The following is a 57,671-nucleotide window of genomic DNA, read 5'->3' as shown; positions in this document are numbered from 1 at the left end:
TGCCGGCATTCAGCTTGTGGGCACTGGGGGCCAGCCTATCCGCCAGCTGTAAAATTTCTTCGCGCAATGTTCGTTGTTCGCCGCCGTTAACATCGGTATTGATCCCATCAAGCCCGTAGCGGCAGGCCTGATAGCGGTTGAAGGGGTAGAGCAGATAATCCTCGGGCTGATGCTTAAACGGCCGCTCCGTCAGCAGCCAGCAGGCGATGATCTGAATAAACCCGGCGATATTCACCGCCTGAGCAATCGTCAGCGGCGTATCCATCACCCGGACTTCGACGGTACCAAAGCGCGGGCTGGGGCGGATATCCCAGTGCAGATCCTTCATGCTGTCGATCATGCTGGTATAGCTAAGACGGCGAAACAGACCGGTAAAAGCCTGCCAGTTATTCACCCACGGCATCGGGCCGTTATCGGGATAGGCGGCAAAAAGGTTAAGCCGCGAACAGGCAAAGCCGCTATCGGTCCCGTCGAGCCAGGGCGATGCCGCATTCAGCGCGATAAAATGCGGTACGAAGCGCGACAGGCCGTGCAGAAGATAGATGGCATCATCGCCATTTTGACACCCCACGTGCACGTGCTGGCCGAAGATCGTCGCCTGCTTCGCCAGGTAACCAAAGTGCTCGACGGTTTTCAGGTAGCGCGGGTTATCGCTGATCTGCTGACGCTGCCAGCTTTGAAACGGATGCGTTCCGCCGCCGCAGATCTGCACATGATGGCGGGAGGCGGCGCGCAGCACCGCCTGTTGAATCGCGCTCAGCTGCGCGGTGGCCTGGTGGATATCGCGGCAGACGCCGGTGGCGATCTCCAGCATGCTTTCGGTAATGTCATGCTTGGCCTCGCCCGCTTTCAGCGTGCCCTGCACCTCGTCAATCAGCGCGGAAGAGTCCTGGCTCAGATCGAAACCCGGCGGGTTGACGACCTGAAGCTCCAGCTCGATACCGAGGGTAAACGGCTCGGAGCGGTGAAAATCAGGTAACGGCATGGCGACTCCCTCTTTCTCTTTATCAGAAAGTATAGAAGACAACGCCTCAAACTGATGATTTGCCGGACATTATGAATTTAATTTATAGAAAATAACGCCACGTGATTATCCCTTTAAAAAGAAAGTAAGGCTGGTGCAATCCTGCAACAGAATTCCCGCCGGTGGTGCAAAAAGATAAGGTTATTCTATTTTTTAAGTAAAATCATAGAGATGATATAAGTCATTCTTATTTTATAAGCCATTTCACGCTTATTCCCCGCGCGTTCAGAACTGGTATGTATCTTGCCTGTTAAATAGCGACTTTTATTTAACAGGGACAATGTGATGCTGAAGAAAAAAATATTTTCGCGTAAATGCCATCTCGCCGTTGCTGTTAGCGGAGCATTGGCGCTGATCGCCTCTTTGCCGGCCAATGCCTCAACCCTGCGGATCGCCATGACCGCCGCCGATATCCCTTTGACCCTCGGACAGCCCGATCAGGGCTTTGAGGGCAATCGCTTCACCGGCATTCCGCTCTACGACGCCCTCGTTGAATGGGATCTCTCTCAGGGAGAAAAGCCCAGCGGCCTGGTGCCGGGGCTGGCGACCGAGTGGCACGTTGACCCGCAAAATCAAAGCCGCTGGATTTTCACCCTGCGCCCGGGCGTTAAGTTTCACGATGGTTCAACGGTCAACGCCGATGCCATCGTCTGGAACGTGGATAAGGTGCTGAATAAAGCCGCGCCGCAGTATGCCCCGGGCCAGATAGGCAACACCCTCTCACGCATGCCGACCCTGACCGGCGCGGAAAAGATTGACGACCACACCGTGGCGCTGACCACCTCCGAACCGGACGCGCTGCTGCCTTACAACCTTACCAACCTGTTTATCGTTTCACCGACGGCGTGGCAGAAGCTGTATGACGCAGTGCCGGCAAACGCCGGCGATGCCGCCGCGCGTAGTAAGCAGGCGTGGACCGAGTTCGCCGCCCACGCGGTGGGCAGCGGTCCGTTCAAAATGGAAAAACTGGTTCCTCGCCAGCAGCTGATCCTCGATAAGAACCCCGACTACTGGAACAAAGATCGCATTCCGCGAGTGGACAAAGTGGTGCTGATCCCGCTGCCGGAAGCTAACGCCCGCACGGCGGCGCTGCTCTCGAAGCAGGTGGACTGGATCGAAGCCCCGGCCCCGGACGCGGTCGATCAGATAAAAGCCCAGGGCTTTAAAATCTACGCCAACACCCAGCCGCACCTGTGGCCGTGGCAGTTCTCCTTCGAAGAGGGCTCGCCGTGGAAAGATATTCGCGTGCGCAAAGCCGCCAACCTGTGCCTGAACCGCGCGGAGCTCAAAAGCTATCTCGGCGGCTATATGACCGAAGCGACCGGCGTCTACGAGGCCGGCAGCCCGTGGCACGGTAAACCCACCTTCCAGATCAAATATGACCCGGATACCGCCCGTAAGCTGATGACCGAAGCCGGGTATAGCGCCGGGAAACCGCTGCACGTCACGGTCGCCACCTCGGCCTCCGGCTCCGGGCAGATGCAGCCGCTGCCGATGAACGAGTACATCCAGCAGAGCCTGAAAAGCTGCTTCTTTAACGTCGACATTAAGGTCAACGAATGGAACACCCTGTTTACCAACTGGCGTCTCGGGGCGAAAGATCCGTCGGCGAAAGGGATCGACGCGATCAACGTCAGCGCCGCGGTTAACGATCCCTATTTCGGCATGATCCGCTTCTCCACCGCGAAGGCCTTCCCGCCGGTGGCGACCAACTGGGGCTACTTCTCGACCCCGGAAACCGAAAAGCTGGCGGCGGCGGTGAAACATGCGTTTACCCCGGCTGAAATGGATAAAGCCGCGGGTGAACTGCACGCCGCGCTGGTCGATCAGGTGCCGTTCCTGTTCGTCGCCCACGATGTCGGGCCAAGGGCGATATCGCCAGCCGTCACCGGTGTGGTACAGCCGCAAAGCTGGTTTATCGACCTCAGCCTGGTGAGCAAAAAAGAGTAATCGACACGGGAGCAAGAGATGATCAATACACTGCTATATCGCATCCTGCTGGCCGTCCCCACCATGCTCGGGGTGGCGGTGATCTGTTTTATGCTGGTGCAGATAGCGCCGGGCGACCCGCTGGTATCGGTGATGCCGCCGGACGCTTCGGAATCGCTGCGTCAGACCTTAATGCAGGCCTACGGCTTTGATAAACCGCTGCCGCTGCAGTTTGTGCACTGGCTATGGCGGGCGCTGCACGGCGATCTGGGCATGTCGGTCGCCACCGGGCGCCCGGTCATCGATGAAGTGATGACGGCGGTCACCTACTCTCTGCGTCTGGCGCTGCTGGCGACGGCGATCGGGTTTGCGCTGGGCAGCCTGTTCGGTTTTGTCGCCGGCTACTTTCGTAACAGCATTATTGACCGTCTGGCCTCGGTGCTATCCGTGTTTGGCGTCAGCGTACCGCACTACTGGCTGGGGATGCTGCTGGTCATCGTTTTTAGCGTCAAATTCGCGCTGCTGCCGGCGACCGGCGGCGGGCCAATCGGCGAGGTGGGCTGGCAGTGGAACTGGGAACACCTGCAGTTTATGCTGCTGCCGGCCTTCACGCTGTCGGTGATCCCGACCGGCATTATCGCCCGCACCGTTCGCTCGCAGGTGGCGGACATTCTCAGCCAGGAGTTTATCGTCGGCCTGCGCGCCCGGGGGCTCAACGAGTCGCGGATCTTTCTGCACGTGGTGAAAAACGCCGCCCCGACCGCGCTGGCGGTGATGGGGCTGCAGGTCGGCTATCTGATGGGCGGCTCGATTCTGGTGGAAACCGTCTTCTCCTGGCCCGGCACCGGTCTGCTGCTGAACACCGCTATCTTCCAGCGCGATCTGCCGCTATTGCAGGGCACCATCTGGGTACTGGCGCTGTTCTTTGTCCTGCTCAATCTGCTGGTGGATATTCTGCAAACCAGTCTCGATCCGCGAATTAAGAGGAGCTGACGATGGTGGATACCGTGACGACCAAAGGCATTACTGTCTCTGCCGCGACGGTTGCCAGACAAGGCTACTGGCGCGGCGTGTTTCGCCGCCTGCTGCGCGACCCGGGCGGCGTATTCGTCGGCGCGATCATTCTCATCCTGCTGGCGCTGGCGCTGTTCGGTCCCTGGCTAATCGTGAAAGATCCGTATCAAACATCGATGTTTTTACGCCTCAAACCGATTGGCGCCGACGGCTTTCCGCTGGGCTCCGATGAGCTCGGGCGCGATATGCTATCAAGGCTGATTCTCGGTACCCGGCTGTCGCTGTTTATGGGGATTGTCCCGGTGGTGTTCGCCTTTTTCATCGGCGGGGCGATCGGCATTATCGCCGGCTATGCGGGCGGTAAAACCAACACCCTGATTATGCGCACCGTGGACGTGTTTTACGCCTTTCCCTCGGTGCTGCTGGCGATCGCGCTCTCCGGCGCGCTGGGGGCGGGCATCGGTAACGCGCTGCTCTCGCTGACCCTGGTGTTCGTGCCGCAGGTGGCGCGTATCGCCGAAAGCGTCACCGCGCAGGTGCGGCATATGGACTATATCGACGCCGCCCGGGCCACCGGGGCCAGCGCGTTCACCATTATTCGCGTCCAGGTGCTGGGCAATGTGCTGGGGCCGATTTTCGTCTTCTCCACCGGCCTGATTTCGGTGTGCATGATCCTCGCCTCCGGGCTCTCTTTTCTCGGTCTCGGGGTTCGCCCGCCGGAGCCGGAATGGGGGCTGATGCTGAACACCCTGCGTACGGCGATTTATACCCAGCCGTGGGTAGCGGCGCTGCCCGGCCTGATGATTTTTATCACCTCCATTTCGTTCAATATCCTCGCGGACCGCCTGCGTGCGGCAATGGCGATTAAGGAGTAAGCGATGCAACCCTTTATCAATATCGACCTCGGCGGACCGGCGCAGCCGCTGCTGAAGGTCAACAATCTGCTGAAACATTTTCCCGCCGGCGGCGGCAAAGCGCGCGAAGTGGTGCAGGCGGTGGACGACGTCAGTTTTTCGGTGATCAAAGGCGAAACCCTCGGCGTGGTGGGGGAGTCAGGCTGCGGTAAATCCACCACCGCGCGGCTGCTGATGCAGCTGCTTAAGCAGGACAGCGGGGAGCTGATCTTCGATGGTCTGGAGGTGGGTTCATCGCGCCTGCCGATGAAAGCGTATCGCCGCCAGGTGCAGATGGTTTTCCAGGATAGCTACGCCTCGCTCAACCCGCGCATGACTATGGAAGAGAGCATTGCGTTCGGCCAGCGGGTACACGGCGTCAGCGCCAAAGAGGCCAGCGAGTACGCCCGCTATCTGCTGGCGCACGTCGGCCTTGAGCCGGAACGTTTTGCCCATCGTTATCCGCACGCGCTTTCCGGCGGCCAGCGCCAGCGGGTGAATATTGCCCGCGCGCTGGCGATGAAGCCCCGGCTGGTGATCCTCGACGAGGCCGTCTCGGCGCTGGATAAGTCGGTGGAAGCTCAGGTGCTGCAGCTGCTGCAGGAGCTGAAGCGGACGCTGGCGCTGACCTATGTGTTTATCAGCCACGATCTGCACGTGGTGCGCTGGCTGTCGGACCGCATTCTGGTGATGTATCTCGGCGAGGTGGTGGAGATTGGCCCGGCGGAGCAGCTGTTTACCGCCTCGGCCCACCCCTATACCCGGGCGCTGTTAAGCTCGATGCCGTCAATGGACCCGCACAATCGCACCTTAACCTCGCCGCTGAGCGGCGATCCGCCCAGCCCGATTTCTCCGCCCTCCGGCTGCCGCTTTCATACCCGCTGCCCGCACGCCAGAGCGGTGTGCGCCGAGGTGAAACCGACGCTCGAAAGCGTCGGCGAGGGGCACCAGAGCGCCTGCCTGATGGCGCAGCCCGCGTCGCCCTGGCATCAAAATATCGCCATTCAGGAGGTCAGCCATGTCGCATGAAGCCTACGTCCATATCCGTGACCTGCGGGTTGAGTTTCGCCGCGACGGTCAGACGGTCAACGCGGTCAACGGCGTCTCCTTTGATGTGCAAAAAGGCGAGGTGATGGCGCTGATCGGCGAGTCTGGCTCCGGGAAAAGCGTCACTCTGCGCGCCCTGATGCGGCTGCACCCGCCGAAAAGCAGCGTGCTTTCCGGTACCCTGAGGGTCGGGGAAGAGGATGTGTTGAACATGAGCGCCGGGCAGCTGCGGCGCTACCGCGGCGCGTGCTGCGCGATGATTTTCCAGGAGCCGCTGCTGGCCTTCGACCCGGTCTATACCGTGGGCCAGCAGATTGTCGAGGGGCTGCGTCGCCATGAAGGCCTGTCGCGGCAGGCGGCGCGGGAAAGGGCGCTGGAGGCGCTGCGTCAGGTGCGCATTCCGAGCCCCGAGCGGCGGCTGGATGCTTACCCGCACGAGATGTCCGGCGGGATGCGCCAGCGGGCGATGATTGCCCTCGCGCTCTCCTGCAACCCGCAGCTGCTGCTGGCGGATGAGCCGACCACCGCCCTCGATGCCACGGTGCAAATCCAGATCCTGATTCTGCTGCGTGAGCAGCAAAAGCAGCGCGATCTGTCGATTATATTTGTGACCCATGATATCGGCGCGGCGGTGGAGATCGCCGACCGGGTGGCGGTGATGTACGCCGGGCGCATCGTGGAGGAGGCGTCGATCGAGGAGATTCTGTATCGTCCGCGCCATCCCTATACCCAGGTGCTGCTGGGCAGCCGGCCGAAAGAGGGGCTGAAAAAGGGCGATGCGCTGCACTGTATTCCCGGCTCGCCGCCGGATCTCTCGTGCCTGCCGCCGGGCTGCGCGTTTGCCGAACGCTGTCCACACGCGCGCCCCGCCTGCGCGCAAAGCCAGCCGACGACCGAACCGGCCGGGCCGCGTCACGTGGTAAGTTGCCATCGCTGGCGTGAGCTGAGCCCGTCCGTTGAAAACCAGGCGCTTTACGCCTGAGGCCAGGAGGAAACCATCATGCAGGACGACATTCGCGCCTTTATGCCCTATCCGCCGCATCCGGTGGCGCATGCGCTCAGCGGGCCGCTGAGCGGCTTAACCTTTGCGGTCAAAGATCTGTTCGACGTGGCGGGCTACCCAACCGGCGGGGGCAATCCGCACCTGCTGGCGCTGTCCGGGATTAAAAACCGCACCGCGCCGGTGGTGCAAAAGCTGTTAGATAACGGCGCGCGCTTTATCGGCAAAACCCATACCAGCGAGCTGGCGTATTCGATGAGCGGGCACAACGTGCATTACGGTACCCCGCGCAACGGCGCCGCGCCGAATCATATACCCGGCGGATCGTCGTCCGGCTCGGCGTCGGCGGTATCGAACGCGGCGTGCGACTTTGCCCTCGGCAGCGATACCGGCGGCTCGGTACGCACGCCGGCGAGCTACTGCGGACTGTTTGGCCTGCGTCCAACCCACGGCCGTCTCTCCCTCGACGGCTGCCAGCCGCTGTGCGCCACCATGGACACCTGCGGCTTCTTTGCCCGCTCGCCGGAGGTCTTTTCCGCCGTCGCCGCTTGTCTGTTCGACGATGAACGCGCGGATTTCGACGGCGTGCGGCTGGCCTGCCACGATGGGCTGTTTTCCCGCCTGCCGCTGCGCAGCCAGCAGGCGCTGCTGCCGGTCCGCCAACGGCTGGCGCGCTTTTTCGGCCCGTTAGCGCCGCTCGATGCGCCGCTGCCCGACGCGGACGATATTTATCTCGCCTTCCGCCAGATTCAGGGCTACGAAGCGTGGCAGGCGCAGGGCGAAACCATTGAGCGCTATGGTCTGCAGCTAGGCCCGGACGTCCGCGAGCGCTTTTTCTGGGGCAAAGCGGTCACCCGCGCGCAGTTTGACGCCGCCTGCCAGCTGCGCGAGCGTTTTACCGCCTGGTGGGACGCGCAGCTGGGCGATGCGGTCCTGGTGATGCCGACCGTTCCCGATGGCGCGCCGCTGCTGACGGCGCAGGCCGAAGAGATAGAAGCGGTCCGGCGCCTGTCTCACGACCTGCTGTTAATTTCCGTGATGACCCAACGTCCGCAGGTGACGCTGCCGGTCGCCCAGACGGGCGGTCTGCCGCTGGGGATGTCATTTTTAGGCCCGCGCGGCAGCGATCGTCTGCTGGTCGAGCTGGCCGCCGCGTTTATGCAAGGAGACCGAAATGAGCAGTGATGTCCTTTTTACCCCGATGACCGAAACCACCGACTGCCGGGTTAACGGCGAGCGTCTGTGGGAGTCGCTGATGGCGCTGGCGGAAATCGGCGCCACGCCGAAGGGCGGCTGCTGTCGTCTGACGCTCACCGATCTCGATCGCCAGGGTCGGGATTTGGTGATTAGCTGGGCGCAGGCGGCGGGGATGCGCGTCACCGTCGATAAAATCGGCAACGTCTTTATGCGCCGGGAAGGGCGTAATCCGGCGCTGCCGCCGATTGTCTCCGGCAGCCATATTGATACCCAGCCCACCGGCGGCAAATTTGATGGCAACTACGGCGTGCTGGCGGCGCTGGAGGTGGTGCGCACCCTGAACGATCGGCATATCGAAACCGAAGCGCCGATTGAAGTGGTGTTCTGGACCAACGAAGAGGGCTCGCGCTTTGTGCCGGTGATGATGGGCTCCGGGGTGTTTGCCGGGGTATTCCCGCTGGAAACTGTCTATGCCGCGCAGGATGCGGACGGTAAAACCGTGGGCGAGGAGCTGGCGCGCATCGGCTATATCGGCAGCCAGACGCCGGGCGATCATCCGATTGGCGCCTACTTCGAAGCGCATATTGAACAGGGGCCGATTCTGGAAGATGAAGCGAAAACTATCGGTATCGTGCAGGGCGTGCTGGGGATCCGCTGGTATGACTGCGTGGTGACCGGCCAGGAGTCCCACGCCGGACCGACGCCGATGCGCCTGCGTCAGGATGCGCTGCAGGTGGCGACCCGCATTATGCAGGAGGTCGTGGCGATCGCCGGGCGCAGCGAGGAAGGGCGCGGTACGGTAGGGAGGGTGCAGGTCTATCCGAACAGCCGCAACGTGGTGCCGGGAGAGGTCACTTTTTCGATTGATATGCGTAATCTCAGCGATGCGCTGGTGGATGAGATGGACCGCCAGCTGCGGGCGTTTATCGCCGGGGTTGAGCGGGAGAGCGGCCTGAAGGTGGCGCTGAAAGAGGTGAGCCACTATCCAGCGGCGCCGTTCCACCCGGATTGCCAGGCGGCGATCGCCGACGCCGCGCAGCGGCTGGGCTATCCGGCGCGGGAGATTGTCTCCGGCGCCGGGCACGACGCGGTGTATATGAGCTACCTGGCGCCAACCGGGATGATTTTTATCCCCTGCAGGGACGGGATCAGCCACAACGAAATTGAGTATGCGTCGCCGGAGCACGTTGAGGCCGGCGCGAACGTGCTGCTGCAGGTGATGCTGCAGTACGCGCGGGTGGTATAAACGGCCGCTCTCCCCGGTCGCGCTGCGCTTACCGGGGCTACGGGTTTCCAGCCGCCTGCGGGGGAGTAGCCCGGGTAAGGCGTTTACGCCGCGACCCGGGATTTTCGGGCCCGGAGCCTGAGGGAGGCAGATTGGGTAGCCCGGACAGGCGCGTCAAGCGCCGCCTCCGGGCTACAAGGGCTACGGGTTTCCAGCCGTCTGCGGGGCGGTAGCCCGGGTAAGGCGTTTACGCCGCGACCCGGGATTTCCGGGCTACAAGGGCAATACAGGCTAGCTGCCAAATTTGCGCGAACCGATAACGCACAGAATCACGCCCAGCGTCACGGCCAGCATCAATGGGCTGACGGTTTCATGCAAAAGCGCCGCCGCCAGGCCAAGCCCGAAGAACGGCTGTAATAGCTGGAGCTGGCCGACGGCGGCGATACCGCCAGCGGCGAGCCCTTTGTACCAGAAAATAAAGCCGATAAGCATGCTAAAGAGCGACACATAGCCGAGCGCGATCCAGGCGGAAGGCGATATAGCGCCCCATGACGCTGGCCGGGTCATCCACGAGGCCACCAGCATAAAAGGCAGCGCCATAATCAGCGCCCAGCTAATCACCTGCCAGCCGCCGAGCTCCCGGGTCAGCTTCGCGCCCTCCGCATAGCCGAGGCCGCAGACGATCACCGCCGCCAGCATCAGCAGATCGCCGCTGAGCGACGCCGCCGCGTTTTGCGTCAGGGCGAATCCCACCACCAGCAGGCTGCCAATAACCGAAAAGATCCAGAAAGCGCGGCGCGGACGTTCTCCGCCGCGCAGTACGCCAAAAATGGCCGTCATCAGCGGCAATAGCCCGATAAAAACGATCGAATGCGCTGACGTGACGTGCCGCAGGGCCAGCGCCGTGAGCAGCGGAAAGCCGATCACCACCCCTGACGAGACGATGGCAAGCGGCACAAGCTGCGACGCGCGCGGCCGTTTCTGGCGAAAGCCTGCCAGCAGCGCGATGGCGAGGAGCCCGGCGATGGAGGCGCGCAGAAAGGTCAGCAGGAACGGGTCCATATCGAGCACCGCCAGACGGGTCGCGGGCAGCGAACCGCTAAAAATGATGACGCCCAGTAAACCATTCAACCACCCGGACCACGGCCCGGGCGCCGTTTTGAGAACCACTGAATCTACCATGCTAACCTCGCTATATTGACCGTGCTGTGCCCGCTTGAGCAATGTTTCAGGCGATGGTAGTGTGCGTAATCTAATACAATCAAATTATTGTCATAGATACATTTCACGATGAAAGCCCGATACAAAACCATTGTCGACAGCTACGCGCAGGCGATTCATCGCGGACAGCTGGCGGCCGGCACCCGCCTGCCGACGCATCGTACGCTTGCCGCCGCGGAGCGGATCTCGCTGGCCACGGCCACGCGCGTTTATCGTGAACTGGAGGCGATGGGGCTGGTCAGCGGCGAAACCGGGCGCGGCACCTTCGTGCGGGATATCACGCTCCCGCCGGGCCACGGCGTCGATCAGCAGGCGCTGGCGGGGGATGTTGTCGATCTCAACTTCAACTATCCTTCGCTGCCGGCGCAGGGGGATGCGCTTCGCGAGGCGCTCAGGCGACTGGCGATGGCGGGGGATATTGACGCTCATCTGCGCTACCAGCCTCATGCCGGGCGGCTCTCCGAGCGCGAAATTATCGCCCGCTATTTAACCGGCAATCGTTTTGCGCCTGACGCGGAAAATGTGCTGATCGTCAACGGCGCCCAGCACGGACTGGCGGTGACCGTGATGGGGCTCCTGCGCCCGGGCGATGTGGTGGCGGTGGATGCGCTAACCTACTCGGGCTTTAAAGCCCTGGCCGCGCTCTATCATCTGGAACTGGCGGCGATCCCCTGCCGCGCGGACGGGCCGGATCTGCAGGCGCTTCACGTGCTGTGTCAGCAGCGGCGCGTACGAGCGGTGTATACCATGCCGACGCTACACAATCCGCTGGGCTGGGTGCTCAGCGCCCGCCAGCGGCAGGCGCTGGCGGATCTCGCGCGCCAGCACGACCTGCTGATTATTGAAGATGCCGCCTACGCCAGCCTGATTCGCCATCCGCCGCCGCCGGTGGCCAGCTATGCGCCGGAAAGCACGGTTTATATCACCGGTTTTTCGAAAAACGTCGCCACCGGACTGCGCGTGGGGACGGTTGTCTGCCCGTCCCGCTATCGGCCGGAGATTGAGCGCGCTATACGGGCCACCACGTGGAACACCCCTTCGCTGGTGAGTTCGCTGATCTGCGCCTGGATTGAAGACGGCACGGTGGCGCGTTTTGAAGCGCAGAAACGCCAGGATGCGCGGCGGCGGCAGGGGGTTGCCCGTGAGGTTCTCGGCGCGCTTCCCTTCGTCAGCCATCCGGATTCGTATTTTGTCTGGCTGCCTCTGGGCGAGGAGAGTCGGGCCGATCGGCTGGCGAAAACGCTGATGGAGCGCCATATTTCCGTGTCGACCGCCGAGCCTTTTTGCGTTACAGCGAACGTTCCGCAGGCGATCCGCATCGCCCTCGGCTCCGTTCCCTTCGATAGCCTGCGCGCGGCGCTAGTCCAGGTTCGCGAAGCCGTGGAGTATGAGCAATATCGCTAGCGTTTCGGCGGCGAGTGATAGGGTGACTTATTAGTAACGTTTTATGGGGTAAATAGCGGGTTAATAGTCTTAAAATAAATGTTTGTTTTTTATTATTATGATTTATAGGGTTAATTTTAAATTTGATGACAATATAAAATTGTTACGGTAGTGTACAAAACACATCAAGTACGGTTGTGCTGTTGACGCTGAGCGAGCGCACGTCCTGAAGATACGACGTTGTTAATCATTTCAGGGGCGGAGCCGCGCCCTGTTCTGTACAGGATCCTTTTTCAATGCAGCAGCTCTACCTTTATATACTGATTGCCAGCCTGACCATTGCCAGCCCCGGGCCAGGAGTGCTTCTGACGCTGACCAACACCCTGAATTATAATCTGCGTAATGCAATGGCGGGGATTATCGGCGTGGCGGTGGGGATGGGCGTCATATCGATTATTGCTGCCAGCAGCGTTGGCGTGATGATTACCACTTCTCAGCTGACGCTGTTGATAGTCAAGGGGGTTGGGGCGGCCTATCTGATCTATCTGGGCGTAAAGCTCTTTCGCTCGGTGCCCCGCGCGCTGAATCAACCTCTCTCTTCTGGCGATTCAACGATGCCTTCCGCCAGCCAGCGGTTTCGTCAGGGAGTACTGGTGTCGTTGTTTAATCCCAAACCCATTGTGTTTTTTATGGCGCTGTTTCCCCAGTTTATTCATCCGCAGCAGCCCTTTATTCCGCAGTTCAGCGTGCTGTCGATAACCTTCTGTATTCTGGTGGTTGTCATTCATTCACTCTACGGCCTTTTCGCACACAGCGTAAAAACGAAAATGTCGTCCGGGAATGCCTTTGTTAAGCTGAATAAAACCGGTGGCATCGTGTTTGTGTGTTTTGCCGTCGGTCTTATTGTTTCCGCCGTTCATCCTTATTTGTCGCTATCATCGTGAGGCCGCCTCGTTAAGGCTGGGGGCCCTGCGTTCAGCCCATCTGCGCCAGCTGGCCGCGCAGTACCTCCACGCCCTGTTCGATGGCGTCAGGGTGAATGGCGTGGAACCCCATCCGGAAGAAATTAGCCGGCGGCGCGTCGCTGAGAAAATGCCGCGCGCCGGGCTCAATCAGCACCCCGGCGTGGGCGGCGCGCCAGGTCAGCTGCTGGGTGTTGATTTGCTCCGGCGTGGCCAGCCAGAACGCGTTGGCGTGTTCGCTGCCGGGGATGATGCGGCACTCCGACAGATGCTGCTGTAGCGCGTTGTTGAGACGGTCCCAGCGCTGGGCAGAGTCGTAATGGTAGCGCCGCAGGTGGGTTTCATAGTGGCCCTGGGCGAGGAAATGGGCCATCTGATACTGAATATTGGTCGGCGGATGACGATACACCAGCCGCCGCAGCGCCCGGGCTTCGTCAATCAGATCCGGGTCAGCGACCATAAAGCCCAGCCGCAGGCCCGGCGATAGCGCTTTTGACAGGCTGCTCACGTAGATCACTCTTCCGCAGCGATCGCTGGCCTTCAGCGCCGGCAGCGGGTTGAGCATAAAGTTACTTTCAGAGTCGTAATCGTCCTCAATAATCACCGCATCATGGCGAGCGGCATGCTCCAGCAGCTGGTCGCGCCGCGCTTTGCTCATCGCCACCCCGGTTGGCACCTGGTGTCCGGGGGTGACGTAGTAGTAATCGCAGGGGGCGTCGTTGAGGACGATCCCCTGTTCATCCACCGGATGCGGCACGATATCGGTATCGGCAAGCAGAAAGGTGTTAATAGCCTCGCGAAAGCAGGGATTCTCCACGCCAACGCGCGTGCTGGATGACATCAGCAGGCGCGTCAGCAGGTACAGCGCGTTTTGCGAACCGAGGGTAATCAGAATCTCGTCCGGCGAGGCGACAATGCCGCGTTTGGGCAGCACCCGGGTGCGGATCTGCTCAATCAGCATCGGCACGTCGCGATCGATGTGATCCACCACCCACTCCGGGTCGCGCACCCCGCCGTGCAGCCAGTTTGCCGCCGAGCGCCAGGTCGCCAGCGGGAACTGGCGGGTATCCGGCTGGCCGTAGATAAACGGATAGCGGTAGTTCATCCAGCCGGCCGGTTTCAGAATCGACTCCTGCTGGCTGGGGGTGATTTGCAGCCGCGTGCCCCAGCGTGGTGCAGAACCCTCGTCCTGCGGTGCAGCTTCCGGCGCCGAAGCGGGGCTGGCGTGCTGGTAATCCGGATGCAGGTAATAACCGCTGCGCGGGCGACTCACGAGGTATCCCTCGTTAACCAGCCCTTCAAAAACCAGCGCCGTGGTGTTGCGCGAGACCCGCAGCTGGCTGGCCAGCTGGCGGCAGGAGGGGAGCGGCGTGTCGGCGGAAAAAATGCCGCCCAGAATGGCGTTAATCAGCGTCTCGCGCACCTGCTCCTGCAAACCGCGGCGCGGGTCGAAATCAACGTGTAACAGGTGTCGGATCATGCCTGGCTCCTTACTCAAACGCACAGTACAGACACTGGAGCAAATTCCATACCACCCTGAGAATGACTGACACATCCGCGCGGTGAATCTGGCTCTATCCGGAAATTTAAAACGCTCCCTACAGTAAAAACGTATTCATCAGTCGCGGACCGGAACTTCCGTCGGCACATATTTTGCAAAACCTTTTCATGTTCTGGAGTGAACACGTCTGGCGAATTAATTAGGGGTGAATTAATGAAAAAATCATTAGGTTCAATTTGTCTGGGTGCCATCATGGCGATGGCCTTTTCTTATCACGCAGCCGCCGCGGATCTTCCGGAAATAGAAAAATCCGGCACCCTGAAAGTCGCAACCGAAGATGATTACGCGCCTTTTAACTTTATGAATAACGGCCAGGCGGATGGCTTCAACAAAGATATGCTCGATGAATTACGCAAATACGCGAAATTCAACGTCGACCAGAGCATTTTGCCGTGGACCGGATTACTGGCGGCGGTTTCTACCGGGCAATACGATATGGCCTTAACCGGCGCGGTAATTACCGACGACCGTCTCAAGGTCTTTGATTTCACGCCGCCGTGGGCGTCAGCGCAGCACTATTTTGTCAAACGCGCGGGCGATAATTCATTGAACACCATTGCCGAACTGAGCGGGAAAAAGGTGGGCGTACAGGCGGGCAGCGCGCTGCTGGCAAGGCTGCCGGAACTGAAAGCGATGCTGGAGAAAACCGGCGGTAAGCTGGGGCCGGTGGTGGAGTATCCCTCCTACCCGGAAGCCTACGCCGATCTTGCCAACAAACGCCTGGACTACGTGATTAACGTGGTTATCTCGGTCAACGACCTGGCGAAGGCCAAGCCGAAGGTGTTCGCCAAAGGTCTGGCGGTATCCGGCCCGGGCTATATGGCCTGGCCGATCCCGAAAAACTCGCCGCAGCTGCTGGCCTATATGACCAAGTTTATGAACCACATGAAGGAGACCGGCAAGCTTGCGGAACTCCAGAAAAAGTGGTTTGGCGAAACCTATGACGATCTTCCGAACGTGCCAATCACCAGCCCGGAACAGTTCCATAAATTGGCCGGTCTGTAATGCGTTCTGCGGCGGGTAACCGCCGCCCGTTGAGTGAAGGAGGGCTTCATGGATGCAATTTCCTGGCAGTTACTGATTGAAGGCGCATGGACGACCCTCTGGATTTCGGCCATCGCTATTGCCTTTGGGGTGGTGATTGGCCTGCTGATTGCGCTGGTGCGCATGCTGCGCATTCCGGTTATCGATCAACTGCTGGTGGTCTATATCAGCCTCGCCCGCGCGACGCCGCTGGTCACGCTGGTGCTGTTCCTGTTTCTTTCTCTGCCGACCGTCGGGATTAACCTCGACAAAAACGTAGCAGCGATAGTGGCGCTGACGCTCAATACCTCGGCCTTTAACGCCGAAATCTGGCGCAACGCCTTTCGCACTTTTCCCCGCGAACAGCGGGAAGCGGCGGAGTCGGTCGGGATGCGCCGCTGGGCCTACTTCCGCTACATCATGCTGCCGCAGATGTGGATTGAAAGCCTGCCCGCGCTGGTTAACGAGATGTCGTTCCTGATTAAGGGCAGTCCGGCCATTGCGGTGATTGGCGTGGTGGATTTGACGCGCGTCACCAACCGGATTTCTTCGGTCACCTATGAACCGCTTTCGCCAATTCTGGCGGCGGGTCTGCTGTACGTGGTGATTATTGGCCTGCTGCTGAAACTGCAGGGAATGGCCGAGCGTAAAGCGAAGCGTCTGGCACGATAAATACGGGAGGTGCTATGAATCAGTGGGCCGTTATCTGGTCGGTGCGCGACAGCTTTATTGCCGGTTTACTCGCCACCCTTGAGCTTTTTATTACCGCGGCAATTGCTGGATTAATTATCGGCGTTGTCCTGTGCTATTTAAGCGAATATCAAAAGAAAACCCTTAACCGGCTTATTATTGCCTTTGTCAGCTTAATGCGGGCGATTCCCTTTTTGATCCTCGCCTATTTGCTCTATTACGGGCTGCCGCAAGTGGGTATTAGTATGGAGCCCTGGACCGCCGGCTTAATTGCCTTAATTATCTACCACGGCGCCTATTTCTTTGAGATTTTGCGCAGCCAGCGGCGGGTATTTTCCGGTGGCTATATCGAGGCGGCGGTCGCGCAGGGGTTTTCGCGCTACAAAATATTCCGCCGCATTATTCTGCCCAATATTCTCTCTTCCGCGCTCCCGCTGATGGGGAACCAGCTGATTATCTGCCTGAAAGATACCGCTTTCCTCAGCATTATCACCGTCCAGGAGATAACCGCCGCGGCTAACAGCGTGCAGGCCACCTATTTTATCCCGTTTAACGCTTTTATCGTCGCGATTGGGCTCTACTGGGCGATCAGCATCCTGGTGGAGCTGCTGATTAAACGCCTGAGCGCCTGGGGAGTCAGAAGAGGAATGAGTCATGTCTGATACTACTGCTGTAAGCGTCAAAAACGTCTCTAAACAGTTTGATAACGTGGAAGTTCTGCGTGATATCAACCTGACGGTAGAAAAGGGGACCGTGGTGAGCATTCTCGGCTCGTCGGGGTCGGGTAAATCGACGCTGCTGCGCTGCATGAACTGGCTGGAACAGCCGGATCGCGGCGAGATCCGCATCAGCGGCCAGCGGCTGGGGATTGATGAGCATAATGGCCGCGCGATGTCCCATCGCCAGCTGTCGAAAATCCGCGAGCGGGTTGGCATGGTGTTTCAGAGCTTTAACCTGTGGCCGCACCTGACGGTGCAGCAGAACGTCAGCGAAGCGCTGCTGCACGTGAAGGGGATGAAGCGTGATGAAGCGAAAGCTATCGCCATGCAGCAGCTGGAGAAAGTGGGGATGGCGCATAAAGCCGACGTTTACCCGATTACGCTCTCCGGCGGACAGAAGCAGCGGGTGGCGATTGCCCGTTCGCTGGCGATGTCGCCGGAGGTGATTCTGTTTGATGAGCCGACGTCGGCGCTGGACCCCGAGCTGGTCAATGAGGTGCTGGGGGTAATGAAGGCGCTGGCCGCCGAGGGCTACACGATGGTGGTGGTGACCCACGAGATGGATTTTGCGCGCCAGGTCTCGGATGAGGTGGTGTTTCTAGAGAAGGGGTTGTTGATTGAGAAAGCGCCGCCGGAGAAGTTTTTCACCAACCCGGATTCCGAGCGCGTCAGGCAGTTTTTGCAGAGCAGTCGGTAAGCATCAGCGGCCGTTCTCCCCGGTCGCGCTGCGCTTACCGGGGCTACGGGGTTCCAGCCGTCAGCGGGGAGTAGCCCGGGTAAGGCGTTTACGCCGCGACCCGGGATTTCTGGGCTCGGTGCCTGAGGGAGGCAGATCGAGTAGCCCGGACAGGCGCGTCAAGCGCCGCCTCCGGGGGAGTTTCATGCAGCTACGATATGCCTCTGAAACAACATGATATGCAGGGGAGTAGCCCGGGTAAGGCGTTTACGCCGCGACCCGGGATTTCCGGGCTCGGTGTTGGAGGGTGGCAGATTGGGTAGCCCTGACAGGCGCGTCAAGCGCCGCCTCCGGGACGCTGTTGAGGGGTTCCGTTCACCGCTATTTCGCAGAAAATGTCTCACCGTGGTACGTGAACGGGTAAAGGGGGAGAAAACCGTCTCCCCCTTTACAATCCCCGCGGTCCCGCAAAGAAATCGGTGCTGCGCACTGCGCTCACCTCCCGGTCCTCAGCCCGAGGTCGGCTCAACTCGACATCACTGTCTCGATTCGCCTCTGTCCGCCATCCCTGGCGGCCAGCCCTTGTCTTCGGTCCTCCGGTTCGCCGATTTCAGCGGGGGCCAGGGCATCGCTGCATAACACGTTGTTTCAGAGACATATCCGTAGCTGCATGAAACTCTCCCGGAAGCGGCGCTTGACGCGCCTGTCCGCTCTACCAAACCTTAATCCCGATCGATGGCGAACGGCTGCCAGGCCTGACGCACCGGCATCACCTCGACCCGGTTGATATTCATATGGTCCGGCAGCGTGGCGATGTAGAACATCTGTTCGGCAATATCCCGCGCGCTCAGCGGCGTGGTACCGCGATACAGGTTGTCCGACGCCGCCTGGTCGCCTTTGGTGCGCACCAGGGTAAATTCCGTTTCGGCAATGCCCGGTGCGAGATCGGTCACGCGCACCCCGGTCCCGAGCAGATCGCAGCGCAGGTTATAGCTGAACTGCTTCACGAAAGCCTTACTGGCGCCGTAGACGTGGCTGCCGGGATAGGGCCACTGCCCGGCGATAGAGCCAATATTGATGATGCTCGCCCCCGCGCCGTGGTTAATCAGCGTCGGCAGCAGCGCGTGGGTCACGTTGACCAGCCCGGTGACGTTGGTGTCGATCATCGTTTTCCAGTCGTCCAGATCCACTTTCTGCGCGGGCTGCGGCGACAGCGCCAGCCCGGCGTTGTTAATCAGCGTCGTGATATCGGCGAAGCCCGCGGGCAGCGCCGCCACGGCCGCGGCCACCGCATCGCTATCGCGTACGTCGAGTTCGATAATGTGCACCGGCACCTGCGAGGCGAGCTTATCCTGTAGCGTCTTCAGCCGCTCAAAGCGGCGTCCGCTCAGCACCAGCGACCAGCCCGCATCGGCGAAGACCTGCGCCGCTGCTTCCCCAAATCCCGAGGTCGCCCCGGTAATAAACACCACTTTGCTCGTTGCCATTTCATTCTCCTGTGCAGGTTGTCGCTCCCACTATAAAAACCGCGCGCGTGCGGGCACAGGGCCAGTCGGCGCGCGGCGATGTGACACGGTGTCACATCATTTTCGCCTGACTGGCTCTATCCGTTTCTCCCCCGCACGGCCAATGATGAGGCCAACAACAACGACATGAGAGAGGGCAGGGTATGAAGCTGGCACTACAGAACGAGGTAGCGATAAGCAATGATGAAGTTCGGCAGCTGGATCGCGCTTATGTGTTTCATTCATGGTCGATGCAGGGCAATTTACATCCACTGGTGATCGCCGGGGCAAAAGGCTGCGAGCTGTGGGATTACGAAGGCAATACTTACCTGGATTTCAGCAGCCAGCTGGTCAACGTCAACATTGGCTATCAGCATCCTCGCGTGCTGGCGGCGATGAAAGCCCAGCTGGAAGAGCTGGTGACCATCGCGCCCGCCACAGCCAACCTCGCCCGCGGCGAAGCGGCGAAGCGGATTGTCGAGCTGGCGCCGGAAGGCTTTAGCAAAGTGTTCTTCACCAACGCCGGCGCCGACGCTAACGAGAACGCCATCCGTATGGCGCGGCTCTATACCGGGCGCGATAAAGTGCTCTCCGCCTATCGCTCCTATCACGGCAATACCGGCAGCGCGATTGCCGCCACCGGCGACTGGCGCCGCGTGCCGAATGAGTATTCACGCGGTCACGTGCACTTCTTTAATCCCTATCTCTACCGCAGCGAATTTAACGCCACGACGGAAGAGGAGGAGTGCCAGCGCGCGCTGGCCCATCTGCGGCGGATGATTGAGTGCGAAGGCCCGAACGCGATAGCCGCGATTCTGCTGGAGTCGATTCCGGGCACCGCCGGGATTCTTGTCCCGCCGGAGGGCTATATGCAGGGCGTGCGGGCGCTGGCCGACGAGTTTGGCATTGTGCTGATCCTCGATGAAGTGATGGCCGGTTTTGGTCGTACCGGGAGCTGGTTCGCCTTCGAGCAGGATGGCGTGGTGCCGGATCTGGTGACTTTCGCCAAAGGGGTTAACGCCGGCTACGTCCCGGCCGGCGGCGTGCTGATTAGCGAGCCAATCGCCCGCTACTTTGATGACCATTTCTTTGCCGGGGGGCTGACCTATTCCGGCCATCCGCTGGCGATGGCGGCGATTGTCGCCACCATTGACGCGATGAAGGAAGAGAAGGTGGTGGAGAACGCGGCGACCATCGGCAACGAAGTGCTGCGTCCGGGGCTGGAAGCGCTGGCGGAGAAGCACGCGATTATCGGCAACGTACGCGGCCGCGGTCTGTTCCAGGCGCTGGAGCTGGTCAGCAGCCGCGAGCGGAAAACTCCGCTGACCGCTGCCGATATGGCGGCCATTAAAGGCACGTTAACCGAAGCCGGCCTGCTGGCGTTTGTGGTGGAGAACCGCATTCACGTGGTGCCGCCGTGCACCATCAGCGCCGAACAGGTGGCAAAAGGGCTGGCGATTTTTGATGCGGTATTCGCCCGCTTCGCGAGCCTGGCGAAATAAGGGGATGATTTCCCGGGTCGCGGCGTAAATGCCTTACCCGGGCGACCTTCTCGCAGATGGCGGCGAACCCGTAGCCCCGCTAAGCGTAGCGCGAGCGGGGGCGGGTTTTCAGCCTATCCGATGTTCGCCGTTCACCAGCGCTTCGCGGTCAAAGAAGCGCTGAATCACGCCTTCCGCCATAAACGCCGCCCGGTCCGACATATGGGCAATCACATCGGCATCGTGGCTGACCAGCAGATAGGTCATTCCGTGCTCCTGCTTTAGCCGATTGAGCAGATTCAGTATTTCCGCCTGCACCGACATATCCAGCGCCGACGTTGGCTCATCCAGCAGCAGAATCTTTGGCCGCAGCAGCAGTGCGCGAGCAATCGCCACCCGCTGGCGCTGGCCGCCGGAAAGCTGGTGCGGATAGCGGCGCGCGGCGTCGGCAGGCAGCCCCACCTCTTGCAGGGCGGTGGACACCCGATGTTCGATCTCGCCGATAGCGTGAATTTTCAGCGGCTCCGCCAGCGTGCGCCATAGCGTATGATTGGGATGCAGCGAGGCGTACGGGTCCTGAAACACCATCTGTACGTTGCGCCGCAGCTCGCCCTGAAAACGCAGGCCCGGCGTAATGGCCTTATCGAACAGTTCAACGCGGCCGCGCCAGTCCCGCTGCAGCCCGGCTAATACCCTGAGAATCGTTGATTTTCCGCAGCCGGATGCGCCGATCAGGCTGAACGTTTCTCCCGCGTCAACGGCAAAGCTGGCGGCGGACACCGCGGTTTTTTCGCCAAAAATAACCTGTAAATCCTTGAGATTAACGACCGCCATGCGCCGCCTCCGTCAAGTTCAGGGTTCGGTCGAGGGTCGGCAGCATCTGACCGTAAGTTTGCGCGGCCGGGCGACAGGTCCAGAGCGTACGGGTGTAGGGATGCGTCGCCGTCGGCAGATCTCGCGCCGCCATCTCATCGACCTTTTCTCCTTGATACAGGACCAGCACCCGCTGGCAGTGCTCGGCCACCAGCGGCAGGTCGTGGCTAATCAACAGCATCGCCATCCGCCGCTGTTCGCACTGCTCTACCAGCAGTTCGAGGATCTGATTGCGCAGCCGGGCATCGAGGGCTGAAGTGGGCTCATCGGCGATCAGCACCTGCGGATTATTGAGCAGCGCAAGGGCAATCATCACCCGCTGGCCCATCCCCCCGGAGAGTTCGCCTGGATAACGGTTGAGCACCGGTAAATCCAGACCGACGGCGGCAATGGCGGCTTTGACTGCCTCCAGCCGCGCGCGGCGGCTAAGGCGCTGATGCAGAGTTAATGCCTCTTCCAGCTGCGCCTGAATGCTTTTTACCGGATTGAGCGCGTAGCGCGGGTCCTGCAGCACCATCGCTATATCGTTGCCGCGTAGCTCGCGCCAGCCGCGTTCGCGAAGGGTTAATGCGTCGCGCCCCAGCACGTTGAGCGCCTCGGCGCTGACGACGCCGGGCCGGCGGACCAGCCCCATCAGGGCGCGGGCGGTCATGGATTTACCGGAGCCGGATTCGCCGACCAGCGCCAGCCGCTCGTTGCCGAGCGTGAAGCTTAAATGGTCCACCACTCTGGCGGTGGGATAGTCGATGGTCAGTCCCTGAACGATCAGGCGAGTATCAGTCATGTTGCGGCTCCAGAACGTCGCGCAGGCCATCGCCCAGCAGGTTAAACGCCAGGCTGGCGATCAGGATAACGGCGCCAGGGGCGGCGGCGATCCACCACTGGTCGAAAATGACCTGCATGCCGTCGGCGATCATCGCGCCCCATTCCGCCATTGGCGGGCGGGCGCCGAGGCCGAGGAAGCCAAGACCGGCAGCGGCGAGAATAATCCCGGCTAGATCCAGCGCCAGCCGGACGATCGCCGAGGGCAGACAGAGCGGCAGAATATGGCCAATCAGCAGACGCCAGCCGCGAATGCCCATCATCTCCGCCGCCGCCAGATAGTCGCTGTGGCGCAGGCGCTGAATTTCGCTGCGCGCCTGACGGGCGTAAGCGGGCCAGGTCGTCAGCGCCAGCGCCAGGGCGCCGTTCACCAGGCCCGGGCCGAGCATCGCGACAAACGCGAAGGCCAGAATCAGCCGCGGCATCGACATTACCACGTCGGTAAAACGCATCAGCACGCGCTCCAGCCAGCCGCCGTAATAGCCGGACAGGATCCCCACCAGCAGACCGGCGGGGAGCGTAATCGCCGTCACCAGCGCAACCAGCCCCAGCGCCGGACGGGTGCCGAAAATCAGCCTTGAGAGAAGATCGCGGCCGTAGCTGTCGGTGCCGAGCCAGTGCTGCGCGCCCGGACCCTGCAGCCGCGCAGCGGCGTCCTGCCAGTTCGGGTCGAGCGGAGCCAGCCAGGGCGCAAAGAGCGCAGTCAGCAGGAGTAACGTAATGATGATCAGTCCGCAAAAGGCGGCGGGAGAACGGCGCAGGCGGCGTAAAAACAGATAGCCCGGCATCAGCGTATCCTCGGGTCGGTCAGCCGCACCAGCAGGTCGGTGAGGTTATTAATCAGCACAAAGCTCGCGCCGATCAGCAGCGTACCGCCCATAATCGCCGTGGTATCGCCGGCAAAGAGCGCGGTGGTCAGATAGCGGCCAATTCCCGGCCAGGAGAAGACGGTTTCGGTCAGCACCGCGCCTTCCAGCATGGCGGTCCAGGCGAGGGCGGTCACCGTCAGCAGGGTGCCGCGGATATTGGGCAGGACGTGACGCAGCAGAATCGTCATCTCACTGGCCCCTTTGGCGCGCGCCAGCAGGATGTACTCTTTGTTCATTTCGCTCAGGCAGGCGGAACGGGTCAGGCGAGTGATGCTCGCCAGAGAATAATAGGCCAGCAGCAGCACCGGCAGCAGCAGGTGCCCGGCGGCGTTTTTAACCGCCTCTTTATCACCCGAGAGCCAGGTATCAATGAGCGCAAAGCCGGTGCGCGGTTCGACGGTGTACTGATAGATATCGTCCAGCCGCCCCGGCCCCGGCGTCCACTGCAGTTTGGCGTAAAACAGCGCCAGCATCAGCAGACCGAGCCAGAAGATCGGCACCGAGTTGCCGAGCAGCGTAAAGGTGCGCATCGCCAGATCCCACGGCGAGCCGACGTAGCGGGCGCAGAGAACGCCTGCGATAACGCCCGACAGCGCGCCGATAATCAACGCCAGCGTGGCCAGTTCGAGGGTGGCCGGGAACGCGGCAAGCAGGTCGTGCAGCACCGGCTGGCCGGTTGAGCTGGCGATACCGAGATCGCCGTGGGCGAGATTCACCAGATAGCGCCAGAACTGCAGCGGCAACGGCTGGTCGAGGCCGAGCTGGTGACGTACCTGATCATAGGTGGACTGACTGGCGTGGTCGCCGACGATTTGCAGCACCCGATCAACCGGCGACAGCGCCGAGAGCGCAAAGGTCACCAGCAGCAGGCCGAGCAGCGTCAGGGCCAGCGTCAGCAGTCCCTGAAACAGCGCGAGCAGGGGGCGTTTTGCGCGCCGCTCTGCTCGGGGGGGTAACACAGCAGACATGGTTATTCCGTTGGTAAAAAGTACAGTGTTATCAGCTGGCGCGATCTGTTGTTGTAGCCCGGTCAGCGCAGCGCCACCGGGAAAACATAAGGTATCGGGGCCTGCGTTCCCGGAGGCGGCGCGTTGCGCCTGTCCGGGCTACCCGATCGAACCTGCCCCAGGCGTTATTTGGTTACCCGGTCATACCAGACCATATCGGCATTGAGACCCTGCTGATAACCCTTCACGTTATCGCGAACCACAATCTGGGTTTTACCCTGATCGATAAACACGTAAGGCGAACTGCGCTGCAGCGCCTCCTGCATGTTTTTATACAGATCCAGGCGCTTCGCTGCGTCCGGCTCGGCGACTGCCGCCAGGGTCGCTTTATTCAGCTCCGGGATCTGCCAGCCGTTTAGCCCGGCGACGGTACTGGATTTACCGTCGTTGTACGCAAAGGCGCTGGCGTTAGAGTGGGCATCGAAATAGTCAGGGATCCACAGCCGAATCGCCGCCTGATGCTGTTTGGCGCGCACGCGAGCATAGACCTGACTACCCGCGGCCGGCAGCAAATCCACCTTCACGCCGCCCTGGGCGAAGCTCGCCTGCATCGACTGGGCGATGGTGATAAACGGCGGCTTGTTTTCGACGTCGAGGGTGAAATGCGCCTCTTTGATGCCCGCTTTAGCGAGGATATCTTTGGCTTTTTGCGGGTTGAATGTAAATGGGTTATTGTCCAGTGCGCCCGGCAGGCCGACCGGCAGGAAGCTCTGATGGACGAAATATTGCCCCTTCAGCAAATCTTTCGTGATGCCGTTGTAATCTACCAGCCAGCGCGCCGCTTCCCAGAAGGCCGGGTTTTTCAGCAGCGGGTTGGCGCTGTTGCCGGTATTAAAGACCAGATAGTTCTGCTCAGCGGAAGGGATGCTGAGGACCTTGACGCCCGGTTTACCCTGTAGAGCCGCAATCTGGTCGGCGCCGAGATCGCGCGCCACGTCGGCATCACCCTGCTGGATGAGAAGACGACGTGAGGCCGGGTCCGGAACGTTCTTAATAATGATGCTTTTCAGCTTCGGCGCGCCGCCGGGTGCGCTGCTGTTGGCCTCCAGCACGATGGCCTGATGCGGCTGATAGACCCGCATTTTATACGCGCCGCTGCCCGCCGAGTGCATTTTCAGCCAGCCGTTACCGAAGTCGTTATCTTTGGCGTTCGGGGCGACCTGTTTCTCATCGACGATAGAGGCGATCGGCGTGGAGAGAATATTCAGCGCCACCGCCGGGCTGACGTCGGCGGTCCAGCGTAGCTCCAGGGTATGGTCGTCTAGCTTCTTCAGCTGGCTGGCGATGTTATCCGGCTGCCAGCCGAGGACGTTAAGAATAAACGCCGGCGATTTGTTCAGGATGACCGCGCGGGTGTACGAGTAAATGACATCTTCCGGGCGCAGCGGGTTACCGGAGGCGAATTTGGCGTCGGGCTTTAGCTTAATGGTCAGGGTTTTCGCCGCCGGATCGGCCTGCCAGCTTTCGGCCAGGATCGGGGTGATTTTTTCAGGGTTATCGCGGTCCGGCTGCACCAGGCGCTGATAAAGGCTCGGTACCGTCTGGATGCTCGAGAGCTCGTTGGCTTCCGCCGGGTCGAGGCTGACGATATCGTCGAGGCCCTGCGCGACCACCAGGGTCCCCGGCGGCGTGGCGGCGTCAACGGCGGCGGATAACGCGGCGAGCACCAGCAGCGGCAGCAGTTTTTTAGTCATATGCGATCCCTGAAAAAAGTTATTGTGATTATTGATGTTTCGCTACGTTAGGCCGCTTAATTACGGGCGTAAAGTCAAAGATCGGCTAAGTTTATGCTTAAAAAGCATAAGCAAGACCAAGGGGTTATGACGATCGATCGTACCGGGCATCTTCCGGCCATTCGCCTTTCTTGATATAACAATTTGATAACACTACGGGAGAGATAAGCGTGCCGGAAATTAATGAATTTGGTCAGCAGGTCAACGATCGCGTGCCAGGGTGGCAGGGCGCGGGACTTCTGCGCCGCACGGCGTTAAATGGCCGCTTTTGCCGGCTGGAGCCGCTGGATACCGAGCGGCATGCGGCGGATCTGTTTGCCGCCTATGCCCTCGGCGACGACAGCGACTGGACCTGGCTTGCCAGCAACTGTCCACAGAGCGTGGAGTCAACGGCGAACTGGATCACCGGTAAGGTTATGGACGACGGGCTGGTGCCGTATGCGGTTATCGATTTGCGCGCCGAGCGAGCCGTCGGGCTGGTCAGCTATATGGCGATTGAGCGGGCGATGGGCACGGTGGAGATAGGGCACGTCACCTGGTCGCGGGCGATGAAAAATACGCCGCTCGGGACCGAGGCGGTGTGGCTGCTGCTGCAAAATGGTTTTGCTCACGGCTATCGTCGGCTGGAGTGGAAGTGCGATTCGATGAATCTCGCCTCCCGCCGCGCCGCCGACCGGCTGGGGTTTACCTGGGAGGGGCGTCTTCGTCAGAGGATGGTACGCAAAGGACGCACCCGCGATAGCGATATGCTGTCGATTATCGATAGCGAATGGCCCGCGCGCGACGCGGCGCTGCGGGCGTGGCTGGCGCCGGAGAACTTTGATGCTGATGGACGGCAGCTAAAGCGGCTGGAAGATTTCCGCTAGTTTTTCCTCACCCTAACCCTCTCCCGCAGGGAGAGGGGTGGGGGCTTACTCTTACCGGCGAACCGGCGCGCCGTTCGCCACGTAATACGCCGCGGTGCTCTTCGGCAGCGGCTGACGGCCGCGAATGGCGTCAGCCATTTTTTCGCCAATCATGATGGTGGTCGCGTTAAGGTTGCCGGTAATAATCTGCGGCATAATCGAGGCGTCGACCACGCGCAGGCCTTCCAGCCCGTGAACCCGACCTTCGCCATCCACCACCGCCATCTCGTCGTAGCCCATTTTACAGGTGCCGCACGGATGGAAGGCGGTTTCCGCATGATTGCGCACAAACTCATCCAGCTCGGCATCGCTCTGGCACTCCGCCCCCGGACTGATCTCCCGGCCGCGATAGTTATCCAGCGCCGGCTGATGCATGATTTCGCGGGTAATGCGAATCGCGTCGCGGAACTCCTGCCAGTCCTGTTCGCTGGACATATAGTTAAACAGAATCGCCGGATGTTCGTGCGGGTCGCGCGACTTCAGACGCACGTGGCCGCGGCTTGGGGAGCGCATGGAGCCGACGTGGCACTGGAATCCGTGCTCTTTCACCGCGTTTGAGCCGTTGTAGTTAATCGCGACCGGCAGGAAGTGGTACTGAATATTCGGCCACGCAAAGGCTTCCCGGCTGCGAATAAATCCGCCCGCTTCAAACTGGTTGCTGGCGCCGATGCCGGTCCCGCCGAACAGCCATTCGGCGCCGATTTTCGGCTGGTTCCACCACTGCAGCGCCGGGTAAAGCGACACCGGCTCTTTACATTCGTACTGCAGATACATCTCCAGATGATCCTGCAGGTTCTCGCCGACGCCGGGCAGGGCGTGAACCAGCGGAATATCGAACTGGCGCAACAGTTCCGGGCTGCCGACGCCGGAGCGCTGCAGGATTTGCGGCGAAGCGATGGCGCCCGCGCAGAGCAGCACTTCTTTACTGGCGGTGGCGTTTGACGGCGCCGTGCTGTCGCCCTCCAGCCACTCGACGCCGACGGCGCGTTTGCCGGCAAAAATAATGCGATCGGTCAGCGCATGGGTGCGAATGGTCAGATTGGGACGCGCGCGCGCCTGGTCGAGATAACCGCGCGCGGTACTGGCGCGGCGTCCCTGCGGCGTCACGGTACGATCCATGGGGCCAAACCCTTCCTGCTGGTAGCCGTTAAGATCGTCGGTGCGCGGGTAGCCGGCCTGTACGCCGGCTTCAATCATCGCGTGGAACAGCGGATTGTTGCCCTGCTTTGGCGTGGTGACGCTGACCGGGCCGTCGCCGCCGTGGTAGTCGTTGGCGCCAATATCGCGGGTTTCCGCTTTGCGGTAGTAGGGCAGGCAGTCGAGGTAGCTCCAGTGCTCAAGCCCCGGCGCCGAGGCCCAGTTATCGAGATCCATAGCGTTGCCGCGGATATAGCACATGCCGTTGATTAACGAGGACCCGCCGAGGCCCTTACCGCGTCCGCACTCCATGCGGCGATTGTTCATATGCGGTTCAGGCTCGGTCTCGTAGGCCCAGTTATAGCGCCGACCCTGTAGAGGAAAGGCCAGCGCGGCGGGCATCTGGGTGCGGAAGTCGAAACGGTAATCCGGGCCGCCCGCTTCCAGCAGCAGGACGGTGGTCTGGGGATCTTCCGTCAGTCGTGTAGCCAGTACGTTGCCGGCGGAACCGGCACCAATAATAATGTAGTCAAACTGCAAAAATGACCTCCTGGTTAAAATATGGATTGAAACTGACCCATCTCAACCTGGATGGATTTTATCTGGGTGTAGCTGTGCAGCGTCTGCACGCCGTTTTCGCGGCCAATCCCGGAGTGCTTGTAGCCGCCGACCGGCATCTCCGCCGGGGATTCGCCCCAGGTGTTGATCCAGCAGATCCCGGCCTCCAGCCGATGAATCAGGCGATGGGCGCGGTTTAAATCCGGCGAGACGACGCCGGCGGCGAGGCCGTATTCGGTGGCGTTGGCGCGGCGAACCGCTTCTTCCTCATCGTCGTAGCTCAGAATCGACATCACCGGGCCGAAGATCTCTTCGCGGACGATGGTCATCTGGTCATCGCAGTCGGTAAACACCGTCGGGGCGACCCACGCGCCGCGGTCGAAGCCTTCGCCTTTCAGCACCTCGCCGCCGCAGAGCAGGCGCGCGCCTTCTTGCTTGCCGATCGCGATGTAGCGCAGCACGTTATCGCGGTGCGGGAAGCTCACCAGCGGCCCGAAGTTGGTGCTTTCAGCAAACAGATCGCCGGGGCGGATACGCGCCACGCGAGCGAGGATTTTCTCTTCAAACGCCGCCTTCAGGCGCGCCGGAACGAATACCCGGGTGCCGTTGGTGCAGACCTGTCCTGAGCTATAGAAGTTAGCCATCATCGCGATGTCGGCGGCGAGGTCGAGGTTGGCGTCTTCGCAGACGATCAGCGGCGATTTACCGCCCAGCTCCATGGTGACTTCCTTCAGCGAGGAGGCGGCGGAGTTGGCCATCACTTTTTTGCCGCTGGCGACGCCGCCGGTAAAGGAGATTTTGGCGATGTCCGGGTGCTCGGTGAGATACTGGCCGGTTTCGGCGCCCGTGCCCGGCAGCACGTTAAATACCCCCGCCGGCAGTCCCGCCTCGCGGTAAATTTCCGCCAGCTTCAGGGCGGTGAGCGGGGTGACTTCACTCGGCTTAAAGATCATCGCGTTACCGGCCGCCAGCGCCGGGGCTGATTTCCACAAGGCGATCTGGATCGGGTAGTTCCAGGCGCCGATCCCGGCGACGACGCCCAGCGGTTCCCGGCGGGTGTAGACGAATGCACTGTCGCGCAGCGGGATCTGGCTCCCTTCCAGCGCCGGGATCAGGCCCGCGTAGTACTCCAGCACATCGGCGCCGGTGACGATATCGACGGCGGCGGTTTCGCTCAGCGGTTTGCCGGTATCGAGAGTCTCCAGACGCGCCAGTTCATCGTTGCGATCGCGCAGAATATCGACCGCTTTACGCAGAATGCGCGAACGTTCCATGGCGCTCATCGCCGCCCAGATTTTTTGCCCTTTTTGGGCGCTCTTTACCGCCCGGTCGACGTCTTCGCGGCCGGCGGCCTGGACGGTCGCCAGCACTTCCCCGCTGGCAGGGTTAATCGTCTCGAAGGTTTTACCGCTGGTGGCGGAAACATAACCACCGTCGATGTAAAGCTGCTGTTCGGCCATTCGGGACATGGGTCCTCCATTAGTGAGAAGTCGGTGGCAGATATTTGCTGATGAAGTGCTCGGCGAGCGTTTCGGCGCGGGCTTTATCCAGCGGTTTACCGCTCAGCGCCGCGCGTAGCCACAGCCCGTCGATCAGCGCGGCGAGACCGTATCCGGCCTCCTGCGCCTCTTCGCGCGGCAGGGCGCGCTGAAACTCATAGACGATATTCGACAGCAGTCGCCGGCTGCTGACCTGCTGCAGGCGATAGAGCATCGGCTGATGCATGCTGCTGGCCCAAAAGGCGAGCCAGGCCTTCATTGCCGCGCTGCTTATCTGGCTGTCGTCGAAGTTTCCCGCCACGATGGCGCGCAGGCGTTCCTGGGGGCCGGCGCCGGGCAGGGCGTGCAGACGGCTCAACACCGCCTGGCGCAGCTGGCCGGTGATATCGCGCATCGTCGCTTCCAGCAGCCCGTTCTTATCCTTGAAATAGTGGCTGATGATGCCGGTCGATACGCCAGCCCTCCGGGCAATCTGCGCGACGGTGGCATCGTGCATTCCCACTTCATTGATGGCGGCCAGGGTGGCGTCAATCAGCTGCCGCTGCCGTATCGGTTGCATCCCCAGTTTGGGCATTTCTCAGACTCCATTCATCAGCTTTGTTTATCTATTAAAGCGGTTTTTGATTGGACGTTCAATATAAAATGTGTCTTAATTGTTGCCGATTTTGGTTCTAATAGTTGCAAAAACAGTAAGGAGAATGGATGACAGACCTTTCGCCGAGCAGAGAAAAGGACAAAATCAATCCGGTGGTTTTTTACACTTCCGCCGGACTGATTTTGTTGTTTTCCCTGATGACTCTCTTCTTCAGCGATTTTTCCGCGGCCTGGATTGGCCGTACCCTGAACTGGGTTTCCCGCACCTTTGGCTGGTACTATTTGCTCGCCGCGACGCTCTATATCGTGTTTGTCGTGTGCATCGCCTGCTCGCGTTTCGGTTCGGTGAAGCTCGGGCCGGAACATTCGAAGCCGGAGTTTAGCGTGCTCAGCTGGGCGGCAATGCTGTTCGCCGCCGGTATCGGTATCGACCTGATGTTCTTCTCCGTCGCCGAACCGGTGACCCAGTATATGCAGCCGCCGGAAGGGGCGGGGCAGACCATGGAGGCGGCGCGCCAGGCGATGGTGTGGACGCTGTTTCACTACGGGCTGACCGGCTGGTCGATGTATGCCCTGATGGGGATGGCGCTGGGATACTTTAGCTATCGTTATAATTTACCCCTGACCATCCGCTCCGCGCTCTATCCGATCTTCGGCAAAAAAATTAATGGCCCAATCGGCCACAGCGTGGATATCGCCGCCGTTATCGGCACCATTTTTGGTATCGCCACCACGCTCGGGATTGGCGTGGTGCAGCTAAACTACGGCCTCAACGTGCTGTTTGATATTCCGGACTCGCTGGGCGCGAAAGCGGCGCTGATCGTGCTGTCGGTCATTATCGCCACCATCTCCGTGACCTCCGGGGTGGATAAAGGCATTCGTATTCTTTCCGAGCTTAACGTGGTGCTGGCCCTCGGGCTGATCCTGTTTGTCCTGTTTATGGGCGACACCGAGTTTCTGCTCAACGCGCTGGTGCTCAACGTTGGCGACTATGTGAATCGTTTTATGGGCATGACCCTGAACAGCTTCGCCTTCGATCGTCCGGTAGAGTGGATGAACAACTGGACCCTGTTCTTCTGGGCGTGGTGGGTGGCGTGGTCGCCGTTTGTCGGCCTGTTCCTGGCGCGTATTTCACGTGGACGCACCATTCGTCAGTTTGTGGTGGGAACGCTGATTATCCCGTTCACCTTTACCCTGCTGTGGCTGTCGGTGTTCGGCAATAGCGCGCTGTATGAAATCATCCACGGCAATGCGGCCTTCGCCGCCGAGGCGGTCGCCCACCCGGAGCGCGGCTTCTATAACCTGCTGGCGCAGTATCCGGCGTTTACCTTTAGCGCTTCGGTGGCGACGATTACCGGCCTGCTGTTCTATGTGACCTCCGCGGATTCCGGGGCGCTGGTGCTGGGTAACTTCACCTCGAAGCTGAAGGATATCAACAGCGATGCGCCAAACTGGCTGCGGATCTTCTGGTCGGTGGTTATCGGCCTGCTGACCCTCGGGATGCTGATGACTAACGGCATTTCCGCCCTGCAGAACGCGACGGTGATTATGGGGCTGCCGTTTAGCTTCGTGATCTTCTTCGTGATGGCGGGATTGTACAAGTCGCTGAAGGTCGAGGATTATCGCCGCGAGAGCGCCAACCGCGATACCGCTCCGCGACCGCTCGGCGTGCAGGATCGCCTGAGCTGGAAGAAGCGCCTGTCGCGGCTGATGAACTATCCCGGCACGCGCTATACCCGCCAGATGATGGAGACGGTGTGCTTCCCGGCGATGGAAGAGGTGGCGCAGGAGCTGAAGCTGCGCGGCGCTTACGTCGAGCTGAAAAGCCTGCCGCCGGAAGAGGGAGACAGCCTTGGCCATCTTGACCTGCTGGTGCATATGGGCGACGAGCAGAACTTTGTTTATCAGATCTGGCCGCAGCAGTACTCCATTCCCGGCTTTACCTACCGGGCGCGCAGCGGGAAGTCGACCTACTATCGTCTGGAGACCTTCCTGCTGGAAGGGAGTCAGGGCAACGACCTGATGGACTACAGCAAAGAGCAGGTCATTACCGATATTCTTGACCAGTACGAGCGTCATTTGAACTTTATCCATCTGCATCGCGAAGCGCCGGGCAACAGCGTGACCTTCCCCGGAATGTAGGCTATCTAAACGTTTTCTGAAAAAGGATTGCGGCTGGTTAAATATACAGTGAATTGCGCAGGGAAGCGTATGATGGCGGCGGGTGCCTGAGGCTTTCTGCGTTCAGGCTTAGGTGAGGATTCAGAAAGACGAAGCCCCAGGAGATGTTCCCATCAACCTGAGGCCTACAATCCAAACCTAGCACGTTGGATAGTAGCCTCTTCTTCGCATGGAGGCAACGAGATGCTGACAAAATACGCCCTGGTGGCAATCATCGTGCTGTGTCTGACAGCGCTGGGATTGACGTTAATGGTGCGCGATTCGCTGTGCGAGCTGAGCATCAAAGAACGTAGTATGGAGTTCAAGGCCGTTCTCGCTTACGAAACGAAGAAGTAGCCGGTATGCGGGGAGCTATCCCCGCTTATCCGCAGGCTGGGTAAGGAACCTTAAGGCACCTTTTTTCTGCTTATGGGGGCAGGATGGACGGCGAGAGAACATCGACCGGTTAAAACAATCGCGCCGCCACCCTGCATACTGCTTCGCTGACGTCAACCTCACCCTTACCGGCATTTTTCTACGCTAAATCCGTTCTACCAGCAGACAAAACCACCATCAACCACCAGGTCAACGCCGGTGCAGAACGAGGAGGCATCGCTGGCGAGGAACAGCGCCGGGCCGGCCATCTCCTCAACCTTCGCCATACGTTGGATCGGCGTCTGGCTTTCGAATTCGCGGGTCTGATGAACCATCTCAGGGCGGGTGTTCATCGGCGTGGCGGTATAGCCGGGGCTGATGGAGTTGACCCGAATCCCTTTGCCGATCCACTCCATCGCCAGGCTTTTCGACAGGTGGATAACGCCCGCTTTAGAGCAGTTATAGTGCGCCTGATCGAGACCGCGGTTAACAATAATGCCGGACATCGAGGCGATATTAATAATCGAACCGCCGCCCGTTTCCTGCATCAGTTCGGCTTCCGCTTTGCAGGAGTTCCACACGCCGGTCAGGTTAATATCGATAACCCGCTGCCACTGCTCGGTTTCCATCTCCAGCGCCGGATTGGCGTTGGCAATCCCGGCGGCGTTGACGGCTATATCGAGGCGGCCAAAGCGGCTTTTCGCTAATGCCACGCCGGCGCGTAGGTCGCTAAGCTGGCGCACATCACCGGTGTAGTAGCAGGCCTCTCCGCCGATGGCTTCAATATTTTTGACGGTTTCGGCGAGGCCGCCGTCTTCGCGGAGATCGAAGCTGACGACCCGAGCCCCCGCGCTGGCGAGCCCGTAAGCAATCATCTGGCCGATGCCGCTGCCCGCGCCGGTGACAAAGGCCACGCGGTCCTGCAGGTTAAACAGCTGTTGGGCAAAATCTTTTGCGATCATAGTCATTTCTCTCTAAAAAATATTCTTTAGCATGCCCGGTGTTGGCGTTCCCGGAGGCGGCGCGTTGCGCCTGTCCGGGCTACGGGGCTTGTGCCGTCGGGTAGCCCGGACAGGTGCGCAGCACCGCCTCCGGGATATGATTTGTGTAGCCTGACCTGAAAAATGCCAGGCTGGCGGCATTACGACATAATCAAGCCGCCATCGATATTGATGGTCTGCCCGGTGAGGTAGCGCGCGTCGTCGGAGGCGAGAAACGCCACCAGCCCGGCAACGTCTTCCGGTTTGCCGGCGCGCTTCATCGGAATGCCTTCGACCCACTCCGCCATCAGCTCGCCTTTACCGTAGCGCTTCTGCTCGGTGCTGAGGATTTCGCCCCAGACGCGGTCGTTGTAGTCCCACATCTCGCTTTCGATAATGCCCGGACAGAAGGCGTTAACGGTGATATTCCACGGCGCCAGCTCGTGCGCCAGGCTTTGGGTGATGCCGATCACGCCCATTTTGCTGGCGGCATAGTGCGGGGTGTAGATAAAGCCCTGACGACCCTGGCCGGAAGAGGTGTTGATCAGGCTACCGTGGTTCTGCTTGACCATATATTTGGCGGCTTCGCGGCAGCACAGCCAGACGCCGGTGGTGTTAACGGCGAGCACTTTTTCAAAGTCGGCTTTCGGCATGCGATCGTAATAGTCGATAGTGATCACGCCGGCGTTCTGGATAGAGACGTCGATGGTGCCGAAACGCGCTGCCGCTTGCTCGTACAGCGACTGCACCTGCGCTTCGTCGGTCACATCAACCTGTAACGACAGGATGTCGGCCTGGTAGCGCTGGCGGAGGGTTTCCGCCGTTTCGTGGACGCGCTCGGCGTTAGAGATCATCACCAGATTCGCGCCGTCGCGCGCAAAGCGCTCGGCAATACCTGCACCAATTCCGCGGCAGGCGCCGGTGATAACAACCGTTTTGTTGTGGAAATTTCTTTGCATGTTTTTCATCCCTTATTGAAGCCGGACGGCAGTGCGTCCGGCGGGGTAATAAATAGGTGATTAACTGGTGGCGCCTGCCGCCGCCAGCTTCTCCTCATGGCGGCGCATCAGGATGACTTTGTTCTGCAGTTTCTGCTGGAACTGGTCGACGACGACGGCGGTGACGATAACCACCCCCTTAATGACCATCTGCCAGAAATCGCTGACCCCCATCATCACCATGCCGTCGGCGAGGAAGACGATGACGAACGCGCCAATGATTGATCCGGTTACCCGGCCGCGACCGCCCGCCAGCGCGGTTCCGCCGAGCACGGTGGCACCAATGGCGTCCATTTCGAACATATTGCCGGTCATCGGGTGCGCGGTTTGCAGCTGCGAGGCGACGATAAGGCCGACGAACGCTGAGCACAGGCCGGAGAAGGCGTAAACGAAGATTTTTGCCTTGACGATAGGCACGCCGGCCAGGCGTGCGGCGGATTCGTTACCGCCGATAGCGTAGATATAGCGGCCCAGCGGGGTTTTGGTGGTCAGCCAGTAGCCCAGCAGCAGGAAGCCGATCATCAGCCAGATTGGCAGATAGATGCCCAACAGCGTCCCGGATCCCAGGGTGGAGAAACCGGTGTTGCCCAGCGCTTCCATGCCGTTGAGGTTGGGGTAGGTGCTGCCGTCGTTGAACAGCAGCGCCGAGCCTCTGGCGACATACATCATGCCCAGGGTGCAGATAAAGGGCGCGACGCCGAAGCGGGTGATGACCGCGCCGTTAACGAAGCCAACCAGCACGCCGAAGAGCGCCACGCAGAGGATCACTTCCGGTACGTTGAAGAAGATAACGCTGCCGTTCCATAAGGGCAGGCCGTTGGTTAACAGCGCCCCGGCCACCATGCCGCAGATGCCGGCCACGGCGCCGACGGAGAGGTCGATACCGCCCGTCAGGATAACCAGCGTCATGCCGATGGCCAGCAGGCCGGTGATGGCCACGTGCTGGGTCATAATCAGCAGGTTAGATGTGGTCAGGAAATTCGGTACCATCACGCTGAAGAACGCGATAACCAGCAGCAGAGCGATGAACGTTCTGGCCTTCAGCAGGTACATATAAATCATATATTTCTGGTTCATGATGGGTTCCAGCCTGATTAATCTTGAGGTGTTGAAGCCGCGATTAGTTTTTCGCGGGTCACCGCATGACGCGGTAAATCGGCGGTAATCCGACCGTCGGCCATGACCAGGATGCGATCCGCCAGCGCCATCACTTCATCCAGCTCCGATGAAGAGAACATCACTGCCAGACCCTGCTGGGCCATTTTGCCGATCAGATGATAAACGTCGGTTTTCGCGCCGACGTCGATACCGCGAGTGGGCTCATCGAGAAACACCACCTCCGGCTTCGTCATCAACGCCTTGCCGAGCACCACCTTTTGTTGGTTGCCGCCGCTGAGCGAGGTGACAGGCAGATCGGGGTCGCTCACCTTGATTGCCAGTTCGCGAATCATCTCTTTGACGCAGGCGATTTCTTTCTGCGGATTCAGCCATTTCCACGCCCGGCGAAATCCCTGCAGGCTGAAATCGGATAAGGTCATATTCGATTGAATCGACATCATCTGCACCACGCCTTCGCCCTGACGGTCTTCAGGCACCAGCGCCAGCCCTTTTTTCAGCCGCGCCTGGAACGGGGCCTTTTCGATATTTTCGCCGTTGAGATGGACGTTACCGCTCTGGCAGGGCATCAGGCCGACCAGGCCTTTAAACAGCTCCGTGCGTCCGGCGCCGAGCAGGCCGTAGATGCCGATCACTTCTCCCTTACTTAAGGTAAAGGTCACATCGTTGAGCTTATAGCCGCCGCTGGGGTGCAGCGCCGTCAGGCCTTCAACGGCAAGGACCGCTTCGCCTTTCGGCGCCGGCCGGTAGTCGAAATGTTTTTTCTTATCGCCGACCATCTGTTCGATAATCCACGGAATACTGGCGTCGCTGACCTCGCGCTCGCTGATAAAGCGCCCGTCGCGGAAAATAGTGATGTGGTCGCCAATTTCCATCAGCTCTTCCAGACGGTGGGAAATATAGATAATGGTGACGCCGCGGCGTTTAAGCTGTTCGATCACGTTAAACAGGATTTTGACTTCCGACTGGCTGAGCGCGGAAGTGGGTTCATCCATAATTAATACCCGGGTGTCCTTAGAAAGCGCGCGCGCAATTTCCACCAGCTGCTGATGGCCAATGCCTAATTCGCCAAGCTGGGTGTAGGGATCTACATTCAGCTCCAGTCTTTCCAGTAATGATTTGGCTAACTCATATTGATATTTTTCGTTAATCTTCCCTTTTTGAAAGAATTCGTTAGCCATAAAAATATTATCCATGACGTTCATATTCGGGAATAAATTTAATTCCTGAAAAATGATGCTGATTCCCTGCTTTTCAGCCTGGTGCGTTGAGCTAAGGGTCACCGGGGCGCCATCAAGAATAATTTGACCGGAAGAGGGTGTTTCAACGCCAGCAAGCATTTTCATCATGGTGGATTTACCCGCACCATTTTCACCGATCAGAACGTTTACTTTATTTCGATAGACCCGGTAATTCACGCTATCTAAGGCGACAACGCCCGGATAAACGCGAGATAATTCGCGAGTTTCGATAATAACTTCAGAGTCGACTGGTTGGGAATTGACGAGTTCTTGCCGCTGCATGTTATTGCCCTCCCAAACGAACAATTTTGGCTGGCGTAATATCAGGCACGGTCTGCGGAATATCCCAGGCCGAGAACACGCCGTACACCTGTACCGCTTCGCCGGTTTTCACCTGCGCCGTCTGGATCATCTTGACCGCATGTTCGTTAATCGCCCGGCTATATTCGCCAAACAGCACCTGATCGTTAAAGTCCTGATAGCTGGCGCCCTGATAGCCGTCGCGTAATAATGTGCCGCGCAGCGTTGGGCCAATTTGCACCACCACGTTGCCGCCACTGATATCCTCAATCGTCATCTTTCCGCTGCGCGAAGCGGAATCAATTTTGCTGATATTGCCTTCGACTTTGACGTAAAACACGCAGGGGTTTTCGTCCTGAGCGCGATAGCCTAAGGTTTTGCAGGCGCTATCGATATCTTTCGCCGCGCGCAGGGCGGTCATCAGCTCGGCAACGGGGCGCGCTTTAGCCACAACCTGGGGAACCAGCTGATCTTGCCATGTCCGATCGATATCCGCCATATGCGGGTTGGGCGGAGATTTAAGATCGGCCAGCTCCTGCTGAGAGACGATACGACAGCCCCCGAGCGCAAGAATAACCAGCGTCAGCGAGATTTTTTTATACATAATACGCTCCTGTGCGCCCCGGACGGGGCGCAACAACCCGAAATCAGGATTTGATATTGAAGTCCTGCACTTTGTCTGCATTGTCCTGAGTAATCAGAATGCCGCGGAACATCACGCGCTGCTTGGCCGGTTTTTCACCTTTTTGCAGGTAATTATCGAGGTCGGTCACCCCCTGAGCGGCGATGGCCTGCGCCTGAAGCATCACGGTGGCCTGTAGGGTGCCGGCTTTTACCGCGTCGCGCTCATCGTTGCTGCCATCGATACCGACCACCACCACATCGTTACGATTCGCGGCTTTCAGCGCGGCAATGGCGCCGAGGGCCACAGGACCGTTGCCGCAAATCACGCCTTTCACGTCGGGGTGCGCCTGCAGAATACTGTCCATAATGCGCTTGCCGTCGATTAAGGTGCCTTTCGCGTCCTGCTTAGCGACGCTGACCATATCCGGGTACTGGTCAATCACCTGGTGGAAAGATTTAGAGCGGGTCACGCAGTTATTATCCGCAAGATTACAGGTCAGTTCGGCATATTTGCCTTTCTCCGCCATTTTCTCGACAAATACGTTGGCGACTTCAGAACCGGCCTGGAAGTTATTATGGGTAATTTGCTCCAGCGCGATATCATCGACAGGAATTTCGCGGTTAATTAAAACCACCGGAATACCCGCTTTCTTCGCTTTTTCAATGGCGGCGACGCTGGCGGTGGAGTCGGCGTTATCCAGAATAATGCCCTGAACTTTTTTACCGATGGCGGTATCGATCAGCTCATTCTGTTTTTTGACATCTTCGCCATGCGACAAAATGGTGGTCTGGTAGCCCAGCTCTTTGGCTTTCTCGCTAGCGCCCTTGGCTTCAGAGGCGTAATAGGGGTTATCCAGCGAGTTAACCATGATCATGATGGTGCCTTTTTCTGCCGCCTGGGCAGCGAAAGAAAAGGCGGTCAGGGTAGCAGCGGTTAAAAGCGTTAAACGTAATTTCATGACAATTTTCTCTCTTGGTTGTTATTGTCGGGTACGGTGAAACAACGTAAGGCCTGTAAATCGAGTTTATGGGCCGGGGGTCTCCTTTTGTTGATGATTAAGAGCCTATCCATTAGGGCTATTTTACTGGCCATTTTGAACCAGGGCAGTGCTCAGAATCCTCACGTACTACGTGTACGCTCCGGTTCTTCCGCGCTGTCCGTGTTCAAACTGCCTGCGCCAATAACGCCTACTGGGATAGGCTCTAAGGTGCGTCACGCGTTCGATTCCCTGGTGGGCGTCAGGCGGACGTTGCCGGTTTCCATAATGTTCTGTTCACCGCATGGCGCCACTCCTGCCATCTTTTCTGCAGGCGCTGGTGGCGGGCCATATCGGGGATAAATTCGCTGTGTTCGGTTAAAAACGCGTTCAGGTCGGTTACCGATCCGGGATTCAGGGCTTTGCGCGCGAGCAGGGCCGCGCCAATCGCCGACAGCTCGGCAACGTCGCTGCGCATCACCGGACAGCCGAGCAGGTCAGCCTGATACTGCATTAGCCAGTCGTTCCTGGTTGGGCCGCCGTCGACCATCAGCGCCGTTAAGTGGAAGTCGTCCTGCTGGCGCATCGCTACCACGACATCGGCGATTTGATAGGTAATGGATTCCAGCGCGGCGCGAATCAGATGGGCGCGCTTGACGCCGCGGCTCAGGCCACAAATCACGCCGCGGGCGCTGTCATCCCACCACGGGGCGCCCAGGCCGGTTAACGCCGGCACAAAATAGACGCCCAGCGTGGAGTCCACGGAGGCGGGCAGGGTGTTGAGTTCATGCGCCAGTTCGGCATCGGAAAGTTCGCTCAGACCGGTGCTGTCCGCCATCCACGCCACGGCATCGCCGGTATGCGGAATATTACCTTCGAGTCCGTAGGTGATGCTGTCGCCGTCGTGCCAGGCGATGGTGGTGGCCAGCGCGTCGATATCGCACTGTGCGGATTTTACCGGCGCCATCACCGATGACCCCGTACCGTAGGTGGCTTTCACGCAGCCGAGTTCACCCAGCGCGTGGCCAAACAGCGCGGCGTGGGAATCCCCGACCATCGCCATTACGGGAATACCGTCAGGGATAGCGTTCAACCCCCGGGTATAGCCAAACAATCCGCTGGAGGGCTTGATCTCCGGCAGCGCGGCGCGCGGGATCTGGAACAGCGCCAGCATGTTGTCATCCCACTGGCCGGTTTGCAGGTTCAGCAGCTGGGTACGCGCGGCATTGGAGTAATCGCAGTAGAACGCCTCGCCCTGGGTTAAGTTCCACAGCAGCCAGCTGTCGATAGTGCCGAGGCAGATTTCTCCGCGCTCAGCCAGCGCGCGCCCCTCAGGAAGAGATTCCAGCAGCCAGCGCATTTTCGAGGCCGAAAACAGAGGCGCAATCGGCAGGCCGGTCACGGCCTTGATTTGCCGCTCTTTGTCGCTGTGGCGCAGTTCATCGCAAAACGCGGCGCTGCGGCTGCACTGCCAGGTGATCGCGGCGTTGATTGGCTTACCGCTCTGGCGATACCAGCCGATCGCGGTCTCGCGCTGGTTACTGATGGCTAATGCCGCGACATTTTCTGCGCCAATGTGCGCTACCGCTTGCGCGATAACCGCCAGCGAAGCGTCAACCAGGACTTCTCCCGACTGCTCGACCCAGCCTTCACGCGGCGTCTGGATCGCCAGCGGCTGAGAGAATTTCACCACGACCTGGCCGCGGCTATCGAGTACGACGGCTTTGGCATTGGTGGTGCCTTCGTCCAGCGCAATGATGAACTCTTTACGTGTTGCCTGCATTAGGTAGTCTCCTGAGTCACACTTCGTCCTGGCGCGGAGGGGGAAGTCGGCATTCCTCTTTATCGCATTGCTTCTTAGCAGGCCATGATGTGACAATTCGTTTTCACTTTTTTAATCACTGAATATATATTCGATAGTGATTATTTATTTGTTACCTTAGCCAGAAACTTCCCGTCGGGCTACAGGAAAAGTTATCAATTGTGCTGGCAATCACACTTATCCGTTTGGTGAAGCTTCCGGATGTCGGGGGAAAAGAGCGCGGTTTTCTGGTTATATACGATTGAAATATAAAAATTTATTGGCGAAGCCTTTACGCCTGAAGGAAAGCGTAAAGGCTGTGGGAAAGTGTTTGAGTGAGGAAATTACCCGGCGATAAGCAGCCTGGCCGTTGGATAATCGGTGATCAGAACATCGATATAACCGCCTGAAAGCGCGCCTTTGATAGCCGCTACCTTCTCGCTGCCGCCGGCAAGGGCCACCACGTTAGGGCACTTCTTCACTTTCTCCAGCGCCATGCCGATCACAGGATCTTCATCATCGCGTAACACCGCTTTGCCGTTTTTATCGTAGTAGTGCAGGCAAATGTCACCCACGGCGCCGCGTTCCGCCAGCACCTGCAGCATATCTTCGTGATAGTAGTTACCGGACGTTTTGAGCAGCTGCGAAGGTTCAAGGATGCCAATCCCGACGATGGCGATATCGACTTCGTCGAAGCGCGCAATCACATCGGCGACATCTTTGCTGGCCACGAGGCGATTTTTCTCCTCCGTAGAACCTTCGATGCTCTGGGAAGGGAGCAGCCAGGCTTCACAGTTCAGACGCTGCGCCAGGGTCTGGGTCAGGATGGTCGCCTGCACGTTACCGTTAGGACCCACGCCGCCGAGCAGTTGAATCACGCCGTTGGCCTTCAGGTTTTGCGCGTGAACCTCATCAACCATTGCGCGGATAGTCGAACTCCACGACGAGACGCCAATCAGATCTTTCGGCCGCAATCGCGTTTCCAGATAGTGGGCCGCGGCGGATCCGATGGCGCGCTTGATGGTGTGATCGCTGGCGTCCTCTTCGGTATCCACGACGATGGCCTGTTTAATTCCGTAGCGATCCTCGAGGCCTTTTTCAAGATTGAGGAAAATATTCGATGGCTGAACAACGCTGATTTTGACCACGCCTTCTTTTTGGCAGCGGGCGATCGCTCGGGAGATAAATGACTGAGAAAGCGAGAGAAGTTGAGCGATATCGGACTGCTTTCGTCCTTCAAGATAGTAGAGCGTGGCAATCTTAACTAATAGCCGTTGTTCATCCTGCTTAGCCATATATTTCCCCGAAAATCATTTACGTGCAGCCATTATGTTAGAGCTCATTATCATACGCGAAAAGAAAAGACAGTTAAGTGTGATGGATATCTAACTTTCGCCAATCCTCAAAATCAGCTATGGACAAAAACAGAACAGTAGCCGCATAATTGAATAAAGAGTCGTTAGTGAATATATATTCATAGCGATTTCAGGTCAACTGAAAAGTGCCCGGGTGACGTCACGCCCGGTGGTAAGGAGGCAGAATGTTCCTGAGTATGATGCAGCGGCGTAAGCCTTACGATGCGTTGCCTGGGGATGTCTGGTTTTTTTAGTCCCTGACGGAATAAATATTCCAAGTTGAAAATAAATTCAGAGGTATTAAATGAATCCCTATAGCTATGATGTCCAGGCCCTTGAGCGTAAAGCCCGCGCCGTACGTCGCCATATCGTCAGATTGAACGCCAACAGCCCTGCGGGCGGGCACACCGGCGCCGACCTGTCGCAGGTTGAACTGCTCACCGCGCTCTATTTCCGCATTCTGAACGTCGCGCCGGAGCGTCTGGCTGACGACCAGCGCGATATCTACATCCAGTCGAAAGGCCATGCGGTGGGCTGCTACTACTGCGTGCTGGCCGAGGCGGGCTTCTTTCCGGTTGAGTGGCTGGAAACCTATCAGCATGCGAACTCCCATCTTCCGGGTCACCCGGTGCGCCAGAAAACGCCGGGGATTGAGCTCAACACCGGCGCGCTGGGCCACGGTTTGCCTGTTGCGGTGGGGCTGGCGCTGGCTGCGAAAAAAAGCAACAGCTCCCGCCGCATTTTTTTAATTACCGGCGATGGCGAGCTGGCGGAAGGCAGCAACTGGGAAGCGGCGCTGGCCGCTGCGCACTACGGCCTTGATAATCTCATCATTATTAATGACAAGAACAATCTCCAGCTGGCGGGTCCGACGCGCGAAATCATGAATACCGATCCGCTGGCTGATAAATGGAAGGCCTTCGGGATGACGGTCACCGAATGCCAGGGCAACGACATGGCGTCGGTAGTGGCGACCCTGGAAGGGCTGAAGCAGGAAGGTAAACCGAACGTCGTTATCGCCAACACCACGAAAGGTGCCGGTATTTCCTTTATCCAGGGGCGCCCGGAGTGGCACCACCGGGTACCGAAAGGCGAAGAAATTGCACTGGCACTGGAGGAACTGAAAGATGAGTAATGCAGAACACCTGGCGAGCGTGATGGTTCAGGCCTTTATTGATGCGGTCGACCGCGGCGTCGATCTGGTGCCGGTGGTGGCTGACTCCACGTCAACGGCCAAAATCGCGCCGTTTATTAAACAGTTCCCCGGGCGTCTGGTGAACGTGGGCATCGCCGAGCAGAGCATGGTCGGGACGGCGGCGGGTCTGGCGCTGGGGGGCAAAGTGGCGGTCACCTGTAACGCCGCGCCGTTCCTGATTTCCCGCGCCAATGAGCAGATTAAAGTCGACGTTTGCTATAACAACACCAACGTTAAGCTATTTGGCCTTAACGCCGGCGCCAGCTACGGCCCGCTGGCCAGCACCCATCACGCGATTGACGATCTGGCGGTGATGCGCGGCTTCGGTAATATCCAGATTTTCGCTCCGTCTTCGCCGCGCGAATGTCGGCAGATTATCGATTACGCCATCGGCTATCAGGGGCCGGTCTATATTCGCCTCGACGGCAAGGCGCTGCCGGAGCTGCACGATGAAAGCTATCGCTTTGTGCCGGGGGCGGTCATCACCCTGCGGGAAGGCGAGGATATCGCGCTGGTGGCCACCGGCTCGACGGTGCATGAAATCGTCGATGCCGCGCAGAGGCTGGCCGACGCGGGGATTCAGGCCAAAGTGGTGAGCGTGCCGTCCATTCGCCCTTGCGATACCGCCGCGCTGCTGGCGGCCCTGAAGCCGTGCAAAGCGGTGATAACGGTGGAGGAGCATAACGTCAACGGCGGGTTGGGGAGCCTGGTGGCGGAAGTGCTGGCCGAAGCCGGCGCGGGAATCCCGCTCAAACGTCTGGGGATCCCGGATGGCGAGTATGCGGCGGCGGCGGACCGCGGCTGGCTGCGCAAACACCACGGCTTCGATGCCGCTTCCGTCGCCGGGCTGGCGCAGAAAATGCGCTGATTTTACGGCGCCGTAAACCGATAACCCGCGCGGTCTGCCGCGCGGGTTTTGTTTTTTACGCTGTGCAGAGCGTGATGATGTAGTCACCGGCCTTAATCCACTGCAGACGATACGCCACGGCGGAGAGCCGAAGCCGCAGGTTTCCTTCCTTTATATACGTCACCTCAAAATCGCGAAAACCCACGCCGTTCTGTATTTCGGGAGGACTGGCCTTAAACGCGCTCTCTTTTGCCGAAAACGCCAGCGTCAGCGCCAGCGCCGACGGCAGGCCGCTGGCGTCCAGCAGGCTTTTTTCCGCGCTATTGACGATGCTGCTTTCCAGCTCGGCCGCGAGGGTGGGAGACAGGATACGCTCAATATCAACGCCGACCGGCCCGGCGGAGACAACCGCCAGCGCGCTGCGTTCGCAGTGGCTGATGCTGCCGTACCACGGCGCAGGCCACAGGGGCTGGCGTTGGTCGCCAATGGCAGGGATCTCTGTCTCACCGACCTCCCGCAGCGCATAAACCGCGGCGATACGCCCGGCAAGATGTTCGCTCTGCCGCTTGCGGGCGCAGCCGCTTAGCCGGGCATGATGAGGCAGCCAGAGGAGATCTTCAGGCCGAAAGGTCAATGGGTCGAAATCGACACGCTGCAGCGAGCGATCGGCAAGCTGAATGATAGAACGTTGGGTTTGCATAGGGGGGATGTTAACAGATTCTCCCCGCCGCCCTCTATGGCAAGAGGGCGGGGGGAACGGTAAACAATCAGAAGTGGGTATTGACGCCCAGATACCAGGTGCGGCCTGATTCGTTATAGGTATTGGCGCCCGCGCCAGCCATATAAGAAACATCGGTCAGGCTACCGGTGGTTTGCGCATTCCCCGCGCGCCAGTGGCGCTTGTCGAAGACGTTATCCACGCCGCCGGTCAGGCTGACGTTTTTGGTCACATCCCAGGTGGCGCTCAGGCCAACGATGCTGTATGGGCTGACTTCATCCGTTTCAGAACCCACCGCGGGCTCACCTTTGTAGTTATATTTCTTCGGCTGCTGCTTGCCGTACCAGGTGAAGGTCGACTGTACGGAAATATCCTGCTGAATCTGCCAGCTCAGGGTGGAGTTCAGGGTATATTCCGGAATAATCGACAGACGATCGCCGGTTTCCTTGTTTTTACTTTGCAGCATATAAGTGATGTTATTGGTCCAGTTCACCGTTTCGCTGACCGGCACGTTCAGGGTGCCTTCCAGACCTTCAACCACCGCTTTAGGCACGTTTTCCCACTGATAGATATCAGTTTTCACTTTACCGTTCGTAGTCTGCGAAATCGGCGCGTAGCCGGCTTCGATTTTATCGCGGTAGTCGTTGCGGAACCAGGTCACCCCCGCCAGCCAGCCGTCGCGTTTAAACTCAAGGCCAATCTCTTTGTTGATGCTGGTTTCGGCTTTCAGGTCATCGTTACCCATCATGTAGCAACCGGTACCGGTGCCGCTGGCGTAGCAGCCCTGGCCTTTGCTATAGAGAATATAGTTCGGGTTGGTTTGGTACAGGCTCGGCGCTTTATAGGCGCGGGCGATGCCCATTTTCAACGTGAAGTCATCCCCCAGCCCCTGAGACAGGTTGAGCGACGGGCTCCAGTTGTTGCCGACGATCGTGTGATGATCGAAACGCAGCGCCGGCGTCAGCATGGTGGTGTCGGTCAGCTCCACGTTGTCTTCGGCAAACAGGGAGAAGATCTCGGCCTTCGAGTATGGGCTACGGCCGGTGCTGTCATAGCCGTCGATATCGCCGCCCATAAAGGTTTGGGTATTTGACGCCAAATCCTTCATCCGCTGCTGGTTCCACTCGGTGCCCAGCGTCAGGTTCTGGTTAAACACCAGATCCAGCGGGATGTTAACTTCGCTGTGCAGCATCACGTCGGCCAGGTCGATATCGCTGAACTGGTTGCTGTTGAAGATACCTTCCGTACCGCCCGCCAGACCTTCGCCTTTACGCGAGTTACGGGTACGTTCGTACTGGGCCCAGTTGCTGGTGGTCACGCCGTTATCCCAGCCGCCGTTCCAGGTGACGGAATAAGTCTGGCGATAGAGGCGGTTCGTCTCTTTCCCGTAGTTCTCTTTCACCAGATCGTTGGTATTGGTGTTCTGCGTATCGCCCGCGTAGAGGTTGCCCTGACGGCTGTAGCCGGATTCAAACTCCAGCGACTGCATCGGGGCGAAATCCCAGCGCACGACGCCGTTAATGTTCTTATTTTTAACCCCTTCACGCCCGGCAGGCATGGTATTAGCGTACGCACCGGTACGCTCTGACTGATGCCCGTCGTTGATATCCCAGGCATCGGCCTGCGTTTTATCGAGGTTGCCCAGCAGGCGGAAGCTGAAATCGCCGCCCAGCGGGCCGCTGAGGCTAAAGTTGGTGCGTTTGGTCGAGCCTTCTTCTTTATGCTCCGGGGCGTTCATGTAGGTGTTCCATGAACCGTGCCATTCGCCGTCGCTTTTCTTGGTGATGATATTGACCACGCCGCCCGCCGCGCCGTTGCCGTAGCGCGCGGCCGCCGGGCCGCGAATGACTTCAATACGTTCGATCAGCTCCGGCGGTACCCATGAAGTATCGCCGCGGGTATCGCGCTCGCCGCGCCAGCCCAGACGCACGGAGTTGCGGCTGGTCACGGGCTTGCCGTCAATCAGGATCAGGGTGTTTTCCGGGCCCATGCCGCGAATATCAATCTGGCGATTATTGCCGCGCTGGCCGCTGGTGGAGTTGCCGGTCAGGTTAACGCCGGGCATGGTACGGATAATTTCCGACACGTCACGCGCAGGCGGGCGTTTACGAATTTCATCTGCGGTAATGGTTGAAACGCCGGGCGCCTGCAGGTTCTGCTCGGCGGCGGTGACGACCATGGTTTCATCAGCGGTTGCGGTTTTGCTATCGGAGGCGGTTTCCGCCGCGCTCAGCGGAAACGCAGCCCCGTAGATTCCCAGATTGACCAGCAAGGCCAGGGATTTGATCCTGTTATTCATTGTAATTCCTGCTTTTTGTCGCCACCTTCTCCAAAAGACCCTTCCCAGCGGGAGGAGAGGCGGTATCAATGTTGCCAGTCGAGGGCAAAGGGCGCTCCGTCGCGGACTAAATGAGCCCTCTCAGACATGTTTAATTTTGAAAGACGCGCTTCCCACAGCGCGCTAATACGCTATTGCAAATGAAAATAGTTATCAATAATATTATCAATAAATATTGCGTTTATTAATGCGTTTGTTGATAAATGTCACGATAAACATAGGGTTGAAAAGGAATGCATAAGACAGGAAGTGACGACTGGTGGCAGCATATCTCCGGCCCGCAAATCGAAGCCGTTGACGGCGCGTATCGGGTAACCTTCTGGTGGCGCGATCCGGCGGGCAACGAAACGTCTTCGGCCATCCAGCGGGTATGGATTTATATCACCGGCGTGACTGACCATCATAAAAATGCCGTACCGCAAACCCTGCGGCGCATTCCCGGTACCGATGCCTGGTGCTGGCAAACCACGCTTTCTCCGACCTGGCGCGGCAGCTATTGCTTTATCCCTTCCGCCCGCGACGACGACTTTTCCCCCCAGCTTTTTAACGGTGACGGCCCGGACCGCGCGCTGCTGCGCGAAGGCTGGCGCAGGCTGCTGCCGCAGGCGATTGCCGACCCGCTCAATCCGCAAAGCTGGAAGGGAGGGCGCGGCCACGCGGTCTCCGCGCTGGAGCTGCCTGCAGCCCCGGAGCAGCCGGGCTGGGCGATGCGCGATGAACCTTATCCACCTCCGCTCTGCATCGAATGGCAGAGCCAGCGACTCGGCAACCGCCGACGGATATGGGTTTACGCCACCGGCGACGCGCAGCCGCAGGCGCGCCCGCTGGCGATTCTGCTGGATGGCCAGTTCTGGGCAGAAAGCATGCCGGTATGGGCGCCGCTGGCGGGCTTAACCCGCGAAAAACGGCTGCCGCCGGCGATTTATCTACTGATTGACGCGATTGATAATCCGCACCGGGCCGCGGAGCTTCCCTGCAATGAGGCGTTCTGGCTGGCGGTTCAGGAAGAACTGCTGCCAATGGTTCACCGGCTGGCGCCTTTCAGCGATCGCGCCGACCGCACGGTGGTGGCGGGTCAGAGCTTTGGCGGCCTGGCCTCGATGTTCGCCGCGCTCTACTGGCCCCAGCGCTTTGGCTGCGTGCTCAGCCAGTCCGGCTCTTACTGGTGGCCGCATCGCGGCGGCGCGCAGACGGGTCTGCTGATTGACCGCCTGAGCCGCGGCGAATTACATCCGCAAGGGCTACGTATCTGGCTGGAAGCCGGTATTCGCGAGCCGATCATTTTTCGCGCCAACCAGGCGCTACTGGCGCATCTGGAACAGCAGACGATTTTCTGGCGTCAGGTTGACGGCGGGCATGATGCGCTGTGCTGGCGCGGCGGGCTGACCGCCGGGCTTATCCAGCTGTGGCAGCCTTTATGCCGTGATGAGTAACAACGCGCGCTTTACGAGGAATTAGACATGCAATTCAGTAACCCCTTCGACAATCCGCAAGGGCAGTTTTACATCCTGCGCAATGGCCAGCAGCAGTTCAGCCTGTGGCCACACTTCTGCGCGCTGCCGGAAGGCTGGGCGGTGGAGTGCTCGCCGCAGTCGTTAGCGGCGTGCAATGACTGGCTGGCGGCAAACTGGTCTACCTTGACCCCCGCCCACCATGCATCCTGAGGAGCCCACGATGACCACACGTTTACCGCTGGTTGCGGCGCAGCCGGGGATCTGGATGGCGGAGCGCCTCTCGACGCTGCCCGGCGCCTGGAGCGTCGCCCACTATGTCGAGCTGCGCGGTGATATCGACCCGATACTGCTCGGCCGGGCCATTGTCACCGGGCTGTCGCAGGCCGACACCCTCAGCATGCGTTTTTGCGAAGATAACGGCGAAGCCTGGCAGTGGGTCGATGAACATCGCGCGTTTGCCGAACCGGATTACCGGGATCTGCGTGCCGCGAGCGACCCGCACGCGGCCGCGCTGGCGCTGATGCAGGCCGACCTCGGGCAAAACCTGCGGGTGGACGGCGGCAATCCGCTGGTCTGCCATCAGCTGCTGCGGGTGGGCGATAACCGCTGGTATTGGTATCAGCGTTACCACCATTTGCTGGTCGATGGCTTCAGCTTCCCGGCGATTACCCGCCAGATCGCCGCGATCTACCGCGCCTGGCAGCGCGGCGAAGCGACGCCTGATTCCCCGTTTACGCCGTTTGCCGAGGTGGTGGAAGAGTATCAGCGCTACTACGGCAGCGACGCCTGGCAGCGTGATAAACAGTTCTGGCAGGCGCAGCGTCAGGCGCTACCGGCTCCGGCCTCCCTTTCCGACGCGCCGTTGGCGGGAAGGGCGACCAGCAGCGATATCTGGCGCATGAAGCTGGAGGTGGATGCCGGGGTCTTTAGCCGGCTGGCGGCAGGCGCGCCGCAGTGCCAGCGCGCGGATCTGGCGCTGGCGCTGACCGCCCTGTGGCTGGGACGGCTGTGCAACCGAATGGATTACGCCGCGGGCTTTATTTTTATGCGCCGCATGGGCTCTGCGGCGCTCACCGCTACCGGCCCGGTGCTCAACGTTCTGCCGCTGGCGGTCACTATTGACGCCGGGGAAACGCTGCCGGAGCTGGCCACGCGTCTTGCCGGGCAGCTGAAGAAAATGCGCCGCCATCAGCGCTATGACGCCGAACAGATTGTGCGCGACCGCGGCAGAGCGGCGGGCGATGAACCGCTGTTTGGCCCGGTGCTCAATATTAAAGTTTTCGACTATCAGCTGGATATCGACGGCGTGGAGGCCATTACCCACACTCTGGCCACCGGCCCGGTCAATGACCTGGAGCTGGCGCTCTTCCCGGATGAAGCCGGGGGTCTGTCGCTGGAGGTGCTGGCGAATAAGCAGCGCTACGAGGAACGGACGCTGCGTAACCATATCTCCCGACTCTCCGCGCTGCTGGCCCAGTTTGCCGATAATCCGACCCTGCGCTGCGGCGAGGCGAATATGCTGTCGGCGGCGGAAACGGAACAGCTGCGGCAGGTCAACGCGACCGCCATCGACCTGCCGCTCACCACCCTGAGCGCGCTGGTAGCGGAGCAGGCGGCGAAAACCCCGAATGCCCCGGCGCTGGCGGACGGCCGCTGGCAGTTTAGCTACCGCGAGATGCGCCAGCAGGTGGTGGCGCTGGCTGAACAGCTTCGCGCGCGGGGCGTCAAGCCGGGCGATAGCGTCGCGGTCGCGCTGCCGCGTTCGGTATTCCTGACGCTGGCGCTGCACGGTATTGTTGAGGCCGGCGCCGCGTGGCTGCCGCTGGATACCGGCTATCCCGACGATCGTCTGCGGATGATGCTGGAAGACGCCCGGCCGTCGCTGCTGATTACCTCTGAAGATCAGCGGGCGCGCTTTAGCGATATTCCCGGCCTGGAAAGCCTGTGCTACCAGCAGCCGCTGGCGGCGGGCGAGTCCGCACCGCTGGCGCTCTCACGGCCGGAGCATACTGCCTATATCATCTTTACCTCCGGCTCTACCGGGCGACCGAAAGGGGTGATGGTCGGGCAAACCGCCATCGTCAACCGCCTGCTGTGGATGCAGGACCACTATCCGCTCTGCGCTGACGACGTCGTGGCGCAGAAAACGCCGTGCAGCTTTGATGTGTCGGTCTGGGAGTTCTGGTGGCCATTTATCGCCGGCGCGCAGCTGGTGATGGCCGAGCCGGAAGCCCATCGCGATCCGCTGGCGATGCAGCGGTTCTTTGCCCGCTATGGCGTCACCACCACCCACTTTGTGCCGTCGATGCTGGCGGCGTTCGTCGCCTCGCTGGAGGCGGAGAACGTCGGCGCCTGCCAAACCCTGCGCCGGGTATTTTGCAGCGGCGAAGCGCTGCCGACGGCGCTGTGTCGGGAATGGGAGCAGCTGACCGGCGCGCCGCTGCATAACCTGTATGGCCCGACGGAAGCGGCGGTGGACGTTAGCTGGTATCCGGCCTGCGGGCCCGAACTGGCGGCGGTAAGCGGCACCAGCGTGCCGATTGGCTGGCCGGTGTGGAATACCGGGCTGCGCATTCTTGATGCCGCCATGCGCCCGGTGCCGCCGGGCGTGGCGGGGGATCTCTACCTGACCGGCATTCAGCTGGCGCAGGGCTATCTGGGGCGCCCCGATTTGACAGCCAGCCGCTTTATTGCCGACCCTTACGCGCCGGGCGAGCGCATGTACCGCACCGGGGACGTTGCCCGCTGGCTGGATAACGGCGCCGTCGAGTATCTCGGGCGCAGCGACGACCAGCTAAAAATTCGCGGCCAGCGGATTGAGCTGGGCGAGATTGACCGCGCGATGTCCGCGCTGCCGGACGTTGCGCAGGCGGTGGCTCACGCCTGCGTCTTCAATCAGGCGGCGGCAACCGGCGGCGATGCCCGTCAGCTGGTGGGCTACCTGGTTTCTGACTCCGGTCTGCCGCTGGACGCCGTCGCGCTCAAAGCGCGGCTTGGCGAACAGCTGCCGCCGCATATGGTGCCGGTGGTGCTGATACAGCTGCCGGCGCTGCCGCTGAGCGCTAACGGCAAGCTGGATCGTAAAGCGCTGCCGTTACCCACGTTGAGCGGTGAGCGCAGTGGCCGTCCGCCGGAGCCTGGCGTGGAAACCACCGTCGCCACGGCCTTTAGCCAGCTGCTCGGCTGCGAGGTGAACGATATCGACGCCGATTTCTTCGCCCTCGGCGGCCATTCGCTGCTGGCGATGCGCCTGGCGGCGACGCTCGGCCGCGAGCTGGAGCGGCAGGTGACGCCGGGGCAGGTGATGGTCGCGTCTACCGTCGGCAAGCTGAGCGCGCTGCTGGCATCGGACCTCAGCGATGAGCAGGCGCAACGGCTGGGCTTCGACGCTCTCCTGCCGCTGCGCGAGAGCGACGGCCCGACGCTATTTTGCTTCCATCCTGCTTCCGGTTTTGCCTGGCAGTTCAGCGTGCTGGCGCGTTATTTAAGCCCGCGCTGGTCGATCGTCGGCATTCAGTCGCCGCGACCGCAGGGACCGATGGCCACGGCGGCGGATCTGGATGCGGTGTGTGAACATCATCTGCACACCCTGCTGACGCAGCAGCCCCACGGCCCCTATTATCTGCTGGGCTATTCGCTCGGCGGTACCCTGGCGCAGGGGATTGCCGCCCGGTTACGCCAGCGCGGCGAAGCGGTGGCCTTCCTCGGGCTGCTCGATACCTGGCCGCCGGAGACGCAGAACTGGGCGGAGAAAGAGGCGAACGGTCTGGATCCTGAGGTGCTGGCGGAGATTGCCCGTGAACGCGAGGCGTTTCTGGCCGCCCAGCAGGGGCAGGCTTCCGGCGAGCTGTTCAGCGTTATCGAAGGCAACTATGCCGATGCGGTGCGCCTGCTGACCACCGCGCACAGCGCGAAGTTTGACGGTAAGGCGACGCTGTTCGTGGCGGAGAAAACCCGTCAGCCGGGGATGGACCCGCAGGTGGTGTGGGGGCCGTGGGTCGGCGAGCTGGAGGTGTTCAGCCAGGATTGCGCACACGTGGATATTATCTCTCCGCAGGCCTTTGAAGCGATCGGCCCGGTGCTCAGGGAGATATTGGATTAGGGGCAGATGAACTCCCGGGTTGCGGCTAACGCCTTACCCGGGCTACCGTTTGTGCCAGATTGGGTAGCCCGACTAAGCGCTGCGCGAGCCGGGAAGCATTAGCGCAATGTATCAGCCCGGCTCATTTACCGGAGGCGGCACCTGACACGGCTGTCCGGGCTACCGGACCGCAGATGGCGATGAACCTGTAGCCCGGCTAAGCGCAGCGCGAGCCGGGAATCTCTACTTGCGGCCCAGCGGCACCACCAGCGGCGTATGCGCCACCGGATCGTCAATGATCGTACAACGCAGGCCGTAAATTTCCTCGATCAGCGCCGCATTGACAATCTCCTTCGGCGCGCCCTCGGCGACGATTTTGCCGTCGCGCAGGGCGATCAAGTGGGTCGCGTAGCGGCAGGCCTGGTTCAGATCGTGCAGCACCGCCGCCAGGGTATAGCCCTTCTCCTGATTCAGCTCGCTTAGCAGCTCAAGCAGGTCGATCTGATGGCTGATATCCAGCCAGGTGGTGGGCTCATCGAGCAGCATAATCGCCGTCTCCTGGGCCAGCACCATGGCGATCCACGCCCGCTGGCGCTGGCCGCCGGAGAGCGTATCGACGCTTTGCAGCGCCAGGTCGGTAATGCCGGTGGCCTTCATCGCCCTGCTGACCGCCTCTTCATCCTCTTTGCGCCAGCGGGTAAACAGCGGCTGGTGCGGATAGCGCCCGCGGGCCACCAGCTCCTGAACCGTAATATCTCCCGGCGTAGTGGCGTTCTGCGCCAGCAGGCCGATCCGCTTCGCCACCTCTTTACTGGCGTAACGCTGGATCTGCTCGCCGTCGAGATACACATGACCGGATGTCGGGGTCATCAGGCGGCTCAGGGTGCGCAGCAGCGTCGATTTACCGCAGCCGTTAGGGCCAATAATGGCGGTGAAGTGGCCGTCGGGAATGGTGACGCTCAGCGATTCGGCGATGGTTTTTTTGCCGTACGCCAGGGTCAGCTGGTCGCCGCGCAAACGGGAGGTTACAGCGGTCATTTTTTGCGGGACTCCTGAATTAACAACCCGATAAGGTAGATGCCGCCAAGGCTGACGGTCACCACGCCCACCGGTAACTGATAGGGCATAAACAGACGCTGCGCGCAGTAGTCAGACAGCGCCAGCAGCAGGGCGCCGCACAGCGCCGCCTGGGCCAGCCCCCAGCGCGCGGTGCCGCTGAGGCGGCGCGCGATATGCGGCGCCACCAGGGCGATAAACGAAATCGGCCCGGCGAGCGCGGTAGCGGCGGCGGTCAGCACCACCCCGACCAGCATCAGCAGCAGCCGCGAGCGCTCAACCCGCACGCCCAGGGCGCAGGCGGTATCGTCACCCATCTCCAGCAGCCGCATGCGCCGCGCCAGCAGCGCCCCGCAGACCAGCATCAGCAGAATCAGCGGCGCCGAGGGCCAGGTTTTTCCCCAGGTCAAACCGTTAAGCGAACCGGCATACCACAGCCCGGCGGAGAGGGCGGTTTCCAGCGAAGCGCGCAGCAGCAGCCAGGTATTGAATGCCACCAGCATAGCGCGCACGCCGATGCCGATAATAATCAGGCGAAAGGTTTCAATCCCGTTGCGCCACGCCAGCAGCCAGACCGCCAGCGCGGTAAGGATCCCGCCAGCCATGGCCGCCATGGCGATGGCCGCCAGGTTCTGGCCAAACATCACCATCGCTACCAGCACGCCGCTCCAGGCCCCGGTGTTAAACCCCATCACGTCCGGGCTCCCCAGCGGGTTGCGGGTCAGCGACTGGAAAATCGCGCCGCTGACGCCGAGGGCGGCGCCAATCAGCAGCGCCATCAGCACGCGGGGCAGGCGCCACTCGGTCACCACCATGGCGACGTTGCGCGGCGCATCGCCGAGCAGCGCCGAGATAACCTGCTCAACGCTCAATGGCACCAGGCCGGTGCCCAGCCCCCACAGGGAGACCAGCGCGCTGGCGACCAGCAGCAGCAGGCAGCTAAAAATCAGGCGACGAGAAGGCGCAATCACATGCCACCTCCGCGCGGCTGGCGGCGTACCAGCCAGATCAGCACCGGTGCGCCGATAAAGGCGCTGACCACCGAAACCCGCAGTTCGCCGGGCACCAGCAGGCGCCCCAGCACGTCGGCAAACAGCAGCAGGGCAGGGGTAGCCAGCAGGGTCACCGGCAGCGACCAGCGATGATCCGCGCCCACCAGCCAGCGGGCCATATGCGGCATCATCAGGCCGATAAAGGCGATGGGCCCGACCACCGCCGTGGCGCTGCCGCACAGGACGGTAATCGCCAGCAGACCAATAAGCTGAGTACGCGCGACCCGGCTGCCGAGCGCGGTGGCCGTATCGTTGCCGAGGCTCAGGCTGTTTAAGGCCCGGCTCAGCAGCAGCGTCACCAGGCCGGCAATGAGTACCGGGATCAGCACGATTTTCAATGTTTGCAGGGTGCGCACATCCAGCGAGCCCGCCTGCCAGAAGCGCAGCTGGTCGTAGACGTCAGGGTTAAGCAGGGCGATACCGCTGGAAAGCCCTTCCAGCACCGCCGCCAGGGCGACCCCCGCGAGGGTCAGGCGAACCGGGCTCAGCTGGCCGCCGCCCTGGCTGCCGGTAAAGGCCACCAGCAGCGAGGCGCCGAACGCGCCGCAAAAGGCCATCAGCAGCTGCTCCTGCGGCGAGGAGAGACCAAACAGCGCCGCGCCCAGCACGATAGCGAAGCTGGCGCCGGAGTTGACGCCGAGGATCCCCGGGTCCGCCAGCGGGTTGCGGGTCAGCGTTTGCATCAGCGCCCCGGCCAGACCCAGCGCGGCGCCGGCCAGCAGCCCGGCGAGGGTTCGCGGCAGTCGTGCATCAAGGACGATGGTGCAATCGGCGCTCTGGCAGGTGCCGGTGAAGGCATCAATGACGACGCTAAACGGCAGGGGTTTGGCGCCGACCAGCAGGCTGAGCGCAACGGCGATGATTAAAACGATTAAAAGACCCGGCACGGCAAAGGCGCGCGCCGCGGTCGTGGAAGACGACATGGCTTACATCCCTGACATGATAATGATAGTAATTATCGTTATCGATTCTATGCGGTTATGTTAGCATGTGCACCCATAAAAATGGTATGGAAAATAATAACAAGGCGCTGTCATGAACCGACAATCCTGGCTGCTGAATCTCAGCTTGCTGAAAACCCACCCGGCCTTTCGCGCCGTCTTTATCGCCCGCTTTATCTCGATCCTGTCGCTTGGCCTGCTGGGCGTGGCGATCCCGGTACAAATCCAGCTGATGACCCATTCCACCTGGCAAGTGGGGCTGTCGGTGACCTTAACCGGCGGGTCGATGTTTGTCGGTCTGATGATCGGCGGCGTGCTTGCCGACCGCTATGAGCGTAAACGTCTGATCCTGCTGGCGCGCGGCACCTGCGGGATTGGCTTCGTCGGCCTGTGTCTCAACGCCATGCTGCCGGAGCCGTCGCTCATCGCCATCTATCTGTTGGGCATCTGGGACGGCCTGTTTGCCTCAATCGGCGTGACCGCGCTGCTGGCGGCGACTCCGGCGCTGGTTGGCCGGGAAAACCTGATGCAGGCCGGGGCGATCACCATGCTGACGGTGCGGCTGGGCTCGGTGATTTCGCCGATGATCGGCGGCCTGCTGCTGGCAACCGGCGGCGTAGCCTGGAACTACGGCCTGGCGGCGGCAGGTACCTTTATTACGACGCTGACGCTGCTGCGTTTGCCGCGGCTGGCGCCGCCGCCGCAGCCGCGCGAGCATCCGCTAAAATCGCTGTACGCGGGACTGAAGTTTCTGTTTAACAGCCCGCTTATCGGCGGCATTGCGCTGCTTGGCGGCCTGCTGACCATGGCCAGCGCGGTGCGCGTGCTCTATCCGGCGCTGGCCGGGAGCTGGCAGATGTCGACGTCGCAGATTGGCCTGCTGTACGCCGCGATCCCTCTGGGCGCGGCGTTCGGGGCGTTGACCAGCGGACAGCTGGCGCAGACGGCGAGGCCCGGCGTGCTGATGCTGGCGACCACCGTTGGCTCCTTTGTGGCGATTGCGCTGTTCAGCCTGATGCCGGTGTGGGCGCTGGGCGCCCTGTGCCTGGCGCTGTTTGGCTGGCTGAGCGCGATAAGCTCGCTGCTGCAATATACGCTGATTCAGACGCAAACCCCGGAAAATATGCTCGGGCGTATCAACGGGCTGTGGACCGCGCAGAACGTGACCGGCGATGCGATAGGCGCGGCGCTGCTCGGCGGCCTGGGCGCGATTCTGACGCCGGCCGCTTCGGCAAGCGCCAGCGGCTGGGCGCTGGTCATTGTGGGCGTGGTGCTGGTGGGGCTGCTACGCGAGCTGCGCCGCTTTCAGCGCCCGGAGACGGCGAGCGAAAATTAATTCAGCCGGGTTTTCCCGGAGGCGGCGCGCTGCGCCTGTCCGGGCTACCGGCCCGCAGACGGCGGTGGACTCCTGGCCCGGGTAAGCGCAGCGCAGCCGGGGAAGAAGCCGCACCGATGTAGTTATCCCGGCGCAACCCAGGCTACCGACCTGCAGTTGCCCGGTAGCGCCACCGGGAA

The 57,671-nt window shown here is 60.4% G+C and carries 48 protein-coding genes (1 of these 48 running past the window's edge); 23 read left to right on the top strand and 25 right to left on the bottom strand.

Features of this window, described 5'->3' with window-relative positions; all coding sequences use genetic code 11:
- Positions 1–985: the 5' portion of a YbdK family carboxylate-amine ligase gene (locus tag ABLU87_RS18335; protein WP_025107066.1), read on the bottom strand. It extends 131 nt beyond the left edge of the window; only the first 985 of its 1,116 coding nucleotides appear in the window; it begins with the start codon at positions 983–985; the stop codon falls past the left edge of the window.
- A gap of 324 nt (positions 986–1,309) precedes the next feature.
- Between ABLU87_RS18335 and ABLU87_RS18330 the strand changes: the two genes are divergently transcribed.
- The 7 genes from ABLU87_RS18330 to ABLU87_RS18300 are packed head-to-tail and all read left to right on the top strand — an operon-like array spanning position 1,310 to position 9,350.
- A complete protein-coding gene (locus ABLU87_RS18330; protein ID WP_014228317.1) occupies positions 1,310–2,974 on the top strand; it encodes an ABC transporter substrate-binding protein in 1,665 nt (554 codons plus the stop codon).
- Positions 2,975–2,992: 18 nt separating this feature from the next.
- Positions 2,993–3,946 (top strand): ABC transporter permease, encoded by a 954-nt coding sequence (locus ABLU87_RS18325; RefSeq protein ID WP_004848587.1) that lies wholly within the window; start codon positions 2,993–2,995, stop codon positions 3,944–3,946.
- Between the two features lie 2 nt (positions 3,947–3,948).
- Complete coding sequence (locus ABLU87_RS18320; protein ID WP_014228319.1) at positions 3,949–4,842, top strand: ABC transporter permease; 894 nt, start codon at positions 3,949–3,951, stop codon at positions 4,840–4,842.
- 3 nt (positions 4,843–4,845) lie between these two features.
- Positions 4,846–5,889, top strand: a complete 1,044-nt coding sequence (locus ABLU87_RS18315) for an ABC transporter ATP-binding protein (protein ID WP_004848592.1) — start codon at positions 4,846–4,848, stop codon at positions 5,887–5,889.
- Positions 5,879–6,889, top strand: a complete 1,011-nt coding sequence (locus ABLU87_RS18310) for an ABC transporter ATP-binding protein (RefSeq protein ID WP_122117669.1) — start codon at positions 5,879–5,881, stop codon at positions 6,887–6,889. The genes ABLU87_RS18315 and ABLU87_RS18310 overlap by 11 nt, the downstream gene beginning before the upstream one ends.
- Positions 6,890–6,907: 18 nt before the next feature.
- Positions 6,908–8,092 (top strand): amidase, encoded by a 1,185-nt coding sequence (locus ABLU87_RS18305; protein ID WP_032748603.1) that lies wholly within the window; start codon positions 6,908–6,910, stop codon positions 8,090–8,092.
- Complete coding sequence (locus ABLU87_RS18300) at positions 8,082–9,350, top strand: Zn-dependent hydrolase (RefSeq protein WP_122117668.1); 1,269 nt, start codon at positions 8,082–8,084, stop codon at positions 9,348–9,350. The genes ABLU87_RS18305 and ABLU87_RS18300 overlap by 11 nt, the downstream gene beginning before the upstream one ends.
- A gap of 270 nt (positions 9,351–9,620) precedes the next feature.
- Here the strand turns inward: ABLU87_RS18300 and ABLU87_RS18295 are convergent, their stop codons facing one another.
- On the bottom strand, positions 9,621–10,511 hold the full coding sequence (locus ABLU87_RS18295; RefSeq protein WP_116280141.1) for a DMT family transporter: 891 nt from the start codon (positions 10,509–10,511) through the stop codon (positions 9,621–9,623).
- 108 nt (positions 10,512–10,619) lie between these two features.
- On the opposite strand from ABLU87_RS18295, the gene ABLU87_RS18290 reads away from it, so the two are divergent.
- Positions 10,620–11,954 (top strand): PLP-dependent aminotransferase family protein, encoded by a 1,335-nt coding sequence (locus ABLU87_RS18290; protein WP_049101413.1) that lies wholly within the window; start codon positions 10,620–10,622, stop codon positions 11,952–11,954.
- 275 nt (positions 11,955–12,229) lie between these two features.
- Positions 12,230–12,877: a LysE family translocator gene (locus ABLU87_RS18285; RefSeq protein ID WP_064375852.1), complete on the top strand. Its 648-nt coding sequence runs from the start codon at positions 12,230–12,232 to the stop codon at positions 12,875–12,877.
- A 31-nt stretch (positions 12,878–12,908) separates the two neighbouring features.
- Here the strand turns inward: ABLU87_RS18285 and ABLU87_RS18280 are convergent, their stop codons facing one another.
- On the bottom strand, positions 12,909–14,375 hold the full coding sequence (locus ABLU87_RS18280; protein WP_348865999.1) for a PLP-dependent aminotransferase family protein: 1,467 nt from the start codon (positions 14,373–14,375) through the stop codon (positions 12,909–12,911).
- A gap of 234 nt (positions 14,376–14,609) precedes the next feature.
- On the opposite strand from ABLU87_RS18280, the gene ABLU87_RS18275 reads away from it, so the two are divergent.
- The 4 genes from ABLU87_RS18275 to ABLU87_RS18260 are packed head-to-tail and all read left to right on the top strand — an operon-like array spanning position 14,610 to position 17,585.
- Complete coding sequence (locus tag ABLU87_RS18275) at positions 14,610–15,461, top strand: transporter substrate-binding domain-containing protein (RefSeq protein ID WP_004848610.1); 852 nt, start codon at positions 14,610–14,612, stop codon at positions 15,459–15,461.
- A 48-nt stretch (positions 15,462–15,509) separates the two neighbouring features.
- A complete protein-coding gene (locus ABLU87_RS18270) occupies positions 15,510–16,151 on the top strand; it encodes an amino acid ABC transporter permease (protein ID WP_004100025.1) in 642 nt (213 codons plus the stop codon).
- 14 nt (positions 16,152–16,165) lie between these two features.
- Positions 16,166–16,831 carry an amino acid ABC transporter permease gene (locus tag ABLU87_RS18265; RefSeq protein ID WP_025107058.1) on the top strand — a complete coding sequence of 222 codons (666 nt, stop codon included), beginning with the start codon at positions 16,166–16,168 and terminating at the stop codon, positions 16,829–16,831.
- Positions 16,824–17,585 (top strand): amino acid ABC transporter ATP-binding protein, encoded by a 762-nt coding sequence (locus tag ABLU87_RS18260; protein ID WP_014228328.1) that lies wholly within the window; start codon positions 16,824–16,826, stop codon positions 17,583–17,585. The genes ABLU87_RS18265 and ABLU87_RS18260 overlap by 8 nt, the downstream gene beginning before the upstream one ends.
- Positions 17,586–18,286: 701 nt before the next feature.
- Here the strand turns inward: ABLU87_RS18260 and ABLU87_RS18255 are convergent.
- Positions 18,287–19,051, bottom strand: coding sequence for an SDR family NAD(P)-dependent oxidoreductase (locus tag ABLU87_RS18255; RefSeq protein WP_032748618.1), 765 nt, complete (start codon positions 19,049–19,051; stop codon positions 18,287–18,289).
- Positions 19,052–19,233: 182 nt separating this feature from the next.
- Here ABLU87_RS18255 and ABLU87_RS18250 point away from each other — a divergent pair, with 182 nt between their 5' ends.
- The gene (locus tag ABLU87_RS18250) at positions 19,234–20,571 is read left to right on the top strand and encodes an aspartate aminotransferase family protein (RefSeq protein ID WP_122117724.1); all 1,338 of its coding nucleotides are present in this window, start codon (positions 19,234–19,236) and stop codon (positions 20,569–20,571) included.
- A 108-nt stretch (positions 20,572–20,679) separates the two neighbouring features.
- Here ABLU87_RS18250 and ABLU87_RS18245 read toward each other — a convergent pair whose 3' ends face one another.
- The 5 genes from ABLU87_RS18245 to ABLU87_RS18225 form a co-directional block, all read right to left on the bottom strand.
- The gene (locus tag ABLU87_RS18245; RefSeq protein WP_025107055.1) at positions 20,680–21,384 is read right to left on the bottom strand and encodes an ABC transporter ATP-binding protein; all 705 of its coding nucleotides are present in this window, start codon (positions 21,382–21,384) and stop codon (positions 20,680–20,682) included.
- On the bottom strand, positions 21,371–22,207 hold the full coding sequence (locus ABLU87_RS18240; RefSeq protein WP_122117723.1) for an ABC transporter ATP-binding protein: 837 nt from the start codon (positions 22,205–22,207) through the stop codon (positions 21,371–21,373). The genes ABLU87_RS18245 and ABLU87_RS18240 overlap by 14 nt, the downstream gene beginning before the upstream one ends.
- On the bottom strand, positions 22,200–23,033 hold the full coding sequence (locus ABLU87_RS18235; RefSeq protein WP_064375715.1) for an ABC transporter permease: 834 nt from the start codon (positions 23,031–23,033) through the stop codon (positions 22,200–22,202). The genes ABLU87_RS18240 and ABLU87_RS18235 overlap by 8 nt, the downstream gene beginning before the upstream one ends.
- Positions 23,033–24,082: an ABC transporter permease gene (locus ABLU87_RS18230; RefSeq protein ID WP_227633931.1), complete on the bottom strand. Its 1,050-nt coding sequence runs from the start codon at positions 24,080–24,082 to the stop codon at positions 23,033–23,035. The genes ABLU87_RS18235 and ABLU87_RS18230 overlap by 1 nt, the downstream gene beginning before the upstream one ends.
- Positions 24,083–24,246: 164 nt before the next feature.
- Positions 24,247–25,815, bottom strand: coding sequence for an ABC transporter substrate-binding protein (locus ABLU87_RS18225; RefSeq protein WP_064375717.1), 1,569 nt, complete (start codon positions 25,813–25,815; stop codon positions 24,247–24,249).
- Positions 25,816–26,024: 209 nt separating this feature from the next.
- Between ABLU87_RS18225 and ABLU87_RS18220 the strand changes: the two genes are divergently transcribed.
- Positions 26,025–26,720: a GNAT family protein gene (locus tag ABLU87_RS18220; RefSeq protein ID WP_049084278.1), complete on the top strand. Its 696-nt coding sequence runs from the start codon at positions 26,025–26,027 to the stop codon at positions 26,718–26,720.
- Between the two features lie 51 nt (positions 26,721–26,771).
- Here ABLU87_RS18220 and betA read toward each other — a convergent pair whose 3' ends face one another.
- From betA to betI, 3 genes are read right to left on the bottom strand one after another with little or no spacing between them, the layout of a single operon-like run.
- Positions 26,772–28,436, bottom strand: a complete 1,665-nt coding sequence (betA, locus tag ABLU87_RS18215; protein WP_014837759.1) for a choline dehydrogenase — start codon at positions 28,434–28,436, stop codon at positions 26,772–26,774.
- Between the two features lie 14 nt (positions 28,437–28,450).
- Complete coding sequence (gene betB, locus ABLU87_RS18210; protein WP_064375718.1) at positions 28,451–29,923, bottom strand: betaine-aldehyde dehydrogenase; 1,473 nt, start codon at positions 29,921–29,923, stop codon at positions 28,451–28,453.
- 10 nt (positions 29,924–29,933) lie between these two features.
- Complete coding sequence (betI, locus tag ABLU87_RS18205; RefSeq protein ID WP_046876878.1) at positions 29,934–30,527, bottom strand: transcriptional regulator BetI; 594 nt, start codon at positions 30,525–30,527, stop codon at positions 29,934–29,936.
- A gap of 128 nt (positions 30,528–30,655) precedes the next feature.
- On the opposite strand from betI, the gene betT reads away from it, so the two are divergent.
- Entirely contained in the window at positions 30,656–32,689 is a 2,034-nt protein-coding gene (gene betT / locus ABLU87_RS18200; RefSeq protein ID WP_025107047.1) for a choline BCCT transporter BetT, read from the top strand.
- Positions 32,690–32,911: 222 nt separating this feature from the next.
- Positions 32,912–33,064: a Hok/Gef family protein gene (locus tag ABLU87_RS18195; RefSeq protein ID WP_004130292.1), complete on the top strand. Its 153-nt coding sequence runs from the start codon at positions 32,912–32,914 to the stop codon at positions 33,062–33,064.
- Positions 33,065–33,258: 194 nt separating this feature from the next.
- Here the strand turns inward: ABLU87_RS18195 and ABLU87_RS18190 are convergent, their stop codons facing one another.
- The 8 genes from ABLU87_RS18190 to ABLU87_RS18155 form a co-directional block, all read right to left on the bottom strand.
- On the bottom strand, positions 33,259–34,044 hold the full coding sequence (locus tag ABLU87_RS18190) for an SDR family oxidoreductase (protein ID WP_064375719.1): 786 nt from the start codon (positions 34,042–34,044) through the stop codon (positions 33,259–33,261).
- 179 nt (positions 34,045–34,223) lie between these two features.
- Complete coding sequence (locus ABLU87_RS18185) at positions 34,224–35,021, bottom strand: SDR family oxidoreductase (RefSeq protein ID WP_064375720.1); 798 nt, start codon at positions 35,019–35,021, stop codon at positions 34,224–34,226.
- A 60-nt stretch (positions 35,022–35,081) separates the two neighbouring features.
- Positions 35,082–36,137: an ABC transporter permease gene (locus ABLU87_RS18180; RefSeq protein ID WP_004848640.1), complete on the bottom strand. Its 1,056-nt coding sequence runs from the start codon at positions 36,135–36,137 to the stop codon at positions 35,082–35,084.
- Between the two features lie 17 nt (positions 36,138–36,154).
- Positions 36,155–37,699 carry a sugar ABC transporter ATP-binding protein gene (locus ABLU87_RS18175; RefSeq protein WP_014228343.1) on the bottom strand — a complete coding sequence of 515 codons (1,545 nt, stop codon included), beginning with the start codon at positions 37,697–37,699 and terminating at the stop codon, positions 36,155–36,157.
- A gap of 1 nt (position 37,700) precedes the next feature.
- The gene (locus ABLU87_RS18170) at positions 37,701–38,321 is read right to left on the bottom strand and encodes a DUF2291 domain-containing protein (protein ID WP_014837765.1); all 621 of its coding nucleotides are present in this window, start codon (positions 38,319–38,321) and stop codon (positions 37,701–37,703) included.
- Positions 38,322–38,364: 43 nt separating this feature from the next.
- Positions 38,365–39,300 carry a D-ribose ABC transporter substrate-binding protein gene (locus ABLU87_RS18165; RefSeq protein ID WP_004130307.1) on the bottom strand — a complete coding sequence of 312 codons (936 nt, stop codon included), beginning with the start codon at positions 39,298–39,300 and terminating at the stop codon, positions 38,365–38,367.
- Positions 39,301–39,580: 280 nt separating this feature from the next.
- The gene (locus ABLU87_RS18160; protein WP_048263527.1) at positions 39,581–41,101 is read right to left on the bottom strand and encodes an FGGY-family carbohydrate kinase; all 1,521 of its coding nucleotides are present in this window, start codon (positions 41,099–41,101) and stop codon (positions 39,581–39,583) included.
- Positions 41,102–41,463: 362 nt separating this feature from the next.
- Positions 41,464–42,414: a sugar-binding transcriptional regulator gene (locus ABLU87_RS18155; RefSeq protein ID WP_004848649.1), complete on the bottom strand. Its 951-nt coding sequence runs from the start codon at positions 42,412–42,414 to the stop codon at positions 41,464–41,466.
- A gap of 364 nt (positions 42,415–42,778) precedes the next feature.
- Here ABLU87_RS18155 and ABLU87_RS18150 point away from each other — a divergent pair, with 364 nt between their 5' ends.
- Both ABLU87_RS18150 and ABLU87_RS18145 read left to right on the top strand, forming a co-directional pair.
- Positions 42,779–43,609 carry a transketolase gene (locus ABLU87_RS18150; protein WP_004848651.1) on the top strand — a complete coding sequence of 277 codons (831 nt, stop codon included), beginning with the start codon at positions 42,779–42,781 and terminating at the stop codon, positions 43,607–43,609.
- Positions 43,602–44,537: a transketolase C-terminal domain-containing protein gene (locus ABLU87_RS18145; protein WP_004848653.1), complete on the top strand. Its 936-nt coding sequence runs from the start codon at positions 43,602–43,604 to the stop codon at positions 44,535–44,537. Before ABLU87_RS18150 ends, ABLU87_RS18145 begins: the two co-directional genes overlap by 8 nt.
- Before the next feature lie 55 nt (positions 44,538–44,592).
- Here ABLU87_RS18145 and entD read toward each other — a convergent pair whose 3' ends face one another.
- Positions 44,593–45,216, bottom strand: coding sequence for an enterobactin synthase subunit EntD (entD, locus tag ABLU87_RS18140; protein WP_122117576.1), 624 nt, complete (start codon positions 45,214–45,216; stop codon positions 44,593–44,595).
- A 67-nt stretch (positions 45,217–45,283) separates the two neighbouring features.
- The gene (locus tag ABLU87_RS18135) at positions 45,284–47,533 is read right to left on the bottom strand and encodes a TonB-dependent siderophore receptor (protein ID WP_025107041.1); all 2,250 of its coding nucleotides are present in this window, start codon (positions 47,531–47,533) and stop codon (positions 45,284–45,286) included.
- A 272-nt stretch (positions 47,534–47,805) separates the two neighbouring features.
- Between ABLU87_RS18135 and fes the strand changes: the two genes are divergently transcribed.
- Genes fes through entF form a run of 3 tightly spaced genes read left to right on the top strand, consistent with a single transcriptional unit; the run spans position 47,806 to position 53,128 of the window.
- A complete protein-coding gene (fes, locus tag ABLU87_RS18130) occupies positions 47,806–49,005 on the top strand; it encodes an enterochelin esterase (RefSeq protein WP_196942134.1) in 1,200 nt (399 codons plus the stop codon).
- A gap of 27 nt (positions 49,006–49,032) precedes the next feature.
- Positions 49,033–49,236, top strand: a complete 204-nt coding sequence (locus ABLU87_RS18125) for an MbtH family protein (RefSeq protein WP_196942133.1) — start codon at positions 49,033–49,035, stop codon at positions 49,234–49,236.
- Between the two features lie 10 nt (positions 49,237–49,246).
- Complete coding sequence (entF, locus tag ABLU87_RS18120) at positions 49,247–53,128, top strand: enterobactin non-ribosomal peptide synthetase EntF (protein ID WP_196942132.1); 3,882 nt, start codon at positions 49,247–49,249, stop codon at positions 53,126–53,128.
- 222 nt (positions 53,129–53,350) lie between these two features.
- Here the strand turns inward: entF and fepC are convergent, their stop codons facing one another.
- From fepC to fepD, 3 genes are read right to left on the bottom strand one after another with little or no spacing between them, the layout of a single operon-like run.
- Positions 53,351–54,145 (bottom strand): iron-enterobactin ABC transporter ATP-binding protein, encoded by a 795-nt coding sequence (fepC, locus tag ABLU87_RS18115; RefSeq protein ID WP_014837773.1) that lies wholly within the window; start codon positions 54,143–54,145, stop codon positions 53,351–53,353.
- Positions 54,142–55,134 carry an iron-enterobactin ABC transporter permease gene (gene fepG / locus ABLU87_RS18110; protein ID WP_009653197.1) on the bottom strand — a complete coding sequence of 331 codons (993 nt, stop codon included), beginning with the start codon at positions 55,132–55,134 and terminating at the stop codon, positions 54,142–54,144. Before fepG ends, fepC begins: the two co-directional genes overlap by 4 nt.
- A complete protein-coding gene (gene fepD, locus ABLU87_RS18105) occupies positions 55,131–56,138 on the bottom strand; it encodes a Fe(3+)-siderophore ABC transporter permease (RefSeq protein WP_014228353.1) in 1,008 nt (335 codons plus the stop codon). The genes fepG and fepD overlap by 4 nt, the downstream gene beginning before the upstream one ends.
- Before the next feature lie 112 nt (positions 56,139–56,250).
- Here fepD and entS point away from each other — a divergent pair, with 112 nt between their 5' ends.
- Positions 56,251–57,492 (top strand): enterobactin transporter EntS, encoded by a 1,242-nt coding sequence (gene entS, locus ABLU87_RS18100; protein WP_014228354.1) that lies wholly within the window; start codon positions 56,251–56,253, stop codon positions 57,490–57,492.
- The last annotated feature ends 179 nt before the right edge of the window (positions 57,493–57,671 follow it).

This window comes from Klebsiella sp. CB_Kp196, from assembly GCF_040061575.1.
Taxonomy (GTDB): domain Bacteria; phylum Pseudomonadota; class Gammaproteobacteria; order Enterobacterales; family Enterobacteriaceae; genus Klebsiella; species Klebsiella michiganensis.
The sequence above is the reverse complement of the archived record's forward strand: the minus strand, read 5'-3'. Positions and strand labels throughout refer to the sequence as shown.

Bases quoted from the DNA above. Each gene is read 5' to 3' on its own strand.
- ABLU87_RS18330 (WP_014228317.1), top strand. From the start codon at position 1,310: ATGCTGAAGAAAAAAATATTTTCGCGTAAATGCCATCTCGCCGTTGCT.
- ABLU87_RS18325 (WP_004848587.1), top strand. From the start codon at position 2,993: ATGATCAATACACTGCTATATCGCATCCTGCTGGCCGTCCCCACCATG.
- ABLU87_RS18320 (WP_014228319.1), top strand. From the start codon at position 3,949: ATGGTGGATACCGTGACGACCAAAGGCATTACTGTCTCTGCCGCGACG.
- ABLU87_RS18315 (WP_004848592.1), top strand. From the start codon at position 4,846: ATGCAACCCTTTATCAATATCGACCTCGGCGGACCGGCGCAGCCGCTG.
- ABLU87_RS18310 (WP_122117669.1), top strand. From the start codon at position 5,879: ATGTCGCATGAAGCCTACGTCCATATCCGTGACCTGCGGGTTGAGTTT.
- ABLU87_RS18305 (WP_032748603.1), top strand. From the start codon at position 6,908: ATGCAGGACGACATTCGCGCCTTTATGCCCTATCCGCCGCATCCGGTG.
- ABLU87_RS18300 (WP_122117668.1), top strand. From the start codon at position 8,082: ATGAGCAGTGATGTCCTTTTTACCCCGATGACCGAAACCACCGACTGC.
- ABLU87_RS18295 (WP_116280141.1), bottom strand. From the start codon at position 10,511: ATGGTAGATTCAGTGGTTCTCAAAACGGCGCCCGGGCCGTGGTCCGGG.
- ABLU87_RS18290 (WP_049101413.1), top strand. From the start codon at position 10,620: ATGAAAGCCCGATACAAAACCATTGTCGACAGCTACGCGCAGGCGATT.
- ABLU87_RS18285 (WP_064375852.1), top strand. From the start codon at position 12,230: ATGCAGCAGCTCTACCTTTATATACTGATTGCCAGCCTGACCATTGCC.
- ABLU87_RS18280 (WP_348865999.1), bottom strand. From the start codon at position 14,375: ATGATCCGACACCTGTTACACGTTGATTTCGACCCGCGCCGCGGTTTG.
- ABLU87_RS18275 (WP_004848610.1), top strand. From the start codon at position 14,610: ATGAAAAAATCATTAGGTTCAATTTGTCTGGGTGCCATCATGGCGATG.
- ABLU87_RS18270 (WP_004100025.1), top strand. From the start codon at position 15,510: ATGGATGCAATTTCCTGGCAGTTACTGATTGAAGGCGCATGGACGACC.
- ABLU87_RS18265 (WP_025107058.1), top strand. From the start codon at position 16,166: ATGAATCAGTGGGCCGTTATCTGGTCGGTGCGCGACAGCTTTATTGCC.
- ABLU87_RS18260 (WP_014228328.1), top strand. From the start codon at position 16,824: ATGTCTGATACTACTGCTGTAAGCGTCAAAAACGTCTCTAAACAGTTT.
- ABLU87_RS18255 (WP_032748618.1), bottom strand. From the start codon at position 19,051: ATGGCAACGAGCAAAGTGGTGTTTATTACCGGGGCGACCTCGGGATTT.
- ABLU87_RS18250 (WP_122117724.1), top strand. From the start codon at position 19,234: ATGAAGCTGGCACTACAGAACGAGGTAGCGATAAGCAATGATGAAGTT.
- ABLU87_RS18245 (WP_025107055.1), bottom strand. From the start codon at position 21,384: ATGGCGGTCGTTAATCTCAAGGATTTACAGGTTATTTTTGGCGAAAAA.
- ABLU87_RS18240 (WP_122117723.1), bottom strand. From the start codon at position 22,207: ATGACTGATACTCGCCTGATCGTTCAGGGACTGACCATCGACTATCCC.
- ABLU87_RS18235 (WP_064375715.1), bottom strand. From the start codon at position 23,033: ATGCCGGGCTATCTGTTTTTACGCCGCCTGCGCCGTTCTCCCGCCGCC.
- ABLU87_RS18230 (WP_227633931.1), bottom strand. From the start codon at position 24,082: ATGTCTGCTGTGTTACCCCCCCGAGCAGAGCGGCGCGCAAAACGCCCC.
- ABLU87_RS18225 (WP_064375717.1), bottom strand. From the start codon at position 25,815: ATGACTAAAAAACTGCTGCCGCTGCTGGTGCTCGCCGCGTTATCCGCC.
- betB (WP_064375718.1), bottom strand. From the start codon at position 29,923: ATGTCCCGAATGGCCGAACAGCAGCTTTACATCGACGGTGGTTATGTT.
- betI (WP_046876878.1), bottom strand. From the start codon at position 30,527: ATGCCCAAACTGGGGATGCAACCGATACGGCAGCGGCAGCTGATTGAC.
- betT (WP_025107047.1), top strand. From the start codon at position 30,656: ATGACAGACCTTTCGCCGAGCAGAGAAAAGGACAAAATCAATCCGGTG.
- ABLU87_RS18195 (WP_004130292.1), top strand. From the start codon at position 32,912: ATGCTGACAAAATACGCCCTGGTGGCAATCATCGTGCTGTGTCTGACA.
- ABLU87_RS18190 (WP_064375719.1), bottom strand. From the start codon at position 34,044: ATGATCGCAAAAGATTTTGCCCAACAGCTGTTTAACCTGCAGGACCGC.
- ABLU87_RS18185 (WP_064375720.1), bottom strand. From the start codon at position 35,021: ATGCAAAGAAATTTCCACAACAAAACGGTTGTTATCACCGGCGCCTGC.
- ABLU87_RS18180 (WP_004848640.1), bottom strand. From the start codon at position 36,137: ATGAACCAGAAATATATGATTTATATGTACCTGCTGAAGGCCAGAACG.
- ABLU87_RS18175 (WP_014228343.1), bottom strand. From the start codon at position 37,699: ATGCAGCGGCAAGAACTCGTCAATTCCCAACCAGTCGACTCTGAAGTT.
- ABLU87_RS18170 (WP_014837765.1), bottom strand. From the start codon at position 38,321: ATGTATAAAAAAATCTCGCTGACGCTGGTTATTCTTGCGCTCGGGGGC.
- ABLU87_RS18165 (WP_004130307.1), bottom strand. From the start codon at position 39,300: ATGAAATTACGTTTAACGCTTTTAACCGCTGCTACCCTGACCGCCTTT.
- ABLU87_RS18160 (WP_048263527.1), bottom strand. From the start codon at position 41,101: ATGCAGGCAACACGTAAAGAGTTCATCATTGCGCTGGACGAAGGCACC.
- ABLU87_RS18155 (WP_004848649.1), bottom strand. From the start codon at position 42,414: ATGGCTAAGCAGGATGAACAACGGCTATTAGTTAAGATTGCCACGCTC.
- ABLU87_RS18150 (WP_004848651.1), top strand. From the start codon at position 42,779: ATGAATCCCTATAGCTATGATGTCCAGGCCCTTGAGCGTAAAGCCCGC.
- ABLU87_RS18145 (WP_004848653.1), top strand. From the start codon at position 43,602: ATGAGTAATGCAGAACACCTGGCGAGCGTGATGGTTCAGGCCTTTATT.
- entD (WP_122117576.1), bottom strand. From the start codon at position 45,216: ATGCAAACCCAACGTTCTATCATTCAGCTTGCCGATCGCTCGCTGCAG.
- ABLU87_RS18135 (WP_025107041.1), bottom strand. From the start codon at position 47,533: ATGAATAACAGGATCAAATCCCTGGCCTTGCTGGTCAATCTGGGAATC.
- fes (WP_196942134.1), top strand. From the start codon at position 47,806: ATGCATAAGACAGGAAGTGACGACTGGTGGCAGCATATCTCCGGCCCG.
- ABLU87_RS18125 (WP_196942133.1), top strand. From the start codon at position 49,033: ATGCAATTCAGTAACCCCTTCGACAATCCGCAAGGGCAGTTTTACATC.
- entF (WP_196942132.1), top strand. From the start codon at position 49,247: ATGACCACACGTTTACCGCTGGTTGCGGCGCAGCCGGGGATCTGGATG.
- fepC (WP_014837773.1), bottom strand. From the start codon at position 54,145: ATGACCGCTGTAACCTCCCGTTTGCGCGGCGACCAGCTGACCCTGGCG.
- fepD (WP_014228353.1), bottom strand. From the start codon at position 56,138: ATGTCGTCTTCCACGACCGCGGCGCGCGCCTTTGCCGTGCCGGGTCTT.
- entS (WP_014228354.1), top strand. From the start codon at position 56,251: ATGAACCGACAATCCTGGCTGCTGAATCTCAGCTTGCTGAAAACCCAC.